This window comes from Affinundibacterium flavidum, assembly GCF_014284175.1.
GTDB classification, from domain to species: Bacteria; Pseudomonadota; Gammaproteobacteria; order Burkholderiales; family Burkholderiaceae_D; genus Undibacterium; species Undibacterium flavidum.
The window spans coordinates 57,672-115,342 of sequence record NZ_JACOGA010000006.1; the positions used below are offsets into that span (position 1 = coordinate 57,672).

The 57,671-nt window shown below is 45.3% G+C and carries 52 protein-coding genes and 1 pseudogene (2 of these 53 cut by a window edge); 20 read left to right on the top strand and 33 right to left on the bottom strand.

What is annotated here, in order from left to right; all coding sequences use genetic code 11:
- The 3 genes from H8K55_RS07590 to H8K55_RS07600 form a co-directional block, all read left to right on the top strand.
- Positions 1 to 181, top strand: partial view of a ferritin-like domain-containing protein gene (locus tag H8K55_RS07590; RefSeq protein ID WP_186941483.1) — the 3' portion only. Its footprint begins 761 nt before the window's first position; the window shows 181 of its 942 coding nt (coding positions 762-942); its start codon lies beyond the left edge, outside the window; the stop codon is at positions 179 to 181.
- Between the two features lie 74 nt (positions 182 to 255).
- Complete coding sequence (locus H8K55_RS07595; RefSeq protein ID WP_186941484.1) at positions 256 to 1,323, top strand: fatty acid desaturase; 1,068 nt, start codon at positions 256 to 258, stop codon at positions 1,321 to 1,323.
- Positions 1,324 to 1,338: 15 nt separating this feature from the next.
- Positions 1,339 to 2,172, top strand: a complete 834-nt coding sequence (locus H8K55_RS07600; RefSeq protein ID WP_186941485.1) for a metal-dependent hydrolase — start codon at positions 1,339 to 1,341, stop codon at positions 2,170 to 2,172.
- Between the two features lie 31 nt (positions 2,173 to 2,203).
- On the opposite strand, the gene H8K55_RS07605 is transcribed toward H8K55_RS07600, so the two are convergent.
- Both H8K55_RS07605 and H8K55_RS07610 read right to left on the bottom strand, forming a co-directional pair.
- Positions 2,204 to 2,923 carry a LuxR C-terminal-related transcriptional regulator gene (locus H8K55_RS07605; protein WP_186941486.1) on the bottom strand — a complete coding sequence of 240 codons (720 nt, stop codon included), beginning with the start codon at positions 2,921 to 2,923 and terminating at the stop codon, positions 2,204 to 2,206.
- A gap of 399 nt (positions 2,924 to 3,322) precedes the next feature.
- Positions 3,323 to 3,613, bottom strand: coding sequence for a hypothetical protein (locus H8K55_RS07610; protein ID WP_186941487.1), 291 nt, complete (start codon positions 3,611 to 3,613; stop codon positions 3,323 to 3,325).
- 204 nt (positions 3,614 to 3,817) lie between these two features.
- Here H8K55_RS07610 and H8K55_RS07615 point away from each other — a divergent pair, with 204 nt between their 5' ends.
- Positions 3,818 to 4,285: a winged helix-turn-helix transcriptional regulator gene (locus H8K55_RS07615; protein WP_186941488.1), complete on the top strand. Its 468-nt coding sequence runs from the start codon at positions 3,818 to 3,820 to the stop codon at positions 4,283 to 4,285.
- A 25-nt stretch (positions 4,286 to 4,310) separates the two neighbouring features.
- Here the strand turns inward: H8K55_RS07615 and H8K55_RS07620 are convergent, their stop codons facing one another.
- The 5 genes from H8K55_RS07620 to H8K55_RS07640 form a co-directional block, all read right to left on the bottom strand.
- Complete coding sequence (locus tag H8K55_RS07620) at positions 4,311 to 4,988, bottom strand: DNA alkylation repair protein (protein ID WP_186941489.1); 678 nt, start codon at positions 4,986 to 4,988, stop codon at positions 4,311 to 4,313.
- Between the two features lie 17 nt (positions 4,989 to 5,005).
- Positions 5,006 to 5,881 carry a hypothetical protein gene (locus H8K55_RS07625; protein ID WP_186941490.1) on the bottom strand — a complete coding sequence of 292 codons (876 nt, stop codon included), beginning with the start codon at positions 5,879 to 5,881 and terminating at the stop codon, positions 5,006 to 5,008.
- Positions 5,882 to 5,900: 19 nt separating this feature from the next.
- On the bottom strand, positions 5,901 to 7,196 hold the full coding sequence (locus H8K55_RS07630; RefSeq protein WP_186941491.1) for an NRAMP family divalent metal transporter: 1,296 nt from the start codon (positions 7,194 to 7,196) through the stop codon (positions 5,901 to 5,903).
- 104 nt (positions 7,197 to 7,300) lie between these two features.
- The gene (gene ggt, locus H8K55_RS07635; RefSeq protein ID WP_186941492.1) at positions 7,301 to 9,151 is read right to left on the bottom strand and encodes a gamma-glutamyltransferase; all 1,851 of its coding nucleotides are present in this window, start codon (positions 9,149 to 9,151) and stop codon (positions 7,301 to 7,303) included.
- A gap of 152 nt (positions 9,152 to 9,303) precedes the next feature.
- Positions 9,304 to 9,567 carry a hypothetical protein gene (locus H8K55_RS07640; RefSeq protein WP_186941493.1) on the bottom strand — a complete coding sequence of 88 codons (264 nt, stop codon included), beginning with the start codon at positions 9,565 to 9,567 and terminating at the stop codon, positions 9,304 to 9,306.
- Positions 9,568 to 9,864: 297 nt separating this feature from the next.
- On the opposite strand from H8K55_RS07640, the gene H8K55_RS07645 reads away from it, so the two are divergent.
- Positions 9,865 to 11,070, top strand: a complete 1,206-nt coding sequence (locus tag H8K55_RS07645; protein WP_186941494.1) for a GGDEF domain-containing protein — start codon at positions 9,865 to 9,867, stop codon at positions 11,068 to 11,070.
- Between the two features lie 106 nt (positions 11,071 to 11,176).
- Here the strand turns inward: H8K55_RS07645 and H8K55_RS07650 are convergent, their stop codons facing one another.
- Complete coding sequence (locus H8K55_RS07650; RefSeq protein ID WP_222612395.1) at positions 11,177 to 12,667, bottom strand: amidohydrolase family protein; 1,491 nt, start codon at positions 12,665 to 12,667, stop codon at positions 11,177 to 11,179.
- A 244-nt stretch (positions 12,668 to 12,911) separates the two neighbouring features.
- On the opposite strand from H8K55_RS07650, the gene H8K55_RS07655 reads away from it, so the two are divergent.
- Both H8K55_RS07655 and H8K55_RS07660 read left to right on the top strand, forming a co-directional pair.
- Positions 12,912 to 14,006 (top strand): AraC family transcriptional regulator, encoded by a 1,095-nt coding sequence (locus tag H8K55_RS07655; protein WP_222612396.1) that lies wholly within the window; start codon positions 12,912 to 12,914, stop codon positions 14,004 to 14,006.
- Positions 14,007 to 14,107: 101 nt separating this feature from the next.
- Positions 14,108 to 14,458: a DUF3147 family protein gene (locus tag H8K55_RS07660; RefSeq protein ID WP_186941497.1), complete on the top strand. Its 351-nt coding sequence runs from the start codon at positions 14,108 to 14,110 to the stop codon at positions 14,456 to 14,458.
- 16 nt (positions 14,459 to 14,474) lie between these two features.
- Here the strand turns inward: H8K55_RS07660 and H8K55_RS07665 are convergent, their stop codons facing one another.
- From H8K55_RS07665 to H8K55_RS07695, 7 genes are all read right to left on the bottom strand, one after another.
- Entirely contained in the window at positions 14,475 to 15,275 is an 801-nt protein-coding gene (locus H8K55_RS07665) for a substrate-binding periplasmic protein (protein WP_186941498.1), read from the bottom strand.
- 194 nt (positions 15,276 to 15,469) lie between these two features.
- Entirely contained in the window at positions 15,470 to 17,716 is a 2,247-nt protein-coding gene (locus H8K55_RS07670; protein ID WP_186941499.1) for a penicillin acylase family protein, read from the bottom strand.
- A gap of 198 nt (positions 17,717 to 17,914) precedes the next feature.
- The gene (locus H8K55_RS07675) at positions 17,915 to 18,574 is read right to left on the bottom strand and encodes a hypothetical protein (protein ID WP_186941500.1); all 660 of its coding nucleotides are present in this window, start codon (positions 18,572 to 18,574) and stop codon (positions 17,915 to 17,917) included.
- 164 nt (positions 18,575 to 18,738) lie between these two features.
- Positions 18,739 to 19,494, bottom strand: a complete 756-nt coding sequence (locus H8K55_RS07680) for a LytR/AlgR family response regulator transcription factor (RefSeq protein ID WP_186941501.1) — start codon at positions 19,492 to 19,494, stop codon at positions 18,739 to 18,741.
- Positions 19,495 to 19,610: 116 nt separating this feature from the next.
- Positions 19,611 to 21,011 carry a sensor histidine kinase gene (locus H8K55_RS07685; protein ID WP_230408526.1) on the bottom strand — a complete coding sequence of 467 codons (1,401 nt, stop codon included), beginning with the start codon at positions 21,009 to 21,011 and terminating at the stop codon, positions 19,611 to 19,613.
- A gap of 109 nt (positions 21,012 to 21,120) precedes the next feature.
- A complete protein-coding gene (locus H8K55_RS07690) occupies positions 21,121 to 21,579 on the bottom strand; it encodes a response regulator (protein ID WP_186941502.1) in 459 nt (152 codons plus the stop codon).
- Between the two features lie 108 nt (positions 21,580 to 21,687).
- A complete protein-coding gene (locus H8K55_RS07695; RefSeq protein WP_186941503.1) occupies positions 21,688 to 24,141 on the bottom strand; it encodes an alpha/beta hydrolase family protein in 2,454 nt (817 codons plus the stop codon).
- 325 nt (positions 24,142 to 24,466) lie between these two features.
- On the opposite strand from H8K55_RS07695, the gene H8K55_RS07700 reads away from it, so the two are divergent.
- The 7 genes from H8K55_RS07700 (at position 24,467) to H8K55_RS07730 (ending at position 31,210) form a co-directional block, all read left to right on the top strand.
- The gene (locus tag H8K55_RS07700) at positions 24,467 to 26,086 is read left to right on the top strand and encodes an HD family phosphohydrolase (RefSeq protein ID WP_186941504.1); all 1,620 of its coding nucleotides are present in this window, start codon (positions 24,467 to 24,469) and stop codon (positions 26,084 to 26,086) included.
- A gap of 43 nt (positions 26,087 to 26,129) precedes the next feature.
- Positions 26,130 to 27,983, top strand: coding sequence for a CHASE2 domain-containing protein (locus H8K55_RS07705; RefSeq protein WP_186941505.1), 1,854 nt, complete (start codon positions 26,130 to 26,132; stop codon positions 27,981 to 27,983).
- The gene (locus tag H8K55_RS07710; RefSeq protein ID WP_186941506.1) at positions 27,980 to 28,522 is read left to right on the top strand and encodes a hypothetical protein; all 543 of its coding nucleotides are present in this window, start codon (positions 27,980 to 27,982) and stop codon (positions 28,520 to 28,522) included. Before H8K55_RS07705 ends, H8K55_RS07710 begins: the two co-directional genes overlap by 4 nt.
- On the top strand, positions 28,519 to 29,397 hold the full coding sequence (locus tag H8K55_RS07715; RefSeq protein WP_186941507.1) for a M48 family metalloprotease: 879 nt from the start codon (positions 28,519 to 28,521) through the stop codon (positions 29,395 to 29,397). Before H8K55_RS07710 ends, H8K55_RS07715 begins: the two co-directional genes overlap by 4 nt.
- A 532-nt stretch (positions 29,398 to 29,929) precedes the next feature.
- Positions 29,930 to 30,223 carry a hypothetical protein gene (locus H8K55_RS07720; protein ID WP_186941508.1) on the top strand — a complete coding sequence of 98 codons (294 nt, stop codon included), beginning with the start codon at positions 29,930 to 29,932 and terminating at the stop codon, positions 30,221 to 30,223.
- 321 nt (positions 30,224 to 30,544) lie between these two features.
- On the top strand, positions 30,545 to 30,931 hold the full coding sequence (locus H8K55_RS07725; protein ID WP_186941509.1) for a glutaredoxin family protein: 387 nt from the start codon (positions 30,545 to 30,547) through the stop codon (positions 30,929 to 30,931).
- An 87-nt stretch (positions 30,932 to 31,018) separates the two neighbouring features.
- The gene (locus H8K55_RS07730; protein ID WP_186941510.1) at positions 31,019 to 31,210 is read left to right on the top strand and encodes a hypothetical protein; all 192 of its coding nucleotides are present in this window, start codon (positions 31,019 to 31,021) and stop codon (positions 31,208 to 31,210) included.
- Positions 31,211 to 31,317: 107 nt separating this feature from the next.
- Here H8K55_RS07730 and H8K55_RS07735 read toward each other — a convergent pair whose 3' ends face one another.
- From H8K55_RS07735 to H8K55_RS07750, 4 genes are all read right to left on the bottom strand, one after another.
- Positions 31,318 to 32,493: an acetyl-CoA C-acetyltransferase gene (locus H8K55_RS07735; protein WP_186941511.1), complete on the bottom strand. Its 1,176-nt coding sequence runs from the start codon at positions 32,491 to 32,493 to the stop codon at positions 31,318 to 31,320.
- A gap of 299 nt (positions 32,494 to 32,792) precedes the next feature.
- A complete protein-coding gene (locus H8K55_RS07740; protein ID WP_186941512.1) occupies positions 32,793 to 33,359 on the bottom strand; it encodes a phasin family protein in 567 nt (188 codons plus the stop codon).
- Positions 33,360 to 33,648: 289 nt separating this feature from the next.
- Positions 33,649 to 34,131: a methylated-DNA--[protein]-cysteine S-methyltransferase gene (locus H8K55_RS07745; RefSeq protein WP_329605008.1), complete on the bottom strand. Its 483-nt coding sequence runs from the start codon at positions 34,129 to 34,131 to the stop codon at positions 33,649 to 33,651.
- 48 nt (positions 34,132 to 34,179) lie between these two features.
- Complete coding sequence (locus H8K55_RS07750) at positions 34,180 to 35,640, bottom strand: DNA-3-methyladenine glycosylase 2 (RefSeq protein ID WP_186941513.1); 1,461 nt, start codon at positions 35,638 to 35,640, stop codon at positions 34,180 to 34,182.
- A gap of 279 nt (positions 35,641 to 35,919) precedes the next feature.
- Here H8K55_RS07750 and H8K55_RS07755 point away from each other — a divergent pair, with 279 nt between their 5' ends.
- Entirely contained in the window at positions 35,920 to 38,823 is a 2,904-nt protein-coding gene (locus H8K55_RS07755; protein ID WP_186941514.1) for an ATP-binding protein, read from the top strand.
- 131 nt (positions 38,824 to 38,954) lie between these two features.
- Here the strand turns inward: H8K55_RS07755 and H8K55_RS07760 are convergent, their stop codons facing one another.
- Genes H8K55_RS07760 through H8K55_RS07770 form a run of 3 tightly spaced genes read right to left on the bottom strand, consistent with a single transcriptional unit; the run spans position 38,955 to position 41,690 of the window.
- Entirely contained in the window at positions 38,955 to 40,538 is a 1,584-nt protein-coding gene (locus H8K55_RS07760; RefSeq protein WP_408057957.1) for an ammonium transporter, read from the bottom strand.
- Between the two features lie 16 nt (positions 40,539 to 40,554).
- Positions 40,555 to 40,893 (bottom strand): P-II family nitrogen regulator, encoded by a 339-nt coding sequence (locus tag H8K55_RS07765; RefSeq protein ID WP_186891440.1) that lies wholly within the window; start codon positions 40,891 to 40,893, stop codon positions 40,555 to 40,557.
- A gap of 38 nt (positions 40,894 to 40,931) precedes the next feature.
- Positions 40,932 to 41,690: a TorF family putative porin gene (locus H8K55_RS07770; RefSeq protein WP_186941515.1), complete on the bottom strand. Its 759-nt coding sequence runs from the start codon at positions 41,688 to 41,690 to the stop codon at positions 40,932 to 40,934.
- 510 nt (positions 41,691 to 42,200) lie between these two features.
- On the opposite strand from H8K55_RS07770, the gene H8K55_RS07775 reads away from it, so the two are divergent.
- Positions 42,201 to 42,443 carry an accessory factor UbiK family protein gene (locus H8K55_RS07775; protein ID WP_186941516.1) on the top strand — a complete coding sequence of 81 codons (243 nt, stop codon included), beginning with the start codon at positions 42,201 to 42,203 and terminating at the stop codon, positions 42,441 to 42,443.
- A 50-nt stretch (positions 42,444 to 42,493) separates the two neighbouring features.
- A pseudogene (locus H8K55_RS07780) lies at positions 42,494 to 43,366 on the top strand (YifB family Mg chelatase-like AAA ATPase); the annotation flags it as partial.
- A 1,133-nt stretch (positions 43,367 to 44,499) separates the two neighbouring features.
- Here H8K55_RS07780 and H8K55_RS22025 read toward each other — a convergent pair.
- The 3 genes from H8K55_RS22025 to H8K55_RS22155 all read right to left on the bottom strand — a co-directional run bounded on the left by H8K55_RS22025 (position 44,500) and on the right by H8K55_RS22155 (position 45,446).
- Positions 44,500 to 44,625, bottom strand: a complete 126-nt coding sequence (locus tag H8K55_RS22025; protein WP_268977992.1) for a hypothetical protein — start codon at positions 44,623 to 44,625, stop codon at positions 44,500 to 44,502.
- A 10-nt stretch (positions 44,626 to 44,635) separates the two neighbouring features.
- Positions 44,636 to 44,956: a helix-turn-helix transcriptional regulator gene (locus tag H8K55_RS07785; RefSeq protein ID WP_186941518.1), complete on the bottom strand. Its 321-nt coding sequence runs from the start codon at positions 44,954 to 44,956 to the stop codon at positions 44,636 to 44,638.
- A 295-nt stretch (positions 44,957 to 45,251) separates the two neighbouring features.
- The gene (locus tag H8K55_RS22155) at positions 45,252 to 45,446 is read right to left on the bottom strand and encodes a cyclic-phosphate processing receiver domain-containing protein (RefSeq protein WP_329605009.1); all 195 of its coding nucleotides are present in this window, start codon (positions 45,444 to 45,446) and stop codon (positions 45,252 to 45,254) included.
- 205 nt (positions 45,447 to 45,651) lie between these two features.
- Here H8K55_RS22155 and H8K55_RS07790 point away from each other — a divergent pair, with 205 nt between their 5' ends.
- Positions 45,652 to 46,464, top strand: a complete 813-nt coding sequence (locus H8K55_RS07790) for a hypothetical protein (RefSeq protein WP_186941519.1) — start codon at positions 45,652 to 45,654, stop codon at positions 46,462 to 46,464.
- A gap of 550 nt (positions 46,465 to 47,014) precedes the next feature.
- Here the strand turns inward: H8K55_RS07790 and H8K55_RS07795 are convergent.
- Positions 47,015 to 47,506 carry a cyclic-phosphate processing receiver domain-containing protein gene (locus H8K55_RS07795; protein ID WP_329605010.1) on the bottom strand — a complete coding sequence of 164 codons (492 nt, stop codon included), beginning with the start codon at positions 47,504 to 47,506 and terminating at the stop codon, positions 47,015 to 47,017.
- A gap of 479 nt (positions 47,507 to 47,985) precedes the next feature.
- Here H8K55_RS07795 and H8K55_RS07800 point away from each other — a divergent pair, with 479 nt between their 5' ends.
- Positions 47,986 to 50,781 carry a CehA/McbA family metallohydrolase gene (locus H8K55_RS07800; protein ID WP_186941520.1) on the top strand — a complete coding sequence of 932 codons (2,796 nt, stop codon included), beginning with the start codon at positions 47,986 to 47,988 and terminating at the stop codon, positions 50,779 to 50,781.
- Positions 50,782 to 51,083: 302 nt separating this feature from the next.
- Here the strand turns inward: H8K55_RS07800 and H8K55_RS07805 are convergent, their stop codons facing one another.
- The 6 genes from H8K55_RS07805 to H8K55_RS07830 form a co-directional block, all read right to left on the bottom strand.
- Positions 51,084 to 51,353 (bottom strand): hypothetical protein, encoded by a 270-nt coding sequence (locus H8K55_RS07805; protein ID WP_186941521.1) that lies wholly within the window; start codon positions 51,351 to 51,353, stop codon positions 51,084 to 51,086.
- Positions 51,354 to 51,409: 56 nt separating this feature from the next.
- Entirely contained in the window at positions 51,410 to 52,807 is a 1,398-nt protein-coding gene (locus H8K55_RS07810) for a DUF4214 domain-containing protein (protein ID WP_186941522.1), read from the bottom strand.
- An 8-nt stretch (positions 52,808 to 52,815) separates the two neighbouring features.
- Positions 52,816 to 53,529, bottom strand: coding sequence for a hypothetical protein (locus H8K55_RS07815; RefSeq protein ID WP_186941523.1), 714 nt, complete (start codon positions 53,527 to 53,529; stop codon positions 52,816 to 52,818).
- Positions 53,530 to 53,729: 200 nt separating this feature from the next.
- Entirely contained in the window at positions 53,730 to 54,101 is a 372-nt protein-coding gene (locus H8K55_RS07820; RefSeq protein WP_186941524.1) for a hypothetical protein, read from the bottom strand.
- A 92-nt stretch (positions 54,102 to 54,193) separates the two neighbouring features.
- Positions 54,194 to 54,661, bottom strand: coding sequence for a hypothetical protein (locus tag H8K55_RS07825; protein ID WP_222612398.1), 468 nt, complete (start codon positions 54,659 to 54,661; stop codon positions 54,194 to 54,196).
- Complete coding sequence (locus H8K55_RS07830) at positions 54,658 to 55,035, bottom strand: hypothetical protein (RefSeq protein ID WP_186941526.1); 378 nt, start codon at positions 55,033 to 55,035, stop codon at positions 54,658 to 54,660. Before H8K55_RS07830 ends, H8K55_RS07825 begins: the two co-directional genes overlap by 4 nt.
- Positions 55,036 to 55,586: 551 nt before the next feature.
- Between H8K55_RS07830 and H8K55_RS07835 the strand changes: the two genes are divergently transcribed.
- Positions 55,587 to 56,930 carry an MBL fold metallo-hydrolase gene (locus H8K55_RS07835; protein WP_186941527.1) on the top strand — a complete coding sequence of 448 codons (1,344 nt, stop codon included), beginning with the start codon at positions 55,587 to 55,589 and terminating at the stop codon, positions 56,928 to 56,930.
- A gap of 244 nt (positions 56,931 to 57,174) precedes the next feature.
- Here the strand turns inward: H8K55_RS07835 and tcmP are convergent, their stop codons facing one another.
- Positions 57,175 to 57,671: the 3' portion of a three-Cys-motif partner protein TcmP gene (gene tcmP / locus H8K55_RS07840; protein WP_186941528.1), read on the bottom strand. It continues 328 nt past the right edge of the window; 497 of the gene's 825 nt are visible here — the last part of the coding sequence; its start codon lies beyond the right edge, outside the window — the gene reads right to left on this strand; it ends in the stop codon at positions 57,175 to 57,177.

Below are 57,671 nucleotides of genomic sequence, written 5' to 3' on the forward strand. Positions count from 1 at the left end.
CATCCGTCATTACATCCACTTGTATCAATTGGTCGCGGACCAGTATATGGATGTTATCGGTGATATTGATATTTTTCCGGGCAAAAAAATGCGCGATGTATCAGAAACAGATCAGGTGCATATTTTGTTGGGTCAAATTCAAGACGAACATGCACAACGTATGCAGCGCATAGGTTTGTAAGCAAAACGGATGCAAGATTGATTCGTTCTGCGCTCTAAATCAGATTTTTCCGTTCTCACTTTTCAGGATTTATGATGTCACGGTACTTCGCTTTTTTTCTACCTGCAATCGTGCTTTATACGACGTTTCTGTTCTGGTCTAAGAATGCCGGTGATCTGATTTTTGTTTATGCGACGCTGGGATTTATTTTTGTGGTCATTCCCCTGCTCGATCTGTTCGCCGTGCGCACGCGACTATTTACATCCGCGAAAAATTCAGCTCCCTTAAGTGAGCTAGTAATAGTCCTGTTGAGCTTACCGTTACAATTGCTCAACATCTTTTTCTTTGCATGGTATTTGACCAATCACGATCTCCTAGCCTATCAAGTAGTTTTATTGGTATTAACGGCCGGTATATTTTCAGCCTTGTACGCGCAAAATCCTGCGCATGAGTTGATTCACCACGGCAGTCGCTTTGAACGCGTCATTGGTTTGAGTCTATTTTCCACTAGTTGCTATACCGGTGCGAAATTGGCGCACGTACATAGCCATCATTTATTGGTAGCGACCGACCAGGATCCGACCTCGGCACGCTTTAATCAATCACTGTATGAGTATCTGCCAGGTGCGATTGCGGTGAATTTGTTTGGCTGGTGGGGACCAAAACACAAGACGGGAACTTTCAGCCTCTTACGCCGAAAGATACTGTTAGAGAATTTGCTTGGTTACGGACTCAGCGCAGTCTGGATGCTGGCTATTTTTATGCAGTTCGGCGTTTTTGCTTGGTGCGTATTCTTAATTCAATCTTTCATCGGTATCTTGGTGTTAGAAATGATGAATTACATTGGACACTATGGTTTGGAACGTCTTACTGACAGTAATGGTCGACTGGAAAATGTATCTGAACGTCATGCTTGGGACTGTGATCTTCCTTTTAGTAATCTGGTATTAATCAGCGTTCAGAAGCATGCCGATCACCACATCAATCCGAATAAGGCCTATGGTGAACTGCGTTGTGTCGAGAACAGTCCACGCTTACCTATTAGCTACCCACTCTTATTTTTATTGAGCTTGGTACCGCCATGGTGGCGCGCCGTCATTCATCCGTGTTTGCAGCGTTTCCGTTCTGGCACGGACGCCGGTTATCGTTCAAATGCACTTTAAGCCTAGAGTTATTCCATGACTTCAACTTTTAGCACCTCGCCAGTGGCAATGAGTTTTCCCATTCCCAATTTGGTATTCGATGACTGCAATCCACAACGTTGGAACGGTGGATCTGTTGTGAAGAGTCAGTTTTGGAACAGTATGTCTAGCTTATTACCGAATATTGAATTTTGCGCGATTCGTAGCTTAATGCCGTTGATGCCGCAAATTGATGATGTGAAACTGCATGAGGAAGTGCTGCTATTTTGCGATCAGGAAAATGCTCATGGTACCTTGCATAGTCGCTACAACCGCGAACACTTGCACACCAATTATCCCTACTTGAAAAACATAGAATCATGGGAACGTCACTGTTTTTCCTGGATGTCAAAATTTCTTCCGCGACGGCTGTTCTTGAGCCTGTTCGTGGCAGTTGAACATTGGACCGCTGCATTTTCTCAACATGGATTGAGCAAGCCTGAGGCATGGTTTGCTGAGAGCGACGAGACGATGTTTCAACTTTGGGAGTGGCATGCGGTGGAAGAATTGGCGCACAAGTCCGTGTGCTACGATGTGTTTCGGTACTTCAAGGGGGGCTATTTGACGCAGGTGGCGGGGATGCTATTGCTACTGCTATTCATCATGCTACCGGGAATCTGCCTGCGACTGGGGTACCTCTTTGCGAAAGACAAGGTGTGGTGGCACTTACGTACCTACCGCGAACTCGCTATCTACTTGCTGGGAAGGGACGGTGTGCTACGTTGTACGTTCAAAGATTTTCTTAGCTTCTTTAATCCACGATTTCGACCGTGGGATATTGATAGTCTGCCTTTGATTAAAGCGTATCTGACACAAATCAGTGCTGTGTAAGATACGCCATTAGCTCTGCGGAATTCCCTGCCTAACTATATTTAGAAATTGCCTGCGTACGATTATTCACTTGTAACTTAATGAGTATTTTTTGCACGTGATTTTTGATCGTTGAAAAGGAAATCCCCAAGATGCAGGAAATTTCAAAATTAGTTTTCCCTTCCTTGATCCATTGCAAAATCTCGTTTTCACGCGGGGTGAGCTTGCTGATTTTATCGTCTTTTTTCGCTAGTGCTTGTTGATACTCTAGCTGGGAAAGGACGTTATGCAGAATCGGCGCGATGATGGCGAAATGTTTCTGGAATTGCGCTGTGTCTAGTGCAACGCCTCTTACCGTAGGATCTGTCATACACAAATAGGTGGTGTACCCATTGCGTCTATCCATGTTGACGGCGACCGCGACTTTTTGAAAGCCTTTTTGCCTGAACATCGTTTGCCAGAGCAAATCATGCAGACGATCACCGCTTAGGTCACCGATCACTGGTGTTCCGGTATGACGCCACTCGTCCAACATAGGAACAGCCAAATGAGGGTCATTAATATCAAAGGTTTTAATTAGAGACTTGGGAAAATTGCTTGAGACAAAATACGGGACCATAGCGAATTCCGATTGCATTTTGCCATACCCGATCAATATGCTACTCGCGGAACAATGTGTCATTAAGCATTGATCTACCCAGGTTTCCAATTGCGCTTTACTGCTAACTTGCGTTAGCTGCTCTATCATATTCAATACCATTAAGTCGTTCATTTCCCATTACCTAAATGTTAGTTTCCCCCTGACGAGGTGAATGTTTTATTGGTTTGGTGTGAATTTACAGATCTCAGAAGAGTAGTCCGGCCAAACACTTCGTCTAAGTCATTGAATTGGCACTTCCTTTGAATAACCATTACACCAAAGTCGCAAACCCTTGGGCACTGGCAGTGAGAAGAGAATCATTGGACCCGGAAGTTCGCAATTTCACTTTAAAATTTCTCATGTCTTGCTTTACCTAAATTATCAGTTCCGAACTAAAGCAAAAATGATATTTTTCTCTTCTCGTTTTCATAATATCCCCTAATTGGGGCGAGCACCTATTCTTTTGTGTGTCTTTGAAACAACACAGCGTTGTCGTCACGACGCTGGTTTTGCCTACTTAGCAAAATCAATTTAGGGTTTTGGCGCGGTCGGATTCTTTGTATCCGCAATGAGTTCTCTAGAACTTGGCAAGAGCACTTCTGTTTGCGCTTGATTCGATTTTGCGAGTTCTTTCTTCGGCAACTGGTATTGCGCAACTAACTCATAGAAGTCGGCTAAGGGGCCATGCTTCACGTCTTGCAGATCCAAACGTGGTGCGGAACTGGTTTTAGTTGACTCGGGTAATGCCTGATTAGATTGGGCAAATCCATGGGAGGATAAAGTTAATGCTGCGATATAAAAAGGTAAATATTTGATCTTCATTTTTATGCTCCTGATCGACGATTAGCTAGTGATAGTCCAGCGCAAATTGAATGAAACGGTTTCTGATATCGCGCTGCTGTTTAAGTAACTTGCAAAAAACAAGTCACAACAAATAGTACTTCATAGACTTTCATTTTGCAAGCATGTAAAATGAAATTGTTTTCAGCCGGAGCAAATGATCTGCTCAATTACAGGAAAAAAATAATGCCAAATACCTCCCTCAAGGCTTGTCCAATTGCAAGGGCTGCTCAATTAATAGGCGACGAATGGATATTATTAATCTTGCGCGAACTGTTTAAGCGCTCGCATAAATTCGACGAGCTGCAAAGAGCCACGATGGCAGCCACCAATATTTTGACGAATCGTTTGAAGCGCATGATAGAGGCTGGCGTGGTCATCAAACTGCCGTATCAAGAACGGCCAGTACGCTACAAATACCGCTTAACTGAAGCTGGCTTGGCACTCTTGCCTATGGCTTTAGAAATGATGCGCTATGGAGAAAATTGGTTGCCATGCTCCCTGCCATCACCACTGCTATTACGCCATTTAAGCTGTGGTCAAATCACCAGACCAGGCCAGATTTGCTCTGTCTGCGGCGAACCATTAACGGTCAAAACTTTGCGCATGGAAGACAATCCTGAAACGCTTCCGCAGCCACAAGTAGCGGCTTAATGCGAGATTATCCAACTCAGATGAATTAAAGATTTTTTTGCGCTTCACGCACTGTCAATGCTGACAGTTTCTCTGCGTTTGTCGCGACAAAACTGCGTACAAGTTCGGGATTCCATTTGGCGAAATCGCGTAATGCCCAGCCTATCGCTTTGCGGATAAAGAATTCGTCTTCGCCAGCCAATTGTTCTGCGTAGAAAAACAAACGCTGCGTATCAGTCTGCAAACGCCAGCCTAGTTGATGAATCATAGCTATCCGTCTGATCCACATCGAAGAGTCTTGCAAGGCGTGATCCATGCATACTTGTGCATTGGAATTGTTACTGTGCGCAGCGAAAATAACATCGCCAATCACCGATGCTAAGCCATCGACACTATCCCACCATGCTTGCTGTTGCGCCAAAGCCAATAGCTCCGGAATATGCTCAAGAGTGAGGATTTTTCGATGCTGCGCGAGGACGTCAATCGCGACATATTGAAATTCACGCTGTGGTAATTGCCATAGCGCTTGCGCCAACTGAAGTAGTTCGGTGGCGCTGGCGGATATTTTCCCAACGTCTTTCAATAATTGTCGACGCAGCGGTGTTTTGATTCCTAAGAAATCAAAATGCGAACGCATATAGGCACGCATGGGTAAGGCGTTTTCTGAATTGGCGTGAGCCAATAAGACTATTTGTATTTGCTGAAAAAAATCGCTGACGTGCATAAGAACCACCGACAATATTAAGATGAACTGCAACTACTTCCACAACTTGACCCACAGCTAGAGCCGCTATCACCACTGCTGCTATCACTGCAACTACTATCACTGCTACTGCTACCAGCACTATCACAGCTGGCACTATTCGCAAACAAATCGCTACTACTTACTGAGCTGCAAGAGCTGCCCTGCTGTGCATTGGCATATTGTGCGCGCCGTTCTTGGCTTGCGTGAAATTGCGCCAAGGTGCTGGCATTAATGAGTCCGAAGGCTAACAATTGATCAGGCAAGAAATAATCAGGATAAACCATTGCACCACTACCCAGACCAAGCAAACTCATGTGCTGAAAACCAAGGCGCTGCCCATCTGAACGATAGCTATAGCCGCGTGGCATTTTTAGGCGCCGATCAAGTGTAAATAGGGCAGGGACATAGTCACTGAGCGGATCTTCCTTCGCCATGCGCCGTAGCTGCAACAGAGACACCGCGAGAGCACCACTGATACTGTCTTCCATCTGTTCTGCCGCCACATGCGGTATTGCTTTTCCAAAATATTGACGGCAAAAACTATCCACATCCTGAGCCGTAAAATACTTCTGCGGCAAAGTGAGCCACGCATGCCACACTGAGTCAGCCGCTTTGGATGGTAATCCGCATGCTCTATCGGCTTGACTTGCGCAATCAAAAAACATCATCAAACCTTCTGCGGCTTGAATAAAGAAAATGATGTCGGTAGGAATTCCAGTAAATTCTTGCTTAGCGTGAGTTTGCCAATGTTTGCACAATTCAGGTGGCAATTTACTCAAAGTTTGGCGATATGCCGATTGCTGAATAAAGCGCCGATAGCGCCCTTGTTGCAAACTGTTTTTAATTCGGGAGTGGATTTCACTCAAGTTCATCAGAGTCTCCGATATTTTCTCAAGCCCAAGCCAATGCGAATACGCAAGCGAGGATTAACAACAAACTACCAACAGCAGCCAATCTGGTTTTGCTGCCTATCGCTGCCGCCCCCATAATTGTTGCATTCTGCGCTATCAATAATAATGCTAAAACGTGCAAAGGCAATAAAACCGCATTCACCACCTGACTAGAATAAATCAGCGGAATTAAGGGCAAGCCTGGAATTGACACTACGCTCGCAGCCGCGACTGATAAGACGATAAATGCCGCATAGAAAAACTGAAAATGTTTTGCGTCTAAATCCAGAGAGGCGGGCGCACCTATCCCTTCTGCAATTGAATACGCGGTTGCAATAGGGACTATCGCTGCAGCCAATAATGATGCGCCCAGCAAACCCGCACCAAACAAGATCGTGGCGAAGGAGCCCGCCAAAGGCCGCAAAGCCATTGCAGCATCGCCCGCATCTTGGATGTGTATGGCTGATTTGTGTAAGGTTGCCGCACACGCGACCGCAATCGCAATACCTATCACTCCAGTTAGCACCGAACCAATCACCACATCAACTTGTTCCCAACGTAAATTGGCCACCGAAATCTTTTTATCCACGGCATAAGATTGAATAAATGCCAGCCCCCACGGTGCCAGCGTCGTGCCCAAAGTTGCAGCGATGGCGATCCAACCTAAATGGTCGTCCGGCAGATGCGGTACGAAGGCGTGATGCAAGACTGCTGACCAATCCGGTGCCGCCAAAATACCGTCTACAATATACAAGGCCAAGGTCGCAGAAATCACCAATAGAATTTTTTCTATCCTGTGAAAAGAACCCAGGACAACGACCAGACAAATTAAGATCGCCGCGAGCGGAGCGCTAATCCAGGCGGGTACACCTATCATTCCCAGAGCCGCCGCGATGCCTGCATATTCAGCGCAGATCGTTCCAAAGTTGGCGAACAGCAAACCTAGCACTGCCGCATACGCCCAATAGCGTCCCCAATGCTGACGAATCACCGCAACAAATCCTTTCCCTGTCACTGCACCTATGCGCACCGCCAACATGTGAAACTGCACCAGCAAAATCGTTGAGAAAGGAATAATCCATAGCAGGCGATAGCCGTAATCCGCACCCAATATGGAATAAGTCGTGATGCCCGCCGGATCATCATCGGATAAACCAGCTAGTAGACCGGGCCCTAATACCGCCATAAACGCCGCCAACCAGCTTAATCCGGTTTGTCGAAATTCTGAAAAGCGAGCGGCGATTCCTCGCTTATGATGCGCGACCAAATGTGCAGGTTGTCGCAATGGTTTGCGCATAGATATTCCAGATAAATTGTCGGACTAAATGAAAAGCCACGACAGCCCTGCGAACGCTGGGATGTCGTCGCGATGTCTTAGGTTTGATTGAATAAGCTCACCTATCAATGTGCTTTCTTCTGCACCAATGCGCTACCAACACCATGTCGCGTAGGTTCGCTAATCGCGGTCACCGTGCCATCAGCATTAAATTGAATTGCGTTCGCAGCGCCAATTTCTGAATCCGACTTATCCATCGTCCATTGATGACCGAAGCGGGCTAAACCTGTCGCTTGTGCACCGCCAATAAAATCAGGTTCTACCTGCGTTTGCGTGGCGTTGCGCTCAGACATGCGCGGCGCAGCCAAGGAACGCATCAAGTCCATTCCCAAATCAAGATGATTCACGATGGTTTGCAAAACGGTCGTAATGATCGTTGAACCGCCGGGACTACCAACGGTGAAAACTGGCTTGCCATCCTTCAAAGCGATGACGGGCGCGATACTACTGCGTGGACGTTTGCCCGCCTCTGGAATATTCGGATGCGGTGCAGAAAAATCAAAATCGGTTAATTCATTATTCAATAAAAAACCATGCCCCGGCACCACCATCCCGTTCCCACCCCAATCTTCTATGGTGTAGGTGTAAGCCACGATATTCCCGTGCTTATCACTGACGGTCAAATGCGTGGTGTGGGTGCTTTCTTCTTTGACTGGTGTCTTAATGACGGCTGGCGCGGATCCTGCAAACAGGCGAGGGCGCAAAGGAATACTAGGATCGTTTTGGAATGCATACGGATCTCCCGGCAATGTAGCGCTCTGACGACTAGCAGCCTGATCCAGTCGAATTTGTTGTGCACGAAGTTTGCTGTAATCTTTACTCAATAGTCCTTGCACCGGTACATCGACAAATTCAGGGTCGCCAATGTAAGCGTTACGGTCGGCAAACACCAGTCTTGAAGCTTCCAGAAATAAATGTTCGACCTGCTGACGCGACATTTTTTTGGTATCAAAATTTTCCATCAAATTGAGTGCCTGAGCGACTGTAATTCCGCCGCTACTAGGCAAACCTACGGCATACAAATCATAGCCGCGATAGGTACTGTGAACTGGCAAACGCAAGCGTACTTCGTAATTCAGTAAATCGGCTTGTGTCATGTTGCCAGGTCTGACTTTGGCTTGCCCTGTCACTGGAGGATGATTCACAGTCTGTAGCAGTGCATCCGCAATTTTGCCTCGATAAAAGGCATTCGCACCACCGTTCGCGAGCGCTTGATAGGTCTTGGCTAAATCAGGATTCTTGAAATGATAGCCAACGGGTAGGGGCTGACCATTATGTAAATACAAGGCTCTGCTAGAGCTGAACAAAGCGAATTTTTTCGCTGCGCCGCTGTTTAAGTGATGAAAGATCGGCGTTATCGCAAACCCTTGCTCGGCAGTTTGTATCGCGGGTGCCAGCACCTGCTTAAACTGCATCGTGCCATAACGCTTTAAGGCTTCATCCCAACCGCGTACTGTTCCCGGTACCCCAACCGCTCTGCCGCTACTCACGGCATCGTCCCACTCTAGTACTTTACCATCCTCGATAAAATTGTCGGATCGCACACCGGCTGGCGCAGTCTCTCTGTGGTCGAGCGTGATAAAGCGTTTTTCTTTTGCCAAATAGATCAACATAAAACCACCACCGCCTATACCGCAACTGAAAGGATCGGTGACGCCCAATGTTGCTGCGGCGGCAACCGCAGCATCAATTGCATTCCCACCCTGATTGAGAATTTTTAGCGCGGCTTTCGAAGCTGCTTCACTGATCGTCGCGACCGCACCGCCGGTTCCCGTCGCGATCGGGGTTTTGTTGGGCGCTGATTTAGCTAAATTGCTTGCTGCCCATACAGGCAGCCCAGAGAAACTAAGATTAACGAGACTGGCGATCAAACTGACAGCTAAGGGGCGCGCGATACTTTGACGATGAAGAAGCATAGATAGACGATCCGCTTGATGAGTTAGTGGGAAGAATCATGAACGACAAATCTGACTTCCCATACCTTAGCGGATCATGCAGGCAACAGGCAAACCCTAATCTAGTGCCTGTCGCATTTGGACAAATGAATTCAAAGGAGATAGATATGTATTTAGCCAGCGTAAGCAGTGAGCGCTTGTTTGACTATGCGGCTTACACTAGCGCTAGATTTCTTCTGCAATACAATGACTTTTTCGCCATCCATCACGACGATGACTTTGCTGACCAATCCACCTTGTGAGGGCCCGTTTTGCCCTTCATCTTCTGCAGGCCAATAATGAATAATCAAGGCGAGGCAAACCAGCCCTAATAAAATGGTGGCAAATCTTTCGGCAATTTGGCGAGCTAGCATACGGAATTCGAAGCGCTTTTTCATAATTTCTGTCCTTCACATTCGATGATAGGAATCCTTATGCAGAAATTGTGCCAGCTATACTAGGCACCGGTATAGAAGATAAGTATTTGATTTGATTAAGTTTCTTTGTTTTCAATTTTCTTTACTTTTTGTACGGGCAGGACTATCCGTACAAGTTCGGACATTTTGCACAACATATTTTGTAATTTTGCTCTGCATTGAGGGCGTTGCTTGTTAGAATGCAAGTATTCACATTTTGCCAAGATCAGGAATCCCCTTGTACTTTCGTCCGGCAGCTCATGATCAGCTTGTCAGCCTATGCTAGCCATTGATCCACGCACGGTGCTGGTGGTCTGGTCGGCATTGAATATCCTATTTGCGGCTATTTTGGCATTGGTCGGGATGCAAGCTCGCAATGTCAAAGGCGTACGCCAATGGGCGATGGCCGATCTGTTGGTCGGCATTGCGCTCGGCCTTATTAGTCAAGTCACTTATCCCACCTCACCACTCGTCACCGTTTGTGGTGCAATCTTGCTTGGTCTCGGTTTGGGTCTAATTTACAGCGGGATTGAGGCCTTTGAAGGGCGTCGTTGCCGCTACTGGATACCAGTCCTGCTGGCATCGTTGATTCTGCTGAATAATTATTTTTTCGCGCATATTTATTTCTCGCCTAAGATTCGCATCTTTACCAATTTCCTCTTGTTTGGCAGTGTTCATGCGCTGTGCGCACGCGCCTTGTTTATCCGTATAGAACAACCCTTGCGAACTGCCTATTGGCTGGCCGGAACTTCGGTCTTTTTAATTTGCATGTTGACATTGGCGCGTATGATCAATGTCGCCTTAACACCAGCACATGAAATCGGCATGTTCACGGCATCAGGCGTCAATTCCGCCGTGTTTCTATTCGCGGCCTTAGCTCAAATGTCGATGTCATTGGCTTTCATGCTGATGATTAACTACACCTTAGCCAATCAATTGAATATTCTTGCCGCCACCGATGCATTGACGGGATTATTCAATCGCCGTAGCCTGGAATTGCACGCGACGCGGCAACTAGCACATAGCAAGCGTACCGGCGAATGTCTGAGTATCATGATGATAGACGTCGATCACTTCAAACAGATTAATGATCATTATGGACATCAAGCAGGTGATGAAGTATTGCGTCGCTTATCGAATCTGATGCAATCCATCGTACGCGGCAATGACTACCTGGCACGCTACGGTGGTGAAGAGTTTTGCATCTTACTACCTGGCACAAACGAAGCGCAGGCCGCTATATTGGCCGAACGTCTGCGCCGTCTGTACGAAGATCTGCTCATCCCCTGGCAACAACATACTTTGCGCAGTAGTATCAGCATAGGAATTGCAGATACCGAGCATGCTGCCAATGATGTTGAGCGCCTGATCGAGCTTGCCGATATCGCCTTATATCAGGCGAAACATGAAGGTAGAAATCGCATTGCTAGATTTTCGGAACAATCTGCCGCGCCTGCTATAGCGGAACCGACCAGCACAAATTAACTCAGCGGTATTCACCAGATCTCCCGACGCATGCCTATGATATCGGGGATCTACGCCGCGCACTACTCGCTGCACCGCTATTAATTCCGCTATTAATTCACCGGATTTAATGCGCAGACAAACTGGCACGTGCATGTGGCTTACCGTGCAAAATCACCTGAGCGATACTGTCGTAAGCCTCGACACTGAGCAGAGGATTGCGGTCGAGCAGCAACAAATCTGCGCGCTTACCGACTTCAACACTACCTATCGATTGCTCCAATCCTAAGGCGCGCGCATTGTTGATCGTTAATGCACTGAACAATTGCGGTAAGCTCATCCCCGTCTCCAACCATCTATCCATTTCCCAGCGTCCATTAACACCGGGAAATTGCGTATAAAAAGGACCACTCGGCGTATCGCTACCAAACAATAGGCGCGCACCATTTTTCTGCAATTGCTGGGTCATTTGGCGCACCGTGTTTAAAGGTTTGGCATACATTTTTTGAAAGGCCTGATAACGTTCTGCCGGGCTATTCGTCGAGCCTACTAATTCCTCTGCCAATAATTTACTCATCCATTGGCCAGCATCGCTTTGATACCAGCTTGCCAGTTGTTGTGGAATGGCATGATCGACCTGCGGATTTTTAAAGAAATCCGGATTCATCGCTTCTTGCTCGCCGTATAAGACTTGTATCGTCGGTTGTATAGAAATATCGGCGGTTGCCAATTCCCGTGCCATCGCTTGCAAACGCTGTTGATTCATTAGGGGATCGACCTGCTTGGTCTCGTGCCACATGCCGTGCACCAAGGTTGTCACGCCCGTTTTTAAAGCAAATTCATAAGCAGCTTGTGAATTGCCATGCAAATACACAGGCATTTTCAAACTCTTGGCGTGAGCAACAACCGCTTGTATCAACTCTGGCGAGGGCACGGGTAAATTCTTTTTCGCGCCAAATCCGGTTTCATAAAAAACCTTGATACAACTAGCACCGTCTTGTTTGGCTGCGGCAACTACCGCCTGTGGCGTATGCGCCTCAGGTTTAAAATTGGCCGGATAGACTGTAGGCTGTGCCGGATCGAACAGCATATATTTCGTGCCCTCTACCTGAAATTGCAAATCCTTATCCATCCACGATGCGGGGTAGCCATTAGGAATGGTCACTGGCGCACAGAAATAGGCTTGCGGACCTGCAGGCTGAGAATTCCAGTCAGCAATAAATGATGGATTACCCGTCAAATCCAGTACGGTAGTAAAACCAAAGTAGGCATAGCTACGTGGCATTTGTAGGCGCGCCTCCTTCAACATGGCCTCATCTTCTGGACGCTTACCAGCATAACCGGGTACGCCATCCAAATGGACATGCGTATCGATCAAGCCTGGGACTAAGAATTTTCCGCGTCCATCAATTTGACGATCTGACTTGGCTTGCGACTTACCCAAATTTTTCCCAATCGCAACAATCTTGCCATCACGAATCAAGACATCTTGTGGTGCCGATGCCTGCGCCTGATCAGGCTGAACAATTTTCGCCTGTTTAATCAATAAACTATCGGCGTACGCTGATGGACTGAGAACAGCAGTGAACAAACCTAAGACAAACAAAGAACGCAACATAATCAAATCTCCATGACTAAATAAGAACTTCAGTCTGACCATTAAGTGTCTCAAAAGCGACCTAAAACACGATGCAGGTCGTCCAAAACAGCATCTAGGACGTGAATTTGCGCTAAATCTGTCGCTAAATCAGAAAAAAATCAACCTAGACTCACAATCTGCCCTGAAAATTTCAATTCGCTTGAATTCGCCACTCACTCAATTTGATATCTGCTTTTTTCGAATCGGCCGGATAATTTCGTTTATGATGGCAAATATGACATCGACAACATCCCTCATCAGCCACTTACAAATTGCCAATAGCGTACTTTGCCTGTTAATGGCAGTACAACTTTTGAGCATGAATTCTATGCGCCCCTTACCCAAGCGCTTGCTCGCGTTCAATTGCTTGTTATATGCGCACCAAAGTCTGGCGCTGATATTTATCCTCAATACCGACCACCAAACCACTGTCACATTGTTCAATGTCAGCCGCCCTTTATTTGCAATGTGGTTGGGACCCGCTTTGTACATTTACTTTCTAAGCGTGCGCCAACAGCAAGTCACACTGCGCTGGCAGCAAGCTTTACATTTTTTGTGCGGCACGCTTATCTTTGTGTTGCTAGCCAACATAAAACCGCTACGCGCCTTTATTGATATCGCTATCAGCACCAGTTTTGTTGGCTACTTCATCTTGATCGCCATCCAGATGCGTCACGGTCAGCAAGTGCTTGCTCACCTCGGTAGCTATGCAGCATCAGCACATCGCTGGCTGCTCAGTTTGATGGTGATGGCCATCATCAATATCTGCCTGGAATTTGCAGTGAATATTGAACTGGAATATGGCGTCGCTTTGCGCGATTCTATCTCGCTTCTGATTGCCAGTATTGCATTCATGCTTATTAACGCCACGATCGTGTTGGCGGCGTTAAAGCGCAGCGACTGGCTGGAATGGATGTACCAATTTAGCGAGCAAAGCTTACACCAAGCGCCATCTACATTGGATACCGACATTGCCAATAAGTTATTTCAACGCTGGGAAACACTGGTCAACACCGCACAACTCCATCAGCAAGAATTCGGCATCACCTTGCCGCAAGCGGCAAAAAAACTACAAGTCCCGGCGCGCCAATTATCGAATGCAATCAATCAGGTTTATGGCAAAAGTTTCTCGGTCTATCTCAATGATCGCCGGATTCAGGAAGCACAAAACCTCTTAATCAGTCATCCCGAAATGACGATCATCGATGTCATGCAAGCTTCTGGTTTCAGCAGCAAATCCAATTTCAATAAAGAATTTTTGCGAGTAACTGGGACCTCGCCTTCTGGGTTTCGGGAGTCGAATACAGCGCAGATTTGAATTCAAGAAAGTCACTAGGGATATACTTTCTTCCCCATGGACGACCATGAACAACCATAAACGACAAGGCTGAATAAATTAATTTACCCTAAGGGGCATTCATGTACTGGATCATCACAAAATATTGCATCACAGCCGCGATGGTGGTGTTGGTGTCTGAACTGGCCAAACGCAGCGACAAATTAGGAGGCTTAATTGCCGCATTACCTTTAGTCACGGTGCTCAGCCTGATTTGGTTATATCTGGAGAAACAATCTTCAACGACGATAGGGAATCATGCTTGGTACACATTTTGGTATGTGGTGCCGACTTTACCGATGTTCCTATTATTTCCCGTTTTACTGCCACGTATCGGTTTTTGGTTAAGTCTATTGGCGAGTGCCGTATTTACCATAATCTGTTTCGCGCTCTTTGCGATGCTTTTGCGTCGGTTCGGAATCACGTTGATGTGAATGAAAATGTGGCTGACTAATCTAGCGCATGCACTAAGCGAATCAGTTCACCACTTTTCATACCACGCCGGATGGCGACATCAATCTTTTGCATTTCTTTGCCAAAATGCCCTCTAGCTGCCGCGAAATGGATGGAATCATAAAATAACGGTACGCTGGAGACATAGAATTTTTTTCCCAATAATTCGGGATCACGCAGACTGGGCAGATAAATTTTATGCAGATAGTCGAGTAACAAATCCTGACGGTCAAACTGGACTAAGCCCCATAGCAAAACGTCAGAACGTTTCGCCAATAATTTACGGAAACGGGCAGAAGATTGTGCAGTGTCTTCATCCACTTTAAAGACCTTATTCTTAGCCAGTTCAAATTCCATACCATGGCTAACACCGCGTTCTACGCTCAAGGTTTTTCCCTGTAAATCAGCAACATTCCGCAAACGCTGCTGTGGTTCACCATAGGCAATCGCCCAAATCCGCGAGCGCAAAACGGTTTCGGAGAAATCAAAGCGAGCGAGGCGTTCTGGCGATTTAGAAAATCCCCAAATTAGACCTTTCCCTTCTTGCGTCATTAATTTCGCACGATTCCACGGCATAGACACGGGAACAATTTTCAAGCCGGTTTCCCGTTCAAAGAACTGAAAAAACTTCACCAAACCCGGTGCGATGACTTGAACTTGCCCCTTTTCATCGAGCGCTTCTTGTACGTACACAGTCAAGGTGGTTGCTGCTGGTGGAGTTTCGTGAGCAAGCGCGGGACATGCCGAGCACAGTGCCAATGGCATTAAAAGGTATGCGAGGAAACGTACTCTTAACATCGTGACTGTCCATCAAATTGGCGAAAATTCTGAACTTCACCATACTTCACTAAGATTCACGGCATTTAATTCAGTTAATTTAAGCTGGGCTAAGCTTGTACCAAGATACTAGGGTCTGCACGAGCGAGCAAGAAAAAAGCGCGACTATCTCAATGATCGCCGCGCTTGGGATGTTGATTTACACAGTAGGTGGCTTATTGCCCTGGATGATATTTGCGTTCCGTATGTTTCGCCAAATCTTCAGGGTAAAACAGCACATCTTTAAATTCACCTTTGCTATACATTTCACCCTGATCATTGAAATGCGGCGACTTGGGATCGCTATTCACACCGCCCGCCAAGATACTCTTAGCCTGAATCCGCGGACCAAAACTAACGACGGCCACAAAACTATTACCACGATCACCGTAGATACGCTTTGTAGTTTGCTTGGCGACCATGCCAAATGAGGCAAGCGAACCCCAATTGCCCGACGCAAAAGCGACAGGCCAACTCGGCTTATTATCATCATACTTGGCATCAATTTCACCAGTCAGACGCTGAAAACGATTAATCTCGCCCCATGGCGTTTGCCAGTTACCGAAGTCTGTTTGCAAACGCGCGCTGGCGCGCTGCAGAGCTGCTAGCAATGCAGATGCAGGCAAGCTCGGTAAATAATCTAACACAGCAATATTTTTATTGCGTGCCTCGGCAGCATGCGTTTGTACCAAGTCCTGCGCCCAATAAACTGCCAGTGAAGTCGCACTGGAACTCAAAGTTGCACGCTTATCCCATGCACGTAGACTTTTAACTTGCTCGGATAAGGCAACATCTGGCGCGCCGTCATAGGCTGCAAATAGAGGTGGGAGTAATGTTTCAAACGCCGTCAACTCACTGTCATATGCCAGCTTAATCATACTATCAACAGTCAGGTTCTTCGCGTCTTTTAAAATTTTTACCGCATGGATGCCACGTGCATTCTCGCCATTCGTCCACATATAGTGCGGATAATCTTGCTGACGCGGACTGGCATTTCCAGACCCTGTACCAGCTGCGGAAAATGGCCAGTTATTCGTATTTTGCACCCAACCATTAGCAGGATTATGCAATTGAATGATGTCTTTGACAGGGTGCAAGCCTTGCCAATCGGCAGTGCGTGAACTGCCGTCGACTGGCTGCGTCCAATCCAATTGTGGATTACGACGCGGGACAAAATTACCATGGAAGTAAGCGATATTCCCATCGCGATCAGCATAAACCGTGTTGTTAGATGAATTCGCCCGTAAATCCATGACCTTTCTAAAGCCAGTGTAGTCACGTGTTTTGGTTCGCAAATAGGATTGCATTAGGGCCTTCATAGGCTCATTCATTAGCTGCACCGCAATCCATTTACCATCGGCAGCACGCACAACTGGGCCATGATGACTAAAGTAAGTCGTGATCTTGCGACTCGCCATTCCGGCTGCCGTCTTATAAGGCAAAGTTTGTTCTACAACTTTAAGCGGTCTTTGTTTTCCTTCATACAGATACGAATATTGACCCGCTTTTTGGGAGACAGTCAGCGCAAATTCATCAATCACATCGGCGGCGTTCGAGGTATGCATCCAGCCGTTATATTGATTAAAGCCTTGATACACAAAAAACTGACCCCAAGTCACTGCGCCATACGCATTCAATCCTTGTTCGCTACTCACTTGCACTTCAGGGCGGAAATAAAACGAAGTATGCGGATTAATCCATAACATCGCTTGCCCATTCGCTGTGCGACTAGGTGCAATCGCAAACCCATTTGAGCCGCGTGGTTCTGGCAACAACGGACGGCTATCTTGCAGCGCGAGTTCCGGACGCTTTCCATACAGGGCTTCTAACTGTTTGAGATTCACAGACTCAATATCACCGCCAATGCTGCCCTCACTAAATGCAAGTGCCATCCACGGTTCAAAATGCGTAATCAAGCGAGGCTTCACTTCTGGATGCGTATGCAAATAATAATTCAAACCATCTGCAAAAGCGGTCATCAATTGCTTAAGCCAAGCCGGGCTTTTGGCGTATTGGGCTTTCAATTGCGCCGGTTGTATGAAGAGTTTCATGCGCAAATCGCGCCAGATTTCGGCTTCACCTTCCACTTCAGCCAGGCGTCCAAGCGCATTGATGTAATTGAGCTCAACGCGTTTAAAATCATCCTCGGCCTGCGCATAGAGCAAACCAAACACCGCATCGGCATCGCTCTTTCCACTCACATGCGGAATTCCCCATTGGTCACGTGTAATCGTCACTTTTTGCGCGCTTGCTTGCCAGCGTGCCAGCTCACTTGTAGTCGCAGCTGATGCACTCTGTGCGAGTGCCAGAGTAATCGTCGTACAGAATAAGAAACTGTATGCGGCAACTTTTTTATTAAGCAAAAAAATGCGCTTATCTGATAGCTTGAAGGTGAGTTTAGCAGTGTGATAGCTTGTGATCATGATGGCTCCTGAGTATGTTTTTATTGCCTGCGCGAAAGACTAACACAGCTAGCACCAACTTTTCTTCATCAATTCTGTACAAGTTGATGTGATTCTTCGTGACAAATCCTAGTAAGAAGTACAAAAAATAGGCACCACATTATTCGTGGTGCATATTTTCGGGACCGACTGAATTTTCGCTCAGTCAATTCAATGCCATTACGGTTGCGCGGTCCAATTGGTATATGTATCTTTGATTTCGTACTTCACCTTCTTAAACGGGATCTTGATGTTCAATTTAGTTTCGGCATCTTTAGGAAGACTCTGTCCACTCGCATCAGTCACATAATTGGTTGTTAGATTTCCTTCCATCGTAAGTGGAACGCTCATTTCTACCACGCGCTTTTGTAGTGCACCGCTGTTGCCGTCGACCCAAATTTTGACCTGGGCTTCAGAATTCGTTACTTCAAATAAGACTACCGCTTTGCCATTGAGTGTTTGACCATCGCTGCGTTTAACTGTCGCTTTGCTTGAAAATATTTCCGCTTCAATTGGTGCGAACAGTTCAGCTAAATCAAATGGCTTCGAGGTTTTAGCCGGATTTGAGGGCGGAGGTGTAATGCTCAAAACAGTGTAGTTAGCTTTATTCTTTTCCCAACCCGACAATTGCTTCTTGATATTGATGGTCTTGGAAGGATCACCGTCTTTAGTCGCCACGACAATCTGTTCTATATCTTTCGCTGCCCACTTTTTAATCGCATTATTTTGCGCTATGACTTTTGACCACAATGGATCAACATCGGCGGCATTGGCAATATTGGCGCCCAAGAAAGCAGTGGCCGTAAATAGGAGGGTAGTAATAAGACGTGTGAGCTTCATTGAGTTTTCCTAGCAGTGTATGAAAAATGCTTTTTCATTGTGGTTGAACTTTCAATCATTCAATAGAAAAGTGCATATTAATATATCACATCATGCATTGCTTTATCGTTAATTCCTCGCCTTACTGCCAGACCTTGATTGAACCGGGCAAAACTTACTAAGCCTCACATAGGCTTAAAGCGCCAGGCATAGGCTTGACTGACTTTCAGCACTTCTTTGCTGCCGCGCAGTTCTACCGTGACTTTGCCGAGTTCGTCGCGATGGGCCTTGGCGATCGCGTCGGCACGTACCACCACGCTGCGATGAATTTGCCAAAAAAGCTCAGGGTCGAGTCCGTCTATGATTTCTTTCAAGGGTTTACGCACGTGTGCTTCATCGTCGGCGCACACGACGCGAGTGTATTTTTCGTCGGAGGTGAAAAACAAGATTTTATCGATAGGAAACATCTTGATGGTGTCACCCACGCTGGCACTGATCCAGCGTATGCGTTCTACATTTTGAGGACGCAAACGCTTATCTAATTCCTGCATCAAGGTGCTCAAATCGGAAGGTGCAGCTTTGGTTTCCAAACGTGCTTTTAAGCGTGCAATTGCATCGACTAAGCGTTCGTTGGAAATCGGTTTCAGGAGATAATCAATGGCACCTGCGGCAAAGGCTTCCAGCGCGTGATTATCGTAAGCGGTAGTAAATACGGCATGACAACGCCCCTTGGTCGCATTCGCCACATCCAGTCCGGTCATGCCTGGCATACGAATATCGAGAAAAGCAATATCGGGCTGATATTGATGAATGGCTTCCAAAGCATCCGCACCATGTTCGCACTCGGCGACAATCTCAAGTTCAGGCCAGTGCTGTTGCAACATGCGGCGTAGATCTTTACGCGGTAAGTCTTCGTCATCGGCGATGATGGCTGTGGTCATATCTATCCTTATTATCTTTGTTCGCTGATCTGGTAGATGAACTTACAATACTTCTAAACATTATCCTTGAAGCTTGGCAGATTTAGCAATGAGTTAAGCAATAAGTGCGTTCTTGATCAAGCGATCAAAGGAATAATAATCGTTGCCACCACGCCGCCTTCGGGACGTGCTTTTAAGGTCAAGCTGGCGCGCTCACCATACATGGATTCGAGTCGTTCCCGGATATTTGCTAAACCTATGCCGGAACCGGAAGTCGTACCGCCAAATCCGACACCGTTATCACTCACGCTGACCTCCAATTTTTCTTCATCCCCCTCATCGAAATAGCGGGCATTGACCGTTACATGTGCGGGACCAATTTTTGGTTCAATACCGTGCTTAATCGCATTTTCAACCAACGAGATCATCAATAGCGGCGGAAAGGCGGCATCCTTTAATTCCGATTCCACGCTATACGTCAGCCGCGGTATTCGCGCTTGCATCAAACCTAAATAGGCACGTGCGGCTTCTAATTGCTTGGCTAAACGTCCTTGTTCAGTACTGCCATCGCCGCGCATCTGTGGAATCGTTGAGCGCAGGTAATCGACTAAATGATCGACGATCGCCGTTGCTCGTAAGGGTTCGGTCAAGATTGCTGATCGCACGCCTGCCAAGGTATTAAATAGGAAATGAGGTTCGACCTGAGCGACCAGTACCGACAAACGCAACTCAGCTTCGCGACGGGCATCTTGCGCACGTTGTAATTCTTGCTGACGCATCGCTTCAGCCAAACGCTTACGCTGACGGAAGAACACCAATAAATCAAAAAAGCTTCCCCAGTAAATACAAGCGAACGTCAGTGGAAACCATTTCAATACGGTGATAATGGCATTCACGACCGGACCACGTTCTTGTTCCTTTTGTTTTTCTGTCTTTGGTACTCGGTCGAGCTTATCCGCTTTGTCTGAACTTGCTGCTGTGGTTGCTTGCGCTTGTTCGTGATGCGCCAGGTCTGGTGCTGTAGCCGACGCTGATGCTGGTGTGGGTGTGGACGCCGACTTTTTTGGAACCGTTTTCATCTGCGCTTGCACGCTGATTTCGGTAGTCTTATCGGGTGATTTAAAAAAATAATTAAAGCCCAGATGTGAGCCATAGCCAATTGCGAAACTCAGTAACGCACCAAGTATCAGCGAAAATAAAATTCCTAAGGATTCACGTCGTTCAGGATAATTTTGTAAGCGTACCCAAACCGCCATCGCCTGCCCGATCAAAAATAGGCCGGTGGCAGCCACAAAAAAAGGCACGGTCCAAATCACAAACACACTGAAACGCTCGGAAGTCAAAAAGACGATACCAAACAAAACGACGAACATAACGAACAAAGTACCACCGAAGGCAATCGCCCGATGCCGGAACCAGGTGCGTGAGAACACCGGAAAATTACGATAACGATTAAGCCAGGTATCACTTTGAATAGAGACTTCTGCAGGCAGGGCCTGTTCAGACATCGTGGATTTAAGAGAAGTAGAGGTTTGCATAAGAAGCTCCTGGCGAATGAGTTATCACTGTATGCCAGATGATTTACAAGATGTAGAGATGCGACGAAATTAGCTAGACGCCGATGAAGTTAGTGCGTGGCTGGATGAATTATTCTGCTGCAGGCTGGTCAGACGGGTTAGATGAATTTGGGGGAATGGCATCTGTGCCAGATTCTTCTTTCTGCTTTTGCCGGCTTTGCGAGGCAATTCTCAATATGGTATTGCGAATCGAGGTTTGAACGGCGACTGCGTTGAATGGCTTAACAATGAAGCCGACAACACCACGACTTTGTGCGGCTTGTATCAGCTCAGCATCGAGTTTAGCCGACACCAAAAAGATCAGTGCTTTGGGCAATTGTTCACGCAAATTATCTAACAGTGACAAGCCGTTTTGATCAGGTTCACCAATATCCACGCAGACTATTTGTGGTTGCAGTTTAACCATCTTCGCAAGATTGGTGCTGCTGTGGTTGCCATCACCAACTACTTCGTGCCCACCATTCATGAGCACGGTTCCCAACAAATTGCGGGCTACGGCTTGATTATCGAGGATGTAGGCTCTGAGCATAGGAGGCTAACTTGAAAATAATTTCTCTCATCATAATGGAAAAATATTGACTTGGTTCAACAAAGTCTGGGAAACAACGCTATTCAAAATCATACTGCCTAGCTATTTCTATTTTGGATTGCCCGGTTTCGCATTTTTTACATAGCGATTTAACCATTGATCTTGTTCCCACAACATATGTAAAAGTGACTCGCGGGCACGGTAAATATGACTTTCGTAAGGCAGCATCACCAAACGGGCTGGCGTTCCCAAACCTTGTAAAGCCTGATACATACGTTCACTTTGCATAGGGAAAGTACCGGGATTATTATCGTCTTCACCGTGAATTAATAGCAAAGGCTCATCAATTTCATCCGCATAATTGAATGGCGACATTTCTTGATAGGTATCGAAGGCTTTCCAATAGTTGCGATCCTCGGCCTGGAAACCAAATGGCGTCAAACTACGATTATAAGCACCAGAACGCGCAATCCCTGCTTTGAATAAATTAGTATGCGCAAGTAAATTTGCCGCCATAAACGCGCCATAGCTATGCCCGCCGATAGCGATTCTATGGCGGTCAGCGACACCCAATCTAACCACTTCATCAACAGCTGCTTCGGCATTCATTTTGATTTGTTCGATGAAGGTATCATTTGGTTCTTTGCGCCCCTCGCCGATGATAGGCATGGCAAATCCATCCAGTACCGTGTAACCACGCGCCAGCATCACTTGCGGGCCTTGTACATTGATGCGGTTGAATTTATACGGCGAACCATTCACCTGTCCCGCACTTTCTGCCGATTTAAACTCGCGTGGATACGCCCACATCAACATGGGTCGCGGACCATCGCGCTTTTCATCATAGCCAGGTGGCAGGTATAAAGTAGCAGTCAGGCTCACGCCATCTGCGCGCTCGTAATGAATTTGACGACGTTGAATACCGCGAAATTTCGGGCTAGGGTGCGGGTAATTAGTCAAGGCTCTTGGTAGAGCATTGCTTGCCAGATTGCGTAAGAATAAATTCGGTCTTTCATCCGCTGCTTCACGACTGGTAATAATTTGATGCCCTTGATCATCCAATATCCCTAAGACTTCTTCGTAATACGGTGCTTTGGAACGCCACAGACGTATCGTTTTTTCAGTCGGTAAATAATAGCGATCAAGGAAAGGTCGATCTCCCTCGGGGCTAGCTCCAACACCGGTCAGGAACATCGATTGTTCGTCCGAGGTCAAGCGGATCACTGAACGTCCGTATTGATTCAACTCCATCACCGGACTGCCGTGGTGACTATATTGGTCTTCTATCTTACGACTAAACAACAATTCCGGCTTGGTGGATGGCGCACCCGGTTGAATTTTCCAAGTGCGGGTTTCGCGTGTTTTTGCCCAATTTTCTGTCACTAACGCGAGATGATCATTGCCCCATAAGATCTGATTGAAACGCCAGGCTAAGTCCATCAATCTTTGCGGCGCGGCGGCAAAAGGTGCGCCCTGCTGCCACAACACATCCGACACCCGCGTATTCGAGTCTGGGTCGCCACCGCCTTGCGCTTCTAGCCAGTACAAAGTTGCGGATTGATCGTTACGCCAAGCAAAATTGCGCGGCCCAGCCTGGACTGCGTCGTTCGCGCTAGGCAAGCGTTCACGCATCACGATTTCTGCGATGGTTTTAAGTTTTTTGCCATCGATACCCCAGACTTCGATTAATTGTCCAAAGCGCTCAAGCGGCAATTGATAAGAGTAAGGACGCTTTAATTGGGTGGTCAATACCCATTTGCCATCGGGTGAAGACTGAACTTTCGACAAGGTCATCACCGGGCCAAAACGACGCACGCTGCCATCGATTTGCACGATCGCTAGTTGGGTTTGCAATTGCCAATCCAACATATCTGCGTCATGCGGATTTCTTAATAAATCCGGATAAGTGCGGGTTTGCGCAAGTTTTCCACCGCGGGTTTCTTGCATATTCGGACCACTCGGCACGCGCGACTCACGTGGCGCTGCTTTTTGTCCGCGCGGTAGCAGTCGCACCATTAACTGATCACTACCATTGAGCCAAGAAAAGCCTGATCCCATCACCGCATTGAGTTTTTCCGAAATCAAGCGATGTGCGCTAGCTTGCTTCACGTCCAAGATCCAGAGCTCTATGCCATTACGTCCCCATACGCTAAACGCCAGCCATTTCTCATCGGCGGACCATGCCATATCCGCAATCTTTACTTGTGGGGGCAAACCAGTTACTGCACGAGTTTTACCGCTGGCGATATCGAGCAAACTTAGGCCATCACTAAATGCAGTGCGTGTAGCAGCGCGCAGAGTAGGGTGGACGCGCAAACCCGCCAATTTCAATTCTGGTTGAGCAACTTCCGCGATCGTGGGCACGCCTGGAATGCTGACCAATAAGCCAGTCTTATTCTTAGGCCCCAACCTAAACTCGGGACCACGCGGAGCATCAACCAATGCCTGCAATTCAGCAGCGGGAAATTGATAGCGGGTATCGCTGGCAAACCCTGTAGTTACCACTGCCAAGGACAAGCTAATTAGCAAAAACAGGCGAGAAGGGGAAAAACTTGACGACATTAAGCGTCCTTATGAATTCATCTATCTATTATCAATCTACGCATGGCACTAGCAAAATAGCTGAGCGAAAACGCAAAGCATGCATTATAAAGAGAATTGAGTCCACGATTTCTAAAGAGTGTGTTTGAGTCTCAATAAAAGAACTATTTGGCAATCAAAAAAGAAAAGTATTGATAGATCTCTCCATTCCCAAACAAAAAGTCTAGCACCCTGTTGTTTTGCCTGTAGCCGCTTAGCAAAAAATGCTAATCTTGAATGATTTACTCGGCTATAAGAAGTAGACTAGGCACAATTTACCTGCACTTCCCACATCAATGGATGTCTCATGTCTGAATTGAATCACGAACAAATTGCGCAAAGGCTGCAACATTTAACTGAGCTCAGCGTAGCCCTCAATGGCTTGGAAGACACTGAAGCCCTCTTAGAGCGTATTTTAAAAACCGCCAAAAACTTGACCAAAGCCGACGGCGGTACCTTGTATCGCCTGAATAAAGACAAGACTCACCTTGAATTTGATATCGCTATCAATGACACCTTGCAATTGCATGTGGGCGGCTCACATCCGCATGCCAAAGATATGCGCTCAATCGCCTTATTTGACGAGCACGGCAATCAAAATTTGCATGCTGTCGTCGCGTATGCGGCCAATCTCAAGCAATCGGTGCGGATTTCGAATGTGTATGAAGCGGATTTGTTCAATTTTTCAGAAATGCGCCGCTTCGATGAACTCAATCACTATCGCTGCCAGTCCTTGTTGACGGTACCGATGTTAAATCACGAAGCTGAATTAATCGGCGTCTTACAGTTAATTAACGCAATAGATGCAGAGAGCAATCAGATCACTTCATTTAATGAAACTGACCAACGCTTCATTGAAGCATTAGCCTCCCAAGCGGCAATCGCTCTAAGTAATCAAGAACTCATTTTTCAACTCGAAAATCTGTTTGAATCGTTGGTCAATTTAATCAATATCGGTATCGATGAAAAATCACCGAATACAGGGCGGCATTGCCAGCATGTTCCAGAGCTGACGATGATGCTGGCCGATGCAGTACATCGCAGCGAGGTAAAACCGTTTCAACATTTCCGTATGACTGAGCGTGACCGCCGTGAATTATGGATGGCGGGTTTGCTGCATGATTGCGGCAAAATCACAACGCCGGTGCATGTCATCGAAAAATCGACCAAGCTAGAAACTATTTTCGACCGCATACATTTAATCGACGCGCGTTTTGAAATTCTGCGACGTGATGTTGAAATTACCCATTTGAAAAACGCTGCCCAATCTGGACACGATCATGCGCAAGCACAAGTCGCGCTGCAAGCCGAACTGGCACAAATCGAGAGTGATCGCGCCTTCTTAAAGCATGCGAATATCGGTGCTGAACGCATGAGCGATGACGATCAACAAAGAGTGCAACAAATCGCGCAACGGTGTTGGATCGACAGTGACGGTATGCAACACCATTTACTCAATGCCGAAGAAACAGAAAATCTGACGATCAAAGGCGGGACGTTAACTTCCGAAGAACGCAAGATCATCAATAATCACATTGCGGTCACTATCCGCATGTTAGAAGCGCTACCGTGGCCTAAGCATTTGAAAAATGTGCCGGAATACGCTGGCGGTCACCATGAACGCATGGACGGCAAAGGCTATCCACGCGGCTTGCGTGGCGATCAAATGTCGGTGCAGGCGAGAATTATGGCAATTGCCGATATTTTTGAAGCCTTATCGGCCAAAGATAGACCATACAAAACGGGAAAGACCTTGACCGAATCTTTAGACATACTCGGCAAATTCGCCCTCAATGGACACATCGACCCTGACTTATTTCAGGTCTTTGTGAAAGAAAAAGTCTATTTGCAATACGCACAAAAATTCATGGATAGTGCGCAGATAGATGACGTTGACGAGTCAAAGATTCCGGGTTTGCAAAACTAAGTTAAGTTGATCCTACGATCTTACCAAATTCAAGTACCGGAATATGACTAATCGCGGACACTTCATCCACCTTTTCAGCTTGCTGTTTGTGCTGCTGACGGCGTTCGAATTTCATTATCTGAATTTATTCAATAGTCTCGATTTTCGTTTATCGGACTACTTGGTCAAACAACATGCGCGCCAATTGCACGCCGACCCGGATATCGTGATTGTCAATATTGACGATGCCAGTTTAGCGAGCATGAATGATAGTGTTGGCAATTGGCCGTGGCCACGTTCTACCCATGCAGAATTAATCGAGGGCATTGCCCGACAACAGCCAAGCGCGATTGTTTTTGATTTGACGTTTGATCAAAAAGACGTGTACCGGCCTGAAAGTGATGCGCGTTTCAACGAGGCTATAAAGACTCTAACGCAAGATCATCAGAAAATATTTTTTCCCATGATACGTCGTCCTTTGGAAAGCGATAAGCATGGCGATTTAGTAGCAGACATTGCAGCACCGTTGGGATTAATCAAAACGGATCGTGCACAGACAAATGCACGTGCGGCATTTCAACCACCCTTAGCGATAGCCTCAGATTTATGGCAAGTCGGGACAATTAATTTTCATAAAGATGAAGATGGCGTGGGGCGGCGCTATGATCTGTACACCGACGTCTATGGTTGGCTGGCGCCATCCTTGCCAGCCAAAGTAGCCGCTGCGCTGAACTATCCTGTGCCGCGACAAGGCAATATGCTGCTGGCTTGGCGTGGCGAGAAATTCCCATTCAAACGTATTTCTTACGCCGATTTATATCATGATTTTGAACGCGAAAAACCGCAGCGCGACCCGCTAGAGTTGCGCGGGAAAATTGTCGTAATTGGCACGGATGCCTCAGCCTTACACGATATTCGCGTCACGCCTATCGATAGTTTGTATTCTGGCTTAGATATACTCGCGACGGCCATCGATAATCTAAAAAATCAACGCAGCATGCAGATGCCGCCACGCTGGGTGTCGCTCGCCATTTGTGTCAGCTTACTACTCGCAATTTACCTGTGTTTTTGGCGGCGTATTAATGCTTTATATCCGGGGCTGGCGTTAATCACCATCACACTGTTAAGTATCGTTGGCAGTTATTTCGCTTTGTCGTCCTTGCTCTTAGTACCTGTTGTCACGCCCCTACTTTTGATCTGGACTTATTACTTCGCATTAGCCTTGCGCGAGTATTGGTTAGAACGTTTGTCACGTCAAAAAACTGTCCAGCTATTTAGTCGCTTCGTCAATCCACACGTGGTCAAAGAGTTAGTCTCGTTCGAGGGCTTAAGCCGTGCTGGTGAAAGCCGTGAAATTACTGTGTTATTTTCAGATATTCGTGGCTTTACTAGCTTGTCCGAGAACCGCACACCACAGGAAGTGGTGAGTTTGCTGAATCGATATTTTTCATTGCAAGTTGAAGTGATATTCCGCCATGGTGGCTCACTCGATAAATTCATCGGCGATTGCATTATGGCGTTTTGGGGAGCACCACTCGATGATGCAGAACATGCTTTGCACGCGGTACAAGCAGCGCAGGAAATGGCAGTGGTCTTACAGCAATTCAAGCGCGAGCTAGGTGATCTGGAAGCAGATTTCGATGTCGGCATAGGCTTACATTCAGGCCCGGCGGTGGTTGGCTTAATCGGCTCTGAACAGCGCAAAGAATACACTGCGATTGGTGACACGGTTAATCTGGCTAGTCGTATTGAAGGATTGACCAAAGGTATTTCGCGCATTTTGGTCTCACGCGAAACCATGTTGTTATGCAGAGACAAACTTGACTTTCAAGCCTTGGGTTCCTATAAGGTGAAAGGTCGAGAACAAGAAGTTGAATTATTTGCCCCCGTTTCACCTACTCAGGGAGAAATCACATGAAGCAGAATAGTAAACTCACGCTAATGCTGGTGGCCTTGCCGCTCTGCTTTAGTTATCAGCTATGTTCGGCTCAAAGTAACACTAGTAACTCCAGTCAACAAGCAAGCCTGGTTCGCCCGACCGAGCTCAAAGCACAAGCGTTTAGTGATGCGGCAACTCTCAAGGTCTTGCCTGAGAATCTAAAGATCGATGTATTGTCACGCAAAGCGAGCTGGATGGAGGTCAAAGCGCAAGGCACCTTGGGCTGGGTCAAGATGCTGAGTCTGCGCTTTGATAATAAAGTAACGAGTTCAGGTGGCATCGGTGATGCGGCCAAGAGCCTGTTTGATGCCGCTAAGACTGGTGGCAATAGTAGCGTCACTACAGGTGCCAAAGGTTTCGACAAAGATAAATTCATCAATCCGACACCGAATCCCGAAGCTTTTGCGAAGATGAAGCAATTCACAACGCCAAAAACGGATGCAAGCAATTTCGCAAAGCAAGAGAAATTGAATGAACAACAGCAAACTTATCTCAAAGCACCAGGAGATAAATCATGAAAATGCCTACTCTGTCTGTGATTGCATTGGCGGTCGTCAGTGCATTAACGATTAGCGCCTGCGCTAATGTTAGCGGTTTAAAAATTAATAATTTTGATCTCGGCAAGACCTTGAACGCTGCCAATAGCGCCAAAAATGCCATTGTGCCACTGACCGAACAAGAGGAAATCGCCTTAGGCGAGGGCGTCGCCAGCAATCTGCTCGGTTTGGCACCCTTACATACAGATCGAGAAGTACAACGGTATGTGAATACTGTCGGACGTTGGGTCAGTATGCATAGCGAGCGCCCTGATTTACCTTGGACATTTGCCGTGCTCGATTCCAACGAAGTAAATGCCTTTGCGGCACCTGGCGGCTACGTGGTGTTGACCAAGGGCATGCTAATGAAAATAGGTAGTGAGGCAGAGCTTGCTGGCGTATTGGGACATGAAGTGGCGCATGTCGTACGTAAGCACCATCTCAATGCCATGCAAAAAAGCAGCGCCATGAGTGCGGTCAGAGATGGATTAGATGTTGCGATTACTGCCAAGAATGGCAATCCAAATGTATTAAAAGTCTTATCAGTGGGCACCGCGCTCTATGCGCGTGGTCTAGATAAAGAAGATGAATACGAATCCGACCGTATGGGCGTGGTATTAGCAGCACGTGCTGGCTATGATCCGTTCGGCCTACCCGCAGTCTTGCACTCGCTGCAAAAGGTGAACAGTAGCGATGAGGGTATGCAGCTTTTGTTCCAAACCCATCCCAAATTGTCTGATCGTTTGGCGCAATTAGATGGAATTATGGGTAAGGACTTTGATCGTTACGAGAATCTGCCTAGCGTACAAGGCCGCTTTGAAAAGGTGATGATGCGTCTGAAGGGCACTAGCAAGTAACTATTATTTGCCAACGAATCTCCTCCAAATTGCTTTTACATTACTTTTGCATTGCTTGGCAATGAATCATCTCTAGAGAATCTAAAGTACCATCCATCACATTTTGCAGCGAACCCGATCACTTCAACAATGATCGGGTTTGTTCGCCCACGCTAGCTCTTGTCCCACCTTCAACTTCAATCCAGTTCAAGAAGATTTTCTCGCTTAAAATTTACATGAAAGAATTCTTTTTTAGCACGTAAATTTTAAGCAGTATCTCTGCTTTGCCTGGCATTACGAGACATTACTAGGCTCACAGCCATATTTTCCAAGGCAATTTCTAACAATTAGTCTGACAATTAGTTTAATAACTAAGACTGGCATACTTTTAGCTATAGGTTTAGTTAGAAGAAAAAATGATTTCATATTTTTATATGAAATCTCCGATTCCTTTCTTCTAAACAAAACTCACTATTGCGTCCCTAGTGCCCTCACCACCTAGTCAAAATAGGTGATGGCACTGAGATTCACTTATTTATTTCTGGAGAAAATAATGTCTACACCTATCGCAGCAGTCGCTTCATCCGCAGGCCCACTGACTGGCCAAAAAGCCCGTGCTTCCAATAACTTTACCTTACTAAATGGCGGTCAACTGGTGGTCAGTGCACCAGTCGGCGTGGTTTTTAGTATCAGCCAAGACAAATCTGGCTCAGACCCTACGCCAGTGTCTGATGCGACCAATGGCACAGTCATTGAATCAGGCAAGTTATCCACCAATACGAATTACTACATTGCGTCTCCCAAAAATGCTGCGGGTAATTTTGTGGTGACTTTATCGACGCAATAATTTTGCGCGCGCTATTTGATCAGACTTTTGATCATCATCAGTGGTGAGGTAGGGCTAGGCACTTTCAAGCCACCTCATCACTTTGCGTTGGCCTTTTCCGCTCAACAATCTTGCAGACTGAAGTAGAGAAATATCTACTTGAGTTCTCGGATCTATATTTCTCAGAATCCCGTTTTGACTGAGCCACTTTCGGCATTGAGGATTTATCGGAATGAGTTTGTACAAATTTGGCCTAAGGAAAAGTGCAAAAACAAATTTTTTATTTTCTTAGTTTATTTGATACTATTAAGAATTAGTGATAACTTAATTTCATTTTTTCTCATGAAGACTCTTAAAACTATTTCGGTTTACCTAGTCATTATTGGTGCAGGAATTATGATTGGCTACGTGCTTCCACGATTGCCAAATTTATTGCAAAAAAAATATACCGAGGGCGAATATTCAAATTTTTTCCCGAATCAATCCAAGACCGTGATTTTGTACGGGACTGCCACTTGCAGCTTTTGCCGTAGTACGCGCGAATTTTTTAAGGCCAACAAAATCGATTTTTTTGATGTCGATGTACAAACTTCTGAACTAGCAGCGAAAAAGCACGCAGAACTCGGTGGCGGCGGTGTTCCGGTCACCATCATTGGAAATCGACTGATCCGGGGCTTTCAACCGGATGCCTTTCAAGATGCTCTGAAAGCACTGAACAAGAGCAAATAAACCTAATAGCTAATAAGAATGGACAAGGGTTTCTGGGCGCCCTTGCTCTTGATTTTCGTTTAGCCCATCATTCTCAGGAGACTTACGATGTTTAAATCTACTACAAAGAAATTGGTTGCTTTCTTATTAGCCGTTGGCTGCAGCGCAGCTTTTGCTTATCCGCCACCATATTATTTCTGCAATAAGGAATGCTTAGCCGAAGGCTTTGTAAAAGGTAGTCCAGAATACAAAGAATGCATGACATCTTGCCTGGAAATGTGGGGTCAAGCACCGCAGTAATTAGACGATGTCTTAGGTAGTACCTAGGAGAAAAAAAATCCCTGCAGTTCGTGAATCGATTCTGATCGATTCACAAGCTGCAGGGATTTTGATTTGAGACGATGAGCTTAACGTTCTATTGCCAACGCCACACCCATACCGCCACCGATACACAAACTCGCCAGACCTTTCTTGGCATCACGACGTATCATCTCGTGAATCAAGCTGACCAAAATACGGCAGCCAGAAGCACCAATCGGATGGCCAATCGCAATTGCGCCGCCGTTCACATTGATCTTACTGGTATCCCAACCCATTTCACGATTCACACCAATCGCTTGAGCAGCGAACGCTTCGTTGATTTCCATCAAATCGACTTCTTCATGCGTCCAACCAGCTTTTTTCAAACACAATTGCGCGGCAGGTACCGGACCTAAGCCCATAATAGTTGGATCAATACCGGCAGAGGAGTAGGCCTTGATCTTAGCCAACACTGGCAAGCCCAATTCAGCGGCTTTTTTGGCAGTCATCATAATTACTGCAGCTGCGCCGTCATTCAAACCAGAAGCATTGCCCGCGGTGACCGTACCCGCCTTGTCAAATGCTGGACGCAAGGCAGCGAGTGAATCTAAAGTACAGCCATGCTTGACGAATTCATCGGTATCGAACACGCTAGTGCCCTTTTTGCTGACGATTTCGTAGGGAATAATTTCATCGACAAACTTGCCAGCTTTTTGTGCAGCCTCGGCTTTATTTTGTGACTCCAGCGCGAACTGATCTTGTTCTTCGCGCGTAATGCCATGCTTTTTTGCGACGTTTTCGGCAGTGATCCCCATGTGATATTGGTTATACACATCCCATAATCCATCAACGATCATCGTATCGACTAATTTTGCATCGCCCATACGGAAGCCGTCACGTGAACCAGCCAATACGTGTGGTGAGGCACTCATATTCTCTTGACCACCAGCGATGATAATTTCAGCATCACCGGCCAAGATTGCTTGAGTTGCCAAATGCGTGGCCTTGAGACCGCTACCGCAAACTTTATTGATCGTCATGGCTGGCACCATTACTGGCAAACCTGCGCGTATCATCGCTTGACGTGCTGCATTCTGACCAACACCCGCAGTCAAGACTTGACCTAAAATCACTTCACTAATTGCATCTCCGCTCAAACCCGTTTTTGCCAGCAAGGCTTTGATCACATGCGCACCTAAATCGGATGCCGCAACTTTAGCCAATGAACCACCAAATTTACCAACCGCGGTACGTCCAGCGGCGACGATGACGACTTCTTGCATGTAAAACTCCCTAAAGGTTAAAGTCAAGCTTGCAGTGAATCCATAAGATTACACCAGTCTGTAAAGCTTGGCGCACAATTGCCGTGGAAAATATTGCGCCGCATCAGAATTGCTGAATTTTTATGCAATTATTTTGTGTACCAGGAAAATTTGGACGAAAAAAAAGCTTCCTTTTCAGAAAGCTTTTTTCATTGAAATCGCATTTATTTCATGCAAACAAGTTTAACTGCACTTGTGGTCGAAATTTGCGACTTCTTAGTCGTTTAGCGCTTGGCTTGGCCGCGCGCTGATCGGCTAAATTACTTCTTTTTTGATGTTGTCGTTGCTTTTTCAGCAGCTTGTGTGAATTGCTTAGTGGCATTTGCCAAGTTGTCTTCCAAAGTCGCAACAGCTTGTTTGGTCGTTTTTGTCAATTGCTCGTAGCCTGCGTTGATGTTGCCAACAACAGATTTCAATGCTGTTACAGCTTGTTCGGAACCAGCTGGTGCATTTTTTGTCACTTCGTCGATCAAAGAAACAACTTTTGCATTTGTTTCAGCGATATGAGATTCCACTGCTTTCGTGAATTCTTGTTGTGTTGCTGAAGTGATAGTTGCCAAATGACGGCCATATGCCAAGGCTTTTTCTGCACTTGGTTTAGCTTGAGCAGATGCCAAAGCGATCAATTCTTGTGCGTCTTTTGCGTTCAACAATTGTTGAGTCGCTGCTGTGCCTTCTTCGAAAGTTGCTTTAGCAGCGTTCACGTTCAAAGACACGAACTGTTCCAAGCCTTCAAATGCTTTTTGGTTCAATGCTGTGATAGCAGCAAATTGCGCTTCCAAGTTAGTCTTAGTAGCAGCGATAAATTGTTCTGGTGTTGTGTACATGGAATTCTCCGGTAAGTTGACGAGTCAGTTTGACGATTCGGTTTGATTCAAAATGGCAGTGAGTCCCAAAACATCTTTAACATGGTGCACCGCAACAATTCGCATTCTACTGACTATTTTTTAAGCGTCAAGCTTTTTTTGTGCATCGCATCAAAATAATTGGTCAGCCACGGTTTTTATTGATTTTGAACCAATATTTCTCTTGTTTTTCAAAGGTTTAGCATGAAATTCTTATATGGGCATTCGCATTAACTGATCAACTTATTCATCAATTTCCTACCAGATACGCTTACAAATAATTTTCCAATGCTAATAAGCGACGCTTATTCTCCAATCCACCAGCGTAGCCTTGTAAATCTCCATTCGCAGCGATAACACGATGGCAAGGAATGACGATCGATAATGGATTGCGCCCATTCGCCGCACCTAGTGCACGAATCGCCTTCGGTCTGCCAATTTGCCGTGCTAAGGCGGCATAGCTACACACACTGCCATACGGTATCGTACGCAAGGCTTGCCAGACTTCTTGTTGAAATGCTGTGCCTTGCGTGCAATCTAGCGGTAAATCAAAGTTTTGCAATTCGCCCGCAAAATACGCGTCTAGTTGTTGCGCTGTGCGTCGTAAAACACCGTCGTTTGGATCCAATTGCCAGGCAGGATCAAACTGCAAATGCTTATGTTCAGGAAAATACACGCCCGCCAGACCTTGTGCGCTAGCGACCAAACGCAACACGCCAAGAGCACTGGGATGTAATAGATATTTCTTCATCATCAAAATTCCTCCTTAAATTTATTTAGGACAGTCAAGCAAAGTTGCAATCTAGGCCGATAAAGATTGCCACAACAAAAGTGCAGCATAACTACGCCACGGTGACCAAGCTTCAGCGCGCAACAATAGTTGTTTCTCATTGCAACGTGCGCTCGGATCCTCACTGACTGCCTTCTGCAAACCCAAATCACCAGCAGGAAAAGCATTTGAAAAACGTAAAGCCCGCATCGCGATGTATTGCGCCGTCCATTCGCCTATGCCGGGCAAGGTTTTCAAACGCTGAACGATCTCATTCAATGCCAATCCAGGTGCGAGTTGTAATCCACCTGCAGCTGCAAAACGCGCGAATGCTTGTATGGTGGCAGCTCGGGTTTTCGGCACGCCTATGGAGGCAATTTCCTCTATGCTCAAGCTCGCCAACTTTTCCGGCGTCGGGAAGTGATGTGAGACGCCTGCCCATGGTGTAATCGTCGGTTCGCCAAATCTTTGCACCAAACGGCCAGAAACCGTGGTCGCCCCCGCCACACTGACCTGTTGCCCTAAGATCGCCCGAATCGCTAATTCAAAAGCATCGAAACTACCCGGTACCCGCAAACCCGGTGTGCGAGCGATTTGCTGTGCCAACAGCGGATCATGCTGTAAATGCTGGGCGATCAATACAGGATTCGCTTCAACATCAAACTGTTGACGAATTTTGGCTAGTAAGGGCAACAAGACGCTACTTAATCCCGCGGAAATGTCCAAGCGCAATTGCTGTTTTTCTACGTCATGACTCACTTGTATCCAGCCTTGTTTGTCATCAATTCGCACGCTGCGGCGATAACAGCTTTGCTGCAAATCCACTTGCTCTAGCCCAGCCATTGCGCGCCCATTTAGATAATTGAGCAAGGCATCCCAAGCATACGGCGGACGATAGGCGAGTCGCAGCGAAATCTCTTGTTGCGTTGTCAGGCTTGCCTGTAAGCGCCGAATTGAGCCAGGTGCCATGCTGTAACGGGATTCAAATAGCGCATTAAACCGACGGACACTGCCAAAACCCGCGGCAAAGGCAATATCGGTCATACTTAGCTGCGTCTCTTGGATCAATTTCTTGGCAAACAATAGGCGCTGGGTTTGTGCCAACGCAATCGGGCTAACACCAAACTCTTGTAAGATCACGCGGCGCAACTGACGAGACGACAATCCCACTTGCCCCGCGAATACTTCAATACTATGCTCATTAAGAGCGCCTGCACTGATCCTTTGCCATATCGCGTGCGCTAGATTTTGTTGTAAGTTATAGGGCGCTAACTCGGGCCGACAACGCAAACATGGACGAAATCCAGCCGCTTCCGCTGCCGCTTGTGAACTAAAAAAGACACAAGAACTCTGACGCGGTGTTTTCACACGACAAATTGGGCGACAATAAATTCCTGTTGTCGTAATGCCGGCAAAAAAGATGCCGTCAAAACGGGCATCTTTCGCGGCAAGTGCGCGATAGTAATCTTGCCCGGATGTGGAAATTGACTGCATTGTTTTTGTCATTTTTTAAGTTCGTGTAAATATGTCCGTAATGTAATCATCGAGGTACTCAATAAACTAGCAATTGAGGACCGGTAAGCAACAATTAGCAACGATGAGCAGCGATAAATTGCGTACAAAACTGACAAGATGAAGAAGACATATGGTCAGAACAGCGCTGAATATGTGACTAGCTTAAACTGGAATGCAGGCCAGTATCTAGCCGTTTTCGGACACATAAGTGTGCGAACTAATCATAAAGAGTAAAACACCTGGCGGCTGAATATAAAAATGAACGAACTCATCCAGCGCATAGAACGCTGTTCCAGACGACATCCACAACAGGCTATACAGCTGTTTCATAAACTGGAGCAATCTGCGTACCGAGAAAAGCGCCTGTCAGTCGCTTTGAATGCTTTGGTGCGTCGATTCTTTATTTGCGAAAGGCTAGGTCATGCCAGTAATCTCAATGATGAATTGTATAGCGCCTTACAAAGTGCCGAAAATAGCGGACTAACCTACCAAGCTGGCCGACTCATGCTTTGTCTGGGTCGGGTGCGCTACACCGAAGGAATCTATAACGAATCTATTCGATTTTGGACGCGCTGCATCGATTTGTGCCAAATCACACACGACACGGAAGTTTTAATTGAGGCAAGAATTGGCCTCGGTCAAATTTATGATGCGCTGGGCGACTGGGAAGCCGCAGCACGAATCTTGCAAGATATCAGCCTCTTGCTCGATAGCTTTGATCGCCCCTACCTGAAAAGTAAGCTGGCAATCAATTTGGGGGTCAATAACCTCAACATCGGCAAGCACGCATTGGCGAGCGAATTATTCAAAGAAGCCTTATCGCATGCTCAACGGGGAAATATCACCGAATACATTGCAGAGGCACATTGGTATCTAGGTATTTTGGCACAACACGAACAAAATTTTGATCTGGCTTTTCAAGAGGTGCGTTATGCGCTGCGCTTGGCAAAGGCTAGTCATTATCAATGGTTACTGAGTGCTGCGGCGAATACCTTGGGTGAGCTGTATGTGGCTCAGGATCAAACTGGCCAGGCGATTACCATCTATCTTGAAGGCTTGGACTACGCTGAAAAAAATGGCTCTCGTGCGCAACGCAATTTGTGTTGTCAGGCCTTATCGAGGCTCTATGAGAGTAGCGGCCAAACGCAATTGGCCTTGAATTTTGCCAGAACGCATCACCAGTTAAGCAAAGAAATCACTGAACTGAGTACTAGCGACAAATTTTCTCAATTAAGAGAATATGATTTGTCTAAGAAACCACCGGTGGAGTTGTTACTTGATCTGTCTTCCAACAGTCAGCTAGAGGAGAAAACTTTAGATGAAGCCTTACGTTATGTGTGCGAACAAGCACTGCAAATCTTACGCGTAGACTGCATTTGTTTGTGGCTGAAAGATCGCCAGCAATTGCGCTGTGAGATGCTGACTAGCTCTATCCCTTTGCCGTTTGAAATTGGCAAGCGCTTGCGTCAGCAGGATTTTTTGAAGTACTTTCAAGTCATCCAAAATTTGCATACGCCGATCGCTACACATGACTTAAGAATTCATCCAGCAGCAAAAGAACTTGACACGCTTTATCAAGACGCGCAACTGTGTTCACTCCTAGAAATTTCAGTACGTCTGCACGGCAATCAAATCGGTGTCATCAGTTTCGGCAAAGCGCTGCAGAGAAAAAACTGGACACGCGAAGATCTCCTATTTGGCAGCCACCTGGCAAACCTGATACAACAAGTTCTGAGTCTGGATGAATACAGACAAGCACAAAATCGTCTGGAAAACCGGGTGCTAGAACGTACTCAGGAATTACAAGCTCGCACCGAATTACTGCGTACCGCACATCAGAATATCTTTATCTTAAGTGAAATCGGCAGAGAAATTACTTCCCAGTTGGATAGGGAAAGCATTATCAATACCCTATACCGACATGTGAATAAATTGATGCCCGCAGAGCTCTTATCGGTAGGTATCTACAAGGCCGAGCAGGGGATGATCGATTTCCCTTGTAATATTTTGCGCGGCAAAAATCTATTGCCGTATCACCGTAATTTACAAGATCCAGATTTACTCTCGGTGTGGTGTGTTCAACATAAGAAAGCGATCTATATCAACGATATCCATGAAGATTATCTCCACTATATTGGTATTGAGGGTCTGGATAAATTGGTCGCAGCAGAATCATTTGATGCAGATTCTGACAGCTTCACGCCGGTGTCATTGATTTACGTTCCCTTAATCATTAAAGACCGATTACTGGGATTGTTGTCGATGCAAAGCAGCCATGCCTATGCTTTTGAACGTATGCACGTCGATATGCTGACGACGTTGGCCGCCTACACAGCGGTCGCTTTTGACAATGCCGATACCTATCAACAGCTTTCATCGGCGCAGCAATTGTTAATGTCAAAAGAAAAGCTCGCCGCGCTCGGTGCTTTGGTTGCAGGTATTGCGCATGAAATCAATACGCCGCTGGGTAATTGTTTGCTCACCGCGACCACGCTAAAAGAAAGTTCGGGGAAATTCATTCGCCAATTTCAAGAGGGCAGTTTAAAACGTTCTGAATTTGTTCACTTCACTGAAGTCTTGAATGAAGCAAATGACATGTTGATGCGCAATCTACTCAACGCGAGTGAACTTGTCAGTAGCTTTAAGCAGGTGTCGGTGGATCAAACCAGTCAACAGCGACGCTCTTTCAATTTGTTAAAGACCAGTCAGGAAGTAGTGCGCACTATGCAAAGTCGCATTAACAAACAAGGTCATCAACTACAGATCGATATTCCAGAGGCCATTGTGATTGATAGTTTTCCTGGGCCCTATGGGCAGGTGATTACGAACTTCATCAATAATGCTCTCTTACATGGCTTTGAGGACAGGCATAAAGGTGTGATGCGCCTGAGTGCCAATCAAATCGATCATCAACACGTGAAAATATGTTTCAGCGATAACGGTGCAGGTATTTCAGCAGAACATTTACGGCGCGTATTTGACCCTTTCTTCACGACAAAACTTGGGCATGGCGGCAGTGGCTTAGGCATGAATATCGTGCACAATATTGTGACGGATTTATTGGGCGGAACGATCAACGTAGAAAGCGCCATCGGTGCTGGAACCAGTATCACGCTGATACTTCCCATACGTGCCCTGACTGGCTCGGACACAAACCACTAACTAGACTGAGATTTTACTTTTCACATAAAAAAACGCCTCTCATTTAACTGAGAGGCGCGAAGTCCCACCAAGAACCTTTGTACTATAATTTTTTTTATGCAGCGAAATTGCCTGCGAATTTCCTCAATCGATTAAGAGTGGTAAGCAGATTCACCATGACTAGTGATATCCAAGCCTTCACGTTCTTCATCTTCTGGTACGCGTAATCCTATGACCAGATCGACTAATTTGTAAGCGATCACAGAAACCACGGCTGACCATAATATCGTTACACCAATCGCAGTCGCCTGTGTCGTCACTTGACCAACAATACTATAAGCATCAGCGGACATTTTGTTCGTTACGTAGTCAAAGATCCCCTGTCCACCCAAAGCTGGCGATGCGAATACACCGGTCAACAATGCCCCAAGAATACCGCCTACGCCATGTACACCAAATACGTCTAAAGAGTCGTCAGCGCCCAGCATGCGTTTCAAACCATTCACGCCCCACAAGCAGACTATCCCGGATGCCAGACCAATCAATAAGCCGCCCATAGGTCCAACGAAACCGCAGGCTGGCGTGATCGCCACCAAGCCAGCGACAGCACCAGAAGCCGCACCCAACATCGAAGGCTTACCTTTACTCATCCATTCGCCAAAGACCCAAGAGACAGTCGCGGCAGCGGTTGCTAACAAGGTATTGATAAAGGCCAGTGCAGCAATATCATTTGCCTCATACGCAGAGCCTGCATTGAAACCAAACCAGCCCACCCATAACAAGGACGCGCCTATCATCGTCATTGTCAGAGAATGTGGCGCCATGGCTTCTTTACCGTAGCCGACGCGCTTGCCTATCATGAATGCACCGACCAAACCAGCGACCGCTGCATTGATGTGAACTACAGTACCACCCGCAAAATCGAGCGCACCCATTTGGAACAAGAAGCCTGCTTTTGCGGTTTCTGTTGCCAAAGTTGCGGCATCTTTAATCGCGTCTGGACCTGTCCAGAACCACACCATGTGGGCAATCGGTAAGTAGCTAAAAGTGAACCAAATTACGACGAAAGCCAAGACTGCTTTGAACTTAGCACGCTCTGCAAATGCGCCAATAATCAAGCCACAAGTAATCGCAGCAAAAGTGGCTTGAAATGCGGCGAACACGAATTCAGGTAAGACCACGCCTTTAGAAAAGGTCGCTGCGGTCGTAAAAGTCGCCTGCACTGGATCCCAAATACCTTGCAACAAAACCCGGTCGAACTTACCAATAAAGCGACCGCCTTCGGTAAATGCCAAGGAATAGCCATAGATACACCAGAGCACGATAATCACTGCAAAAATCATAAACACTTGCAGCAAAACGGACAGCATATTTTTGGCGCGAACCAAACCACCATAGAACAAAGCCAAACCTGGAATTGCCATCATCGTGACCAATAAAGTCGCGACTAACATCCAGGCGGTATCGCCCTTATTCGGCGTTGGCGGCGGTGTTGCTGGCGCTGCTGGGGCGGCCGGAGTTACGGCGGTAGTCGTGACAGCAGCAGCTTCAGTCGCACTGGCAGCAACTGGTGCAGAAGCACTAGCGGCGTCGGCTGCAGCGCTAGCACTCGCTGAGGCACTCACAGATGCACTGGCTGGCGTATCTTCTGCCTTGGCTGTTGCACTTTGGGCCATCGCGAATGCCAATGCTAGTGAGCAGGCAGCTGCGGTGAAAAATTTCATTAATTTATTCATGTTTTGCTCTCGTCGATTAAAGTGCTTCGTTGCCAGTTTCACCGGTACGGATACGCACGACCTGTTCCAGGGAATATACGAAAATCTTGCCGTCACCGATCTTGCCGGTGCGCGCCGCGGTTTCGATAGCCTCAATGGCACGGTCAACAATATTGTCTTCGACTGCTGCTTCGATTTTTGTTTTTGGCAAAAAATCGACGACGTATTCAGCGCCACGGTACAGCTCGGTATGTCCCTTTTGACGACCGAAGCCTTTTACTTCGGTCACAGTGATACCTTGCACGCCTAATTCAGAAAGCGCTTCACGCACTTCATCTAACTTAAAGGGTTTAATAATTGCCGTAATCAGTTTCATGATGGTCTCGGTGATATTTTTAATTCGGTCAAAGAAAATTAGAAGGCTTTTACTGCCGACAAAACCAGACCAGTTTTGCCAGTAAATTTGCCTGCCGGAGTGACATACAACTTATCGCCAGCGCTGGTACCGATGACTGCTAAGCTGAAATTAACGCCAACCAATTCTTTGGTGACGCCGAGTTTCCAATCGTTATACGAATAGGAAGTATTGTTTTTGACGGTTTGACGACCGTAATGCAAGTTCAGGGTAAAGCCTTCACTCATTTCAAGATTCGCACCTAGATCGAGATAGCCACTGTTCTTACTATCAACAAAACCAAACAGATTTGTGACTGAATGTGAGTATTTTGCATACACTGGACCACTGCTGATTTGACCGTAGATTTCAGTCGTATTTGCGTCCGCAAAACCAGCGATATTCTTCAAACCGTTGCTAGGGTAAACATAGGACAAGACCCCGAAGTCGTAACTCACATCTTTGGTAATCTCACCACGTTTGCCTGCATATAAATCCATCTCCAGATTGCCGTCACCACCAGCATCTTTGGTCCATTTGATCGTCGACAGCCAGGTGCCCGCATAGAAGCCATTGCTGTTATTGACGTAGTCAGCACCGCCTTGCAAAGCTGGTTGCAAACGTGATTGTGAAATCCCGCGATAACGATAGTCACTGACAGCGCCGAGATTAAAACTCACTTCATGTTCTGGCTTTGCTTCCTGCGCGCTCGCAGTGCTAACCAACATGCCATTTGCAAAACAACTACTGATGAGTGCACAAAATAAAATCTTTTTCATGGCGATCTTCCTGTTCTTCGAGATGGTTTCAAAATGGGTTTATTACGTATTGTTTATCGATGCTGATGCTTGCTATTTTTTGCTGGTTTTTACTGTTTTTTATAGAAATTACTAGCGATTCCTAGAGCTGTGCGTTACGCGGTTTGCACTGAGTTTTTACTTAGATGCGCAGACGTTTTAGTTAGCTACTAGCAGAACTCGTGCCAGCTTTATTGCGGTGCGCAAAATCACGATGAAATGACGCGAAAAAATGATAGTGGTATGCTCGTATAGGCCAGAGCACCCAGTGAACACGGTAGTTTTTCACGAAAATCAAAATATCAGATCGACTACACAAAACACCGGAATTACATATATAATTTACATTTATTTATATTAATTACGGTTTTTTTGCACTGAAATGACGCAAAATTGATTCGAGAAAAATCTATAATGCACCGGAATCGCTCTTTTCCAGCAAACAATTTGCTGTTAGGCAAGACATTACCAATTCACTATAGGAAATTTTTCATGGAACCGAATCAATTTTTCAATGATATGCAAACCAAAATGCAACAAGTTTTGGAAAACTCACCCGCCAAAGATATAGAGAAAAACGTCAAAGCCTTTATGAGTCAGGGATTTGCAAAACTCGACTTGGTAACCCGCGAGGAGTTCGATATTCAGGCGGATGTATTGGCAAAGACGCGCACCAAGTTAGAAGCCTTAGAGACACGTGTGGCGGAACTGGAAGCAAAATTAAATACTCCTTAGGAGTTTTTCACCAACTTTTACCATTTGTAGGCAAAGGCAGACTCAAGATCATGGCATTAGCAGTTCTTAAAAGTCGCGCCTTAAATGGCATGGAAGCGCCAGAAGTAACGGTTGAAGTTCATCTGGCAAATGGCTTACCCGCATTCACCATCGTTGGCCTACCTGAAACTGAAGTCAAAGAATCTAAGGACCGGGTACGCGCAGCCTTACAAAATGCTCGCTTCGATTTTCCCGCCCAGCGGATCACTGTTAATCTTGCGCCGGCTGATTTACCCAAAGAATCAGGGCGCTTTGATTTGCCGATTGCGCTAGGGATCTTAGCAGCGTCAGGGCAAATTCCTGCCGATACCTTGGATCAATATGAATTTGCCGGTGAATTATCGCTCTCTGGCGAACTTCGACCGATACGCGGCGCCTTGGCCATGACCTTTGCAATTTGCCAAAGTGCTCAACGCGATGCAATTCCTGCGCGGGCTTTCATGTTGCCCCAACAAAATGCCGACGAAGCGGCCTTGGTCGGTGAAGCACGTATTTTTCCGGCCATTTCATTGTTGCAGGTATGCGCACACTTCGCTGGAAATGACCCAGACTCAAAGATTCAACAACATCAAAGTCGCCCTCATAGCGGTCAAGCTCACTACCCCGATTTCAGTGATGTCAAGGCACAAGCACAGGCGAAACGCGCATTGGAAGTCGCGGCGGCTGGCCGCCATAGTGTTTTGTTAATGGGTCCACCTGGTACGGGAAAGTCCATGTTAGCGAGCCGATTTCCCGGAATATTGCCGGGTATGACAGATCAAGAAGCTTTAGAATCTGCCGCGGTACAGTCGCTTAGCAACGGCTTTGGATTAGCCAAATGGAAGCAAAGACCCTACAGAAATCCGCACCATACGGCATCTGCGGTAGCGCTCGTCGGCGGAGGTGTAAAAATTAGAATTATTTGAGAATAACAACAATAAATGAGACTAATTAAAAATAAATGAGAATAAGAAAATCTACGATTCTTAAGTTGCAGTTGGCCAATTAAGAAACTCATTGAGTTAGTTATTTCCCGACTTAAAGATTTGCGTACAAAGTAAAGAAATGTTCGCGATTTTTAAGTTAGACGATGCCTACGGAATTAGGGGAAATCCAGATATCAAAAGTAGCGTTTCATAAACCGTCTAGTGGAACGGATATTAACCAGGCGAAACTTATCGTCTCCTTGAACAATGACAACAAACGAAAAGGTCAATCAAGAATGCTTTCAAAAATTGAAATGATGTCTATGAATCACACAACTTAGAGAGACAAAAAAGTTAATTTATTCCTCTATACGCACCAAATATAGGGATAAAGAATTCTCTCGGTGTCGCTTTTGCTGCGATCACAATTTATTCGAATATTCGTTTCATGTTGAAGTTTTTGCAATAAAATAAACCTTGATGAAGTGCCGAAAACAAAAGAGCAACTTGCCCCTGTTCTATATCAAAAATCTGGTTAAAATCAAAAAAGTGGCAGTGATATCAAAATCACTGCCACTTTCCTTTAGCTAACTTTTTCAATTTTTAAACCACTATGTAATTTAATCCAACAAAACATACAATTTGACAATGACTCTGGTATGGAGAGCAAGAACGCATTAGACAACCGTGCTTTTTCTATTTCAGTTGTTACCCCCGCTAAATCTCTCTGATATAAAGCACAAGAGTCAACCAACATTGACGTCAACCGCTTACTAAAATACATGTCAGACAACGCCAATACACGCTCTACTCCCGTTGTTTTATTTGATAGTATTGATTTCAAAAAAATCAACCTCGAGCAAAAAATAGCGATTCTAGCAATAACCAAAGTTGATATATAAAAGAGGTAAAAACTCTTTGCGAGATAATTAGACTTCCGTCTTAATTTGAAATAGATTCCAAGCAAACGTTTTCTTAAACACCACGAATATTGATAATCGAAACTTGAGTAACTCCTACAACGCTTACTCAAATTGCAATAAATTACTATCACAGCAATTCCTAAATAAACCCCAACAGTGTTCATGAGTTACCCCTTTAAAGTTAAGTTTTTAATCTAGTTGTCGTTGTTTACCATCAAAATTTCGATGACCAAAGATTTGTTTAGTATCAAAACGATTGTAAAAAGTTTTCAATTCTACTTCCGTAGTATCAAAGTAATTGTAAAGGGCGTTCATTTCTACCTCCTTAAAGTGCTGATAAAAGAAGAGATTCTTCGCATTTTGAAGACTCAGGCTGTTTCAATTTTCTATATACATTAAGCATTAATTTTCCATTCGATGTAATCGTGTATAAACGTCTCGGTAAAGTAAAATTTGATTCTTCCTCAAGTAAAGAAATTAGATAACCTTCGGTTTCCAAAAATGATAATAAAGCAAAAATTGCACCTCTTGAGATCGCTTTATTGCTCGCCCTCAAAATATCTCCTGCACAACATGGTTTCTTTCCAATTGGTCCATCTAATATATCGAGAATTAAAAATTGCTTTTCATTCAGTGATAATTTCATTTACGCTCCGTATCGGTAAATTGTACGTCGAAGCCAATCTTCGGTTTGTACACTTCTTATGTTAGCACACAAATTTAAATTAACTAGTAAATATTAGTTAACTCGATTAAATTTTTCCAGTTAAGTGTTCATTGTTTTATGCGAAACTTCAAAATTGATTGGAACGAATAATTTTCTTTTATTCAATTGTAAAGATTGGAGCTGAATGAGAAAGTTGGCGATACGTGAGAACAATCGGCGATAAATGAGAACATTTTTTAGCTCAAGATTTACTTCTTTTTCTCGGCAAAACAATTCATTTCTTGAAAAGTCTATCAATGACGTGTATTCCGGCTTCCATCTTTTGCCTAGCAGAAGAATTTGCTGAGTGAACACCCATCCTCGGTGGAATAAATCCATGGAGTGCAACCTCTTCCTCTATCCACAGCACTACGTCGTAGCCAGTGTCACATTGATCATTTGTGAAGATTAGAAAAAGTCCAACCGCCATTCGAGCAAGATATTCCGGGTGAAAAAATTCTAGCCAGTGACTTTTGCAAAAAACTCGGCTAAAATTTAATCATAGGTCATGACGCTGACCTGCACGCCCGCGCGGCGAAGTTGATGCCGACAGCGCTCTCTTAATCGACCATCGTTTTCTACGATCGTTATCGGTGTATTTGCGGGCGGATGCATCGACGATCATGGAGAACGTTATGTCATCAAATCGTATTCATACGCCGCAACAAATTGCTTATCTTAAACGCTTGGCTAACAAGCAAAAGAAGGCAAGTCCCGGACTAAAGCACGCATCAGCGCTTGATCAGCTTGCAATTGAAGCTGGCTTCTTAAATTGGTCCTTACTTAAAAAGGCATCCGGGTCGAATTCAACGATCAATCCCTCTTTAACAATCTCAAGAGACTTTAAGGTTCGCATATCAGGATGGGTTCTAAACCAAGAAGTAGGTGGAAATCGCGTTAAAGAATTCTGGCACACACACATCCCAACTCGATATGAAGCAAAGCACTACGAATCGTGCAAGCGCATTCCAGAGTACTGGGACGTGAGAGGCTTTTCTGTCGAAAATACAATTCATCGAATGGAACAATTAAGAATGAACATTGCTTTCATGGACGCAACAGAGTTGCTCCCCTCAAAGGCCTATGCTTCACTTTTCCCTGATTATCGCTCAGATGCAAGGCTTGACCACTACTGCGTTTGGCGAACGACTGATAACAAATACGTTGTCTCAAACGAGCCATACAGCGGATCCGATAAGTACGACGGGACCAAGAACTGGTGTGAGACAAACGGATGGACGTGGATTGAGCTTCCAAAAGGAATTGGCATGCACAATACCTGTTCGATGAATTGCCCAGATAACTGCACTACCCACACTGCGTTAATTCTCATGAGTCCACCAAAACGAGGTACCGATTTGAAACGACTTGCTGAGCTCTTAAAATCGAATTTTCATGATTTGAACAAGACAGACGTTGGCCCTAATTCGAAGCAACAAATCTCATAGTCACTTCGGAAATCGCGCAGTTGTCCGATATTGCAAGACTGGCTGCGCTATTTTATGTCAAAGAATGGTATTTAGATATTCAAATTGCTTTTCCTGAATATCAGTACTGCAAAACCGATCCCAATGTAATCACACTTGCCTTTGCCAATTCCTCTTATTTCTCTCTCCGTCATTAGAAATTCGCAGATAGGCATGGTCAAGAATTTGTCCAACATCTTCTTGAAATCTTGAAACTGATCCCCCAAATTGAGTTGTAATGATTTTCGTTACAAATCTATTCGTTTTTTCTTTGAGAGGTAATTATGTTTATTCACCCTGGACCAAAACCGAAACGCGAAGATGGTAAAGATGATAGAAGACATCATGTAAATCCCCCGAGTAAGTCCAAACATCCGTCACTTCCTGTACATCAACCGAAAAAGAAATAGTCTTATACTTTGTATGATATGCGGGTGCAGCTATACAAATGCCGTACCCTCATTGGAAAGATCGGGGTTAAGTGAGAACATTTTCTGCCCGAGTCCTACTTCTTTTTTCTCGGCAGAACAATTCATTTCTTTAAAAGTCTATTGATCGCTTGTATACCTGCTTCCATCTTTTTTCTTGCTGAAGAATTTGCTGAGTGAACAGTCATCTTCGGTGGAATAAATCCGCGGAGTGCAACCGCTTCCTCTATCCACAGCACCACATCATAACCAGTGCCACGCTCATCATTTCCCAAATCATGATCAAGACTAATCTCGGAGACCGCTTTGGTTTCCAAAAGATCGATAGCTTCATCTGGCCAATACACACGTACCCAGCCTTCTGGCGTGGTGCGCTCATCATCTAAGAAAACACGAAGCGCCAACGAAGCCGGATCGGCTGATGTGCTTGCTGCATAAACCAGATTATCGTGTGCCATTAGGCGGTCGTAATCCTTACTTCCAAATTCTCGACCCACTGGTGCCATATTGAGCCAATCAAGATCTTCCTCCTCCAATGCACTACGAGAAGATGGCTGATCGGATTGGTCTTTAGCTGCTTTTTTCATTGAGTTCATTTTGAATTAGTGGAATTTAAGTTTTGGTCACAAAGTTGGAGTAAGCCCAGAACATCCATACAAAAATATCGTGCCATATTTACCACAGTAGATATCGGTTAGAGCATGAACTCTAAATCTCTAACTAAATCCAAAACGCTACCATCGTCAAAAGGCCGCCAGGCTGAATTTCTCTCCTTACTAAACTCCCGTTTCAAAATCGCTCTCGATTTTGTAATTGAATTGTCATATCGGTGTGTCAGGCTTCGAAAGTTTTCAAAAAAAACATCAAAAAAGTATTGCTTTCAAGAAAAATGCATCTTCCTCAGAAGCGCTAAATGCAACCCTAGCAATACGAAGGTCACTATTTTATAACTTAGAAATGCTGATTAGGTGCAGTGAGTGAGCACAACTCACTTCCGGCAACAAATTGCTTTTCGCAAAAACCATGTTTGGTGCGGGCGGCATAGCTCAAGCCAAAGCATGTGGGAGAGAAAACCATGATTCAACTAAAAAATAGCCGAATTAAATCCGGAGTAATTGGCTTGTTCGCGCTCAGCGCACTGACGTTCACCGCTAGTTCATCTGTCTATGCGGCCGTTTCAGATCATCACGAATTTGAAGCGAGCTTGCACGTACCTTATCGTGCGGCGTCAGGCGCACGCCTCGGCGATGAGTCTCGCACCTTCACTTTGGACTTCAGTTTTCCGCTGAATCAAAAAGAACAAACCGTAGCTTGGAAACTCGAACTGGTCACACCTGGTGGTCGCGTTGTGCAAAGTTGGAATGGTACCGAGAAGTTATTGAACAAACCAATCTTGAAACAAATCTATTGGGCGGGCCGTACTGCGACAAATGCCAATGTAATACCGGATGGTGTGTACCAAGTGCGTTTGACGGCAGCCGCTGTCGATACCAGAGAAATCGTTAGCATCATCAAAAAACCTGCACCGCAATTGGTCAACGAAGTCTTACTTCACAATAAAGCAGAAGTCACTGAACAATCTTGGCCTATGCAAATTGGTGTTGCCAACCAGGTTGTTATACCTGCCTTTGCTGCGTTAAGTACGAGCAATAGTCCGCACAAAATGAGTTCGCCACCAGCGACCAATACAATGGTGGCACTGGCCGCACCTGCTACCAATGCACTGCCTTACACCGTGTACTATGGCAATCTGCACAGTCAAACCAACCATAGCGATGGCGGTGGTAATTTGAGCTCCTGCACGGGCGCGCAGAACCCACAATCAGCGGCGTTTGGACCGACTGACGCTTACCAATATGCCTTCAATCGCGGTCTCGATTTTTTGATGACGTCAGAACACAATCATATGTACGACGGTTCTGATTCCACTAATACCAACGCCAATCCGGTTACTGCCAAGAATCTCTACCAATCAGGCCTGACAGCCGCGAGCAGCTTTAACTCCAGTCATCCTAACTTTCTTGGTATCTATGGCATGGAATGGGGCGTGATTAATAATGGTGGACACATGAATATTTTCAACGCCAATGAATTATTGGGATGGGAATATAACAGCAGCAATCAATTGATCGCCGACACATTGACCACCAAAGGCGACTACGCTGCGTTATACACGTTGATGCGTCAACGCGGTTGGATTGGTCAATTCAATCACCCTGCAACAAGCGGGCAATTTCAAGTTAATGGTGTGGCGCTCGCATATACCGCGGATGGTGAACAAGCAATGGTCGCATGCGAAGTACTAAATACATCTGCATTCTCCACGAATACAACGGAAACAGAAACGGGGCGCAGTAGCTATGAATCCGCTTGTAATAAAGCTTTAGAAGCAGGTTATCACGTGGCATTCACGACCAATCAAGATAACCACTGCGCAAACTGGGGTGCTTCCTACACCAATCGCAACGGCGTCTTGATTCCAAACGGTTTGCCTCTAAACGGTGCCAATTTCATTGCTGCATTAAAAGCACGCCGTATGTTTGCGACTATGGACAAGAATTCGCAATTGGTATTGATGGCCAATGGCCACATGATGGGCGAACGCTTCAGTAATTCTGGTTCTTTGACGCTGACAACGAATTTCGCGAATAGCAGTGGCCGCACAGTGAACACGGTTCAAATTTTTGAAGGCGTTCCAGGACGCAATGGCACGGTAACTCAATTGAGCAATACAGCTGTCACGACCGTTACGCCAGCATCAGGGGAGCATTTTTATTACGCGAAAGTCACACAGGATGATGGCAATATTTTGTGGTCTGCACCAGTTTGGGTGAGTCAAGGTACTAGCACGGGTGATACAACACCCCCGACGGTCGGTGCAAGTGAGACAGGGACTAGCGGCACCATCACGTTGAATGCATCAGCAAGCGACAACGTAGGTGTCAGCAAGGTCGAGTTCTACATCGACAGCGTACTGAAAGGCACAATAACAGCCGCGCCTTACAGCCTGTCTGTCAATTCAAACACGTTGGCAAACGGCGCACACAGCTATGTGGCAAAAGCCTACGATGCGGCCAATAATGTCGGCACCTCTAGTACGGTCAACTTTAATATTAATAATGTCGTGGTCGATACTACACCGCCAACGGTAAGTGCGAGCGAAAGCGGCACTAGTGGCACTATCACCTTGAGCGCTACAGCAAGCGATAACATAGGTGTTAGTAAAGTGGAGTTGTGTGTCGACGGCACTTTGAAATCGACACTGTCCAGCGCACCTTACAGCACAACACTTAATTCCACAACGCTGACCAATGGCAGTCATGCGCTGGTAGCAAAGGCCTACGATGCAGCCAACAATATAGGTACCTCAACGACGTTGAACTTTAGAATCAACAATACGGTAACGACGCAGTTGATCGTTAACGGTGGTTTTGAAAGTGGTGCAAGTTCATGGACGGCAACAAGTGGCGTAATTAGTAACGATACGACACAAGCTGCTCGCGCAGGTACCTATAAAGCCTGGCTCAATGGATACGGTGCAACCCATGTTGATAGCTTATATCAACAAATCGCTATTCCTAGCACTAGCACTTCCACTACTTTAAATTTCTGGTTGAAAGTGGTGTCCGATGAGACTACGACGACTCAGGCCTACGACACGTTACAAGTTCAGATTCGTAACAGCGGTGGTACGGTACTTAGCACACTCGCTACTTATTCAAACCTGAACAAGGGCACGAGCTATATCAGTAAGTCTTTTGACTTAAGTTCGTACAAGGGACAAACCATTCGTATCTACTTCCTCGGTACTGAAGGTTCGATTACCGCAACTTCATTCTTGATTGATGATGTGAGCGTGGTAAGTCAATAAGTCATAGTACTCAATATTAAACAGAAGGCTCGTCAGTCCATTACGAGCCTCTATTATTTAGAAAATTCTGCTCATAAATCTGCTTTTTTCTTTTAAGCCTTTGAGTATCCAAGATACCCGTACAAAAATATATTCAGCCGCATTCGACAGTCCGTAGTCCAAGGTGTTTCATCACAAAATAAACATTGACCGCGATCTGGTGAGGTACTAGGCTTACCGTGCGCAATTACGTTACGAATACCCACGAGGCGCTTAAAGTTACTAGCAGCAACTATGAATGCTTCTTTTATAGCAATTTCTCTTTATGCAGCAAACCAAATTGCAACAGCTTGTAATATCGCCGCAACACCAGCGGCGCTTGCCGCACATGCACTCCAGAAATTAGCATGCACAAGCGAGGCGAGTATATCGTTTCCGTTGCCATCACTAATAGATGAGCCAATAAAGCCGCTCTCGTCAGGTATATCGTTTACTTTTACTCGAACAACAGCGGAATAGAACCACAGAAGAGCAGCTATTCCAGCAAACATAGCGGATGCAAGATTTATCCATGTAAGCGTATTTGGTTCCATAATAAATTTCCCGTTCAAAGAGTAAAAATTTTGCAAATGTCGTCAAATATATGCCTCTAACAGCTACGATAATAGCCATGCACATAGGTACCATTTTTTCTGAAGTAGCCATTGACATAACACTGCTTATTGGTACTAGGAGTAATAGGATGTTCTAATGCTTTATCATTTGCCTCACAAGGCTTACCGTCGTGATCACGATCGAGATAAGTGTGTCCCTGTGAGTATAATAATCTGGCCCATTCATAAGAAATGGAAGAGCAGCTGTAAACCCCGGAATCAGGAATAGGATTGACAACAACTTCAATCTGATTGGCGGTAATAGTTACAATGCTTGGCAAACTACTGTTGATGCCATCGCTAGCGACCAATGAAACCAAATATTCCCCGACTAAGTCGGGCGTAAAGCTAACCGTCAATGCAGGAACTGACGAAAGAGTCGCTTTACTATTTGTCGGCTTACTCACGATAGCCCAAAGATAAATAAAGTTTGATTGCACTAATTTTGAGGTGGCGGCACCTTTCAAGGTCACTATCGCGTCCACCGGCACGATTTGTGAGTCACCTGCATTAGAAACTATTAGTGAACGTGTATTTGTTGCATACGCACTAGCTTTTTTTGTGGCTACTAATACATCAGTTGGCGTGACAGCACTGGCAATTTCCATTGACTGCTTAATTGCCACTTGTGGTGAATTAAATGAAATACCTTTAATGTTCGCAATGTAATCCCCAACGATAAATTTATTATCAAGTAAATCAGCCACCCAACCGAAAAGCTTGTCCCCTTTAAAGGTATGTGCGGAATTTAGCATCGTCACTACAAGGTATCCTTTTGTCTTTCCAGATACCAGTTGATCGACCCAATACTTTACGTCTGCATCAGGTGGTGCAGACGTGCCCGACCGACCGAGTACATTCTTATATATAATACGAACAAAAGTGTCGTTCGTCATCGCTAAAGTAAATCCTGTCAACTCACTGTATTGCAGCGCTGCGTTATAAAAATTGTCGGCAAGTTGATCTAACGTCATCCCATTTTTGATTTGAGTAATCCAATAGCTCAAGCCATCGGCATCAGGAACCCTATTGAAAAATGCGATGTAGAGTTCAACCAGATTTTGATAGTCTTTCTTGGAAATCGAATTGACACTTTGATTCATGTTTGCGGTGATGATTACGTCTGAGAAGATGAGCCGATCAACATGAGAAATATCCAGCAGACCTGCATTACCAACCATATCTTGAATATAAGTTATGCCGGACTTTTGCCAAATCACATAATCGGAACGCGGCCCCAAGAACGTCATTGACGTGTTAATTGGCACCGGAGAATATGCCATTGTAGAGGCGCTATTTTCTTTCTGTTCAACCGATCCACCACCGCATGCATTGAGGAATAACACGACTAACATAGTCGCAAATAAACGCAAGATTTCTTGGAAATTTTTCATACGATTTATTATTTTGCCTTTTGAGAAATTACCAAATCTAGTAATTCGAGTTGATACACATAACGTTGCAATTGAAAATTCATAAGAACCGCACCGAAGGCAATACCTGCAAAAAATGCCATCACATATTGTAAAAATCCATATCCAGCTAATCCTCCGCCAATCGACAAAATCACGGTGGCATCTTTGGAAAATAACTCTTTAAGGGCTAACCAACCGACCCCAGCCAAAGAAAGTAACGCAACCTTATCTGGACTACCAAAAAATAATCCAATCCTATTTTTTATACGTGTCGACTTAAGCTGTATAAATTTCTGTACCAGTTCCAATTCTTCTCTCGATTTAGACATCAGTACATCAACATGTTGATTGTCATTGTCGATCTCTACTAAGAATCTACGTAACTGATTCTTACGAAAATTTAAAATAGTCCACAGACTAACTACTATATTTACAAGCCAGGACATAACCGGTAGTAGCATGGACGCGATACCAAAACCTAAAGCTACAAACTTTGCTTGCTCAGATAAACCTCCAATAAATTTGTGCCAAACGCTAAACACACACAAAATAACAAAGGTTATGGCGGCACATCCCATAATCCAATTGGCGATTTGTTCAGCTTTTCTTTCACTTCGAGATTGAGTTGTTGCGGAACCTGCCGGAGTCATTGCATCGAGCAAATGGACAATTTCGGAAATATCAGATTTATGTTTTTTCATAGAACCAATTTAATAAAGCTTTAGGCTATGAGAATGTGCTCATCGTCGCAATAGTCAGCGCTACCAATATCTTTTGTGACGACATAAATTTCCTATGTGTTTTTGAGGGTGCCGAAGTAGCGGTAAAGAACATCTTGAGAACATTCTTGGTGATCAATGAACCGAATACTTTCAATATCTTGAGAAATTCGATCTGAGTCCTATTCTTGAGAAATAAAATAAGAGGCAGCAGCTTTCTTTGCGCCAAACTTAACTTCAAGACTTACCATGCTCTTTGTAAAAGCGTTTAACAACTTACGTGCCTCCGCTTCACCTCTTGCAGCGCGATCATATCCAGTCGCTGTAGAGTAAATCGATGCGAAAGCAGTCCAAACCATCACTTCTTGTCCATCCCAACGTCCTCCACAATTTTGTTCAAACCAGAATTGAATATTTGAAAGTCGTTCAGCCAATTTCTCTTCGGAAACTGAAGAAATATCAGCTAAAACTTCTTCCCATTTTTTGCTGGCTTGCACAAAATACTCAGGAATATTTGCGTTGCCAGCCATTAATTTTTCGATATTTTTGTGCATTTTGCATTTTCTCATTAGTTAAATATTGTTTGCCAAATCAGGGAAAGTCCAACTTCGCATTGAAAATTAAATTGAATCTAGGCTTATTGGGTTTAAGTTTGAGTACCCTTTTCGGCACTTTCGCGTTCAGTATCTCTGTGAATATTTTTTCCCGGTGTATCACTAGACTCTTTACCCAACAAATAACCAGCAATTGTCCCGAGTAAACCCATTACTGGCGCGATCTGATTGCTACTATATCCAGCAACAACGAGAAAAACGGCTGAAATAATAATCATGATTGTCCCAAAGACCCTCAGAACTGATTCTGCTTTTCTCCCCTTTAAGATCAGAAAACTTGCCATTGCCAAAACCAACGCTCCAAAAACTAAAACTACTGCGCTGATTGTCATTGCACTTTCCGTCGTCCACCACGCTTCAGGCACGACTTTGTTTTGCAATACAACAGAATTTGTACTTGATGCCATTTTTTGCTTCAAGGCTTCGATTTGCGAATTGTTCGACTCCAATTGTCGCGAATTTGTCTCCACATCAGGAGTTTGCATAGACTTTGTATTCATTTTTTCAGTTTTTTTAGTTCGGCTTCGAGGAGATCGATTCTTTGTTGTTGAAGGTCAATTAGCTTTTGCTGATCTAATATTCTCTCTCTCAATCTGAGCTCTAAAATCGTACAGTTCATTTGAATTGCTTCGCTGCTCTGCATCAGTTTCTGGACCGCATCGCTGTACGCGTCCCCCTTCATTTCCTGAGATTGCTTGACTAGTGGTTTGTTGAACTGAGTCCTTATTGTCTCAGGTCCCTTTGGAACCGACGAACCTTGCACAATCGTATTTCCAACCCCATTTTGTGCGAGCGAACAAAATGAAAAACAAAAGGACACAAGAATGCCAATTACATAATAGTATTTTTTTTTAGTCGAAAAAAAATTTAGCATATTCACTCTTCTTGGTTGATGAGAACTTCTACAAAATAAGGAAAGGATTACACTGCGAATCAATAAAATTTCAAAATGTAAGTTTTAGTTTCATAACTAACGGCTCCAACTGATCACTTCCAATATTTGGAGCAATGCGTTCTGACACAACTAAGGTGGAATGTTTCTAATTGGCATGAGCAATTTATATACCAAGTAACTTGGGCGAATTCTCAGGAGGGATAAGGATCTAAATAGAAAAATTGCTCGACAGATCCAACAAATATTGACACGTAAATTACACGTAAAAATTTCGAAAAGTAGTGGATCTGCCTCACTTTTTCATATCAAACTAAAACGACAGCGACATCAAGGGCGGCCGCTTGAGCACCAAATTGACTTTAATACGCCAAGAAATGCGTAGCTAAATCGTTGGCTGCGAAACCTTCGTTACATTTATATCCGTGCTTCACAAGTTCAGGAAATCACAACGAATTCCCGCAACCAATGACGGCATCAAAATTGCTTATTTTCAAAGCAATCAAAGTCAATTTAATTTGAAAGGAATCGTTATGCCTAAGAATTTTGTCAGCTTATGGATGCTATCTAATTCTAGATCTGCCATTGCAGTCGCGCTGGGTTTCTTAGTGCATATTGGGGTCGCAACAGCATCAGATTGTATAGCGCCATCTGGAAGTGCCGTGGCCGCGGTAACACTGCGCACGTCACCTACTGCAAAAAGCACGGCAAACGGCAAACTTGAGTCTGGTCAAACATTACCGCTCATCGCATCTATGCCTGGATGGTACGAAACTCAGCTAGCAAACGGTCAAACAGCTTTTGCGTCTAAACGCTCAACTGAAGTTATTGCTTGTCCAGAAGGCTCTGCGAATGTATTAACAGTTCCTGAAGTGCAATACGAGTTGCACGCAATTGATGTCGGTACCGGGTTATCCGTGTTGGTTCGCGGACCAGACTTTGCACTTCTTTATGATGCCGGTAGCAACGATGATATGGCACGTGGGGACAATAATAGAACACTGGCCTACCTCAATACGTTGCAACCACCAATACAGAAACTCTCCCACGTCATCCTCAGTCACCCACACCGAGATCACGTCGAATTACTACCTGATGTAGTCACTCGATTGAAGCCTAGTAATGTATGGAACTCTGGTGCCTACAACGACATCTGTGGCTACCGGAATTTTCTGTTTGCAATTGCCGCAGATCCTTCGATCCAGTATCACACCGCGACACAAGATGAAGGTAATGAATCCATCGAAATGGCAGCAAAGAACTGCTATGGCGACAAACAGCCGTCACAGACTTTGACACTAAATCACGGTAAGAAAATCACCAACGAGAAAATCTCTCTTGGCCAAGGCGCCTCCATGACATTCTTGTTTGTGGATGGATCACCTAGATCGAGCCTTAACGAGAACAGCCTAGCTGTACGACTAGATCTAGGTACTCACAAAATACTTCTCATGGGAGATGCAGAGGCTGGCGGTAGAAATTTGCCTTCGACAACACCGAAAGAATCGTCTATCGAAGGAAAGCTTTTGGCTTGTTGCACGGAAGAATTGAAGGCAGATATTTTAGTGGTAGGGCATCATGGAAGTAAAACTTCATCTAGAAAAAAATTCCTTGATGCGGTGGGAGCAAAAACTTTTATTGTTTCTGCTGGCCCGACTAAGTATGCAACCGTTGTATTACCGGATCAGGAAATCATCACCGAATTAGAAAAACTTGGACAAGTTTTTAGAACTGATCTTGAAGATGCATCATGTCTAATGTCACCAGATAAAGTCGGAGCCGATTCAGACGGCAAACCAGGTGGCTGCGATAATGTATTTGTAAAAATACCTGTGAGTAAGTCAATCTCGATAAATTATCGTCGGATATCGGATTGAGTGAACAACTCATTTACTTAGGTTGCATTTAACTTTATTTTTGTCCCTCTGATTAAGTCAGTATGTCTATTTTGAAATTACGGAATAGCTTTATGGGAAACGGTTATGACATAAGTCATGAAAATACTGGTGGTAACTTTGAATGAAAGATTGTGACTAGCTAAGCACCTAAATCCGCGAGTTAAACTTTTGAAGAGCAATATTTTGACATGGCGAATTAAATATAGCTAATCTGACGAGGAAGTTAAAACAAAGCGCGAGTGGGGGATATCTTGCACGCATCAGTCCAAAGTTTATTTGCTAGCGGATGCCTCGACAAGAGACAAAGATGATACATAGTGGATTCTTTGCTGTTCTTCACCGCGTACATTGAGTCGCACACCGTTAGGCCAGTACCCCTAATCAAAGAAAACCAATAGTCCAAAAACGTCTTCCTCAAATCTCTCTTAGAATTTACTTTTAGTATCGCGTTTTGCCAACCAGGAGCAAAGTTATCTAACGTCGACTTACCCGATAGGAGCCCCTTCGCCAAGTTCCGCTGAATATCCCCCGTACTTAGGTGAACAACAAGATCTATGTTCTTAAATGATGCTAGTTTTTCAATGATCGAAAAATGGAGATGTCCAGCATTGAATGGATCTAACAAAGCCAAATGCAAACTATTTTGTGGTAAATCATTCAATATATTCTCAACGGTATTATGCGCGAATCCGGGGTAAAAACTTCCAGTTACCCCGACCT

What these genes read in the sequence shown, in the direction of transcription:
- H8K55_RS22155 (WP_329605009.1), bottom strand. Translation starts at nt 45,446, where the DNA reads ATGGCGGTTGGACTTTTTCTAATCTTCACAAATGATCAATGTGACACT.
- H8K55_RS07670 (WP_186941499.1), bottom strand. Translation starts at nt 17,716, where the DNA reads ATGATCACAAGCTATCACACTGCTAAACTCACCTTCAAGCTATCAGAT.
- H8K55_RS07660 (WP_186941497.1), top strand. Translation starts at nt 14,108, where the DNA reads ATGTACTGGATCATCACAAAATATTGCATCACAGCCGCGATGGTGGTG.
- H8K55_RS07650 (WP_222612395.1), bottom strand. Translation starts at nt 12,667, where the DNA reads ATGTTGCGTTCTTTGTTTGTCTTAGGTTTGTTCACTGCTGTTCTCAGT.
- H8K55_RS07790 (WP_186941519.1), top strand. Translation starts at nt 45,652, where the DNA reads ATGTCATCAAATCGTATTCATACGCCGCAACAAATTGCTTATCTTAAA.
- H8K55_RS07750 (WP_186941513.1), bottom strand. Translation starts at nt 35,640, where the DNA reads ATGCAGTCAATTTCCACATCCGGGCAAGATTACTATCGCGCACTTGCC.
- H8K55_RS07665 (WP_186941498.1), bottom strand. Translation starts at nt 15,275, where the DNA reads ATGTTAAGAGTACGTTTCCTCGCATACCTTTTAATGCCATTGGCACTG.
- H8K55_RS07775 (WP_186941516.1), top strand. Translation starts at nt 42,201, where the DNA reads ATGGAACCGAATCAATTTTTCAATGATATGCAAACCAAAATGCAACAA.
- H8K55_RS07705 (WP_186941505.1), top strand. Translation starts at nt 26,130, where the DNA reads ATGACTAATCGCGGACACTTCATCCACCTTTTCAGCTTGCTGTTTGTG.
- H8K55_RS07825 (WP_222612398.1), bottom strand. Translation starts at nt 54,661, where the DNA reads ATGAATACAAAGTCTATGCAAACTCCTGATGTGGAGACAAATTCGCGA.
- H8K55_RS07795 (WP_329605010.1), bottom strand. Translation starts at nt 47,506, where the DNA reads ATGAACTCAATGAAAAAAGCAGCTAAAGACCAATCCGATCAGCCATCT.
- H8K55_RS07770 (WP_186941515.1), bottom strand. Translation starts at nt 41,690, where the DNA reads ATGAAAAAGATTTTATTTTGTGCACTCATCAGTAGTTGTTTTGCAAAT.
- H8K55_RS07700 (WP_186941504.1), top strand. Translation starts at nt 24,467, where the DNA reads ATGTCTGAATTGAATCACGAACAAATTGCGCAAAGGCTGCAACATTTA.
- H8K55_RS07760 (WP_408057957.1), bottom strand. Translation starts at nt 40,538, where the DNA reads ATGAATAAATTAATGAAATTTTTCACCGCAGCTGCCTGCTCACTAGCA.
- H8K55_RS07610 (WP_186941487.1), bottom strand. Translation starts at nt 3,613, where the DNA reads ATGAAGATCAAATATTTACCTTTTTATATCGCAGCATTAACTTTATCC.
- H8K55_RS07765 (WP_186891440.1), bottom strand. Translation starts at nt 40,893, where the DNA reads ATGAAACTGATTACGGCAATTATTAAACCCTTTAAGTTAGATGAAGTG.
- H8K55_RS07695 (WP_186941503.1), bottom strand. Translation starts at nt 24,141, where the DNA reads ATGTCGTCAAGTTTTTCCCCTTCTCGCCTGTTTTTGCTAATTAGCTTG.
- H8K55_RS07605 (WP_186941486.1), bottom strand. Translation starts at nt 2,923, where the DNA reads ATGAACGACTTAATGGTATTGAATATGATAGAGCAGCTAACGCAAGTT.
- H8K55_RS07720 (WP_186941508.1), top strand. Translation starts at nt 29,930, where the DNA reads ATGTCTACACCTATCGCAGCAGTCGCTTCATCCGCAGGCCCACTGACT.
- H8K55_RS07600 (WP_186941485.1), top strand. Translation starts at nt 1,339, where the DNA reads ATGACTTCAACTTTTAGCACCTCGCCAGTGGCAATGAGTTTTCCCATT.
- H8K55_RS07740 (WP_186941512.1), bottom strand. Translation starts at nt 33,359, where the DNA reads ATGTACACAACACCAGAACAATTTATCGCTGCTACTAAGACTAACTTG.
- ggt (WP_186941492.1), bottom strand. Translation starts at nt 9,151, where the DNA reads ATGCTTCTTCATCGTCAAAGTATCGCGCGCCCCTTAGCTGTCAGTTTG.
- H8K55_RS07685 (WP_230408526.1), bottom strand. Translation starts at nt 21,011, where the DNA reads ATGCAAACCTCTACTTCTCTTAAATCCACGATGTCTGAACAGGCCCTG.
- H8K55_RS22025 (WP_268977992.1), bottom strand. Translation starts at nt 44,625, where the DNA reads ATGAACGCCCTTTACAATTACTTTGATACTACGGAAGTAGAATTGAAA.
- H8K55_RS07690 (WP_186941502.1), bottom strand. Translation starts at nt 21,579, where the DNA reads ATGCTCAGAGCCTACATCCTCGATAATCAAGCCGTAGCCCGCAATTTG.
- H8K55_RS07615 (WP_186941488.1), top strand. Translation starts at nt 3,818, where the DNA reads ATGCCAAATACCTCCCTCAAGGCTTGTCCAATTGCAAGGGCTGCTCAA.
- H8K55_RS07835 (WP_186941527.1), top strand. Translation starts at nt 55,587, where the DNA reads ATGCCTAAGAATTTTGTCAGCTTATGGATGCTATCTAATTCTAGATCT.
- H8K55_RS07620 (WP_186941489.1), bottom strand. Translation starts at nt 4,988, where the DNA reads ATGCACGTCAGCGATTTTTTTCAGCAAATACAAATAGTCTTATTGGCT.
- H8K55_RS07730 (WP_186941510.1), top strand. Translation starts at nt 31,019, where the DNA reads ATGTTTAAATCTACTACAAAGAAATTGGTTGCTTTCTTATTAGCCGTT.
- H8K55_RS07800 (WP_186941520.1), top strand. Translation starts at nt 47,986, where the DNA reads ATGATTCAACTAAAAAATAGCCGAATTAAATCCGGAGTAATTGGCTTG.
- H8K55_RS07725 (WP_186941509.1), top strand. Translation starts at nt 30,545, where the DNA reads ATGAAGACTCTTAAAACTATTTCGGTTTACCTAGTCATTATTGGTGCA.
- H8K55_RS07805 (WP_186941521.1), bottom strand. Translation starts at nt 51,353, where the DNA reads ATGGAACCAAATACGCTTACATGGATAAATCTTGCATCCGCTATGTTT.
- H8K55_RS07645 (WP_186941494.1), top strand. Translation starts at nt 9,865, where the DNA reads ATGCTAGCCATTGATCCACGCACGGTGCTGGTGGTCTGGTCGGCATTG.
- H8K55_RS07785 (WP_186941518.1), bottom strand. Translation starts at nt 44,956, where the DNA reads ATGAAATTATCACTGAATGAAAAGCAATTTTTAATTCTCGATATATTA.
- H8K55_RS07710 (WP_186941506.1), top strand. Translation starts at nt 27,980, where the DNA reads ATGAAGCAGAATAGTAAACTCACGCTAATGCTGGTGGCCTTGCCGCTC.
- H8K55_RS07735 (WP_186941511.1), bottom strand. Translation starts at nt 32,493, where the DNA reads ATGCAAGAAGTCGTCATCGTCGCCGCTGGACGTACCGCGGTTGGTAAA.
- H8K55_RS07640 (WP_186941493.1), bottom strand. Translation starts at nt 9,567, where the DNA reads ATGAAAAAGCGCTTCGAATTCCGTATGCTAGCTCGCCAAATTGCCGAA.
- H8K55_RS07755 (WP_186941514.1), top strand. Translation starts at nt 35,920, where the DNA reads ATGAACGAACTCATCCAGCGCATAGAACGCTGTTCCAGACGACATCCA.
- H8K55_RS07820 (WP_186941524.1), bottom strand. Translation starts at nt 54,101, where the DNA reads ATGCACAAAAATATCGAAAAATTAATGGCTGGCAACGCAAATATTCCT.
- H8K55_RS07655 (WP_222612396.1), top strand. Translation starts at nt 12,912, where the DNA reads ATGATGGCAAATATGACATCGACAACATCCCTCATCAGCCACTTACAA.
- H8K55_RS07745 (WP_329605008.1), bottom strand. Translation starts at nt 34,131, where the DNA reads ATGATGAAGAAATATCTATTACATCCCAGTGCTCTTGGCGTGTTGCGT.
- H8K55_RS07830 (WP_186941526.1), bottom strand. Translation starts at nt 55,035, where the DNA reads ATGCTAAATTTTTTTTCGACTAAAAAAAAATACTATTATGTAATTGGC.
- H8K55_RS07675 (WP_186941500.1), bottom strand. Translation starts at nt 18,574, where the DNA reads ATGAAGCTCACACGTCTTATTACTACCCTCCTATTTACGGCCACTGCT.
- H8K55_RS07595 (WP_186941484.1), top strand. Translation starts at nt 256, where the DNA reads ATGTCACGGTACTTCGCTTTTTTTCTACCTGCAATCGTGCTTTATACG.
- H8K55_RS07680 (WP_186941501.1), bottom strand. Translation starts at nt 19,494, where the DNA reads ATGACCACAGCCATCATCGCCGATGACGAAGACTTACCGCGTAAAGAT.
- H8K55_RS07815 (WP_186941523.1), bottom strand. Translation starts at nt 53,529, where the DNA reads ATGAAAAAACATAAATCTGATATTTCCGAAATTGTCCATTTGCTCGAT.
- H8K55_RS07810 (WP_186941522.1), bottom strand. Translation starts at nt 52,807, where the DNA reads ATGAAAAATTTCCAAGAAATCTTGCGTTTATTTGCGACTATGTTAGTC.
- H8K55_RS07715 (WP_186941507.1), top strand. Translation starts at nt 28,519, where the DNA reads ATGAAAATGCCTACTCTGTCTGTGATTGCATTGGCGGTCGTCAGTGCA.
- H8K55_RS07625 (WP_186941490.1), bottom strand. Translation starts at nt 5,881, where the DNA reads ATGAACTTGAGTGAAATCCACTCCCGAATTAAAAACAGTTTGCAACAA.
- H8K55_RS07630 (WP_186941491.1), bottom strand. Translation starts at nt 7,196, where the DNA reads ATGCGCAAACCATTGCGACAACCTGCACATTTGGTCGCGCATCATAAG.